This window comes from [Acidovorax] ebreus TPSY, from assembly GCF_000022305.1.
Taxonomy (GTDB): domain Bacteria; phylum Pseudomonadota; class Gammaproteobacteria; order Burkholderiales; family Burkholderiaceae_C; genus Diaphorobacter; species Diaphorobacter nitroreducens.
This window is the reverse complement of record NC_011992.1, coordinates 3,480,001-3,536,260: the sequence shown is the minus strand read 5'-3', so window position 1 is coordinate 3,536,260 and position 56,260 is coordinate 3,480,001. Positions and strand designations below refer to the sequence as shown.

General features: G+C 67.7%; 53 protein-coding genes and 1 rRNA gene (2 of these 54 running past the window's edge). 34 read left to right on the top strand and 20 right to left on the bottom strand.

All coding sequences use genetic code 11. The annotated features are described in order from the left end of the window. Positions 1-372, top strand: partial view of a nucleotidyltransferase family protein gene (locus DTPSY_RS16610; RefSeq protein WP_015914541.1) — the final stretch only. It extends 444 nt beyond the left edge of the window; only the last 372 of its 816 coding nucleotides appear in the window; its start codon lies off the left edge, out of view; the stop codon is at positions 370-372. Between the two features lie 23 nt (positions 373-395). Here DTPSY_RS16610 and DTPSY_RS16605 read toward each other — a convergent pair whose 3' ends face one another. Next, complete coding sequence (locus tag DTPSY_RS16605) at positions 396-1,235, bottom strand: hypothetical protein (protein ID WP_015914540.1); 840 nt, start codon at positions 1,233-1,235, stop codon at positions 396-398. Positions 1,236-1,301: 66 nt separating this feature from the next. Here DTPSY_RS16605 and DTPSY_RS16600 point away from each other — a divergent pair, with 66 nt between their 5' ends. From DTPSY_RS16600 to DTPSY_RS16560, 9 genes are all read left to right on the top strand, one after another. Continuing rightward, positions 1,302-2,693 (top strand): aminopeptidase P N-terminal domain-containing protein, encoded by a 1,392-nt coding sequence (locus DTPSY_RS16600; RefSeq protein WP_015914539.1) that lies wholly within the window; start codon positions 1,302-1,304, stop codon positions 2,691-2,693. Between the two features lie 83 nt (positions 2,694-2,776). Next, positions 2,777-4,213: a pyruvate kinase gene (pyk, locus tag DTPSY_RS16595; RefSeq protein WP_015914538.1), complete on the top strand. Its 1,437-nt coding sequence runs from the start codon at positions 2,777-2,779 to the stop codon at positions 4,211-4,213. Positions 4,214-4,366: 153 nt separating this feature from the next. Continuing rightward, positions 4,367-5,431 (top strand): class II fructose-bisphosphate aldolase, encoded by a 1,065-nt coding sequence (fba, locus tag DTPSY_RS16590; protein WP_015914537.1) that lies wholly within the window; start codon positions 4,367-4,369, stop codon positions 5,429-5,431. Positions 5,432-5,642: 211 nt separating this feature from the next. Beyond that, complete coding sequence (locus DTPSY_RS16585; RefSeq protein ID WP_015914536.1) at positions 5,643-6,758, top strand: Re/Si-specific NAD(P)(+) transhydrogenase subunit alpha; 1,116 nt, start codon at positions 5,643-5,645, stop codon at positions 6,756-6,758. Between the two features lie 24 nt (positions 6,759-6,782). Further along, the gene (locus DTPSY_RS16580) at positions 6,783-7,502 is read left to right on the top strand and encodes a hypothetical protein (protein WP_238526549.1); all 720 of its coding nucleotides are present in this window, start codon (positions 6,783-6,785) and stop codon (positions 7,500-7,502) included. A 48-nt stretch (positions 7,503-7,550) separates the two neighbouring features. Then, entirely contained in the window at positions 7,551-7,880 is a 330-nt protein-coding gene (locus DTPSY_RS16575; protein WP_015914535.1) for an NAD(P) transhydrogenase subunit alpha part 2, read from the top strand. A gap of 11 nt (positions 7,881-7,891) precedes the next feature. Next, on the top strand, positions 7,892-9,316 hold the full coding sequence (locus tag DTPSY_RS16570; protein ID WP_015914534.1) for an NAD(P)(+) transhydrogenase (Re/Si-specific) subunit beta: 1,425 nt from the start codon (positions 7,892-7,894) through the stop codon (positions 9,314-9,316). Positions 9,317-9,445: 129 nt separating this feature from the next. Beyond that, positions 9,446-11,125, top strand: a complete 1,680-nt coding sequence (locus DTPSY_RS16565; RefSeq protein WP_015914533.1) for a long-chain-fatty-acid--CoA ligase — start codon at positions 9,446-9,448, stop codon at positions 11,123-11,125. 104 nt (positions 11,126-11,229) lie between these two features. Next, positions 11,230-11,985, top strand: a complete 756-nt coding sequence (locus DTPSY_RS16560) for a 5'-methylthioadenosine/adenosylhomocysteine nucleosidase (RefSeq protein WP_015914532.1) — start codon at positions 11,230-11,232, stop codon at positions 11,983-11,985. Between the two features lie 213 nt (positions 11,986-12,198). Here DTPSY_RS16560 and corA read toward each other — a convergent pair whose 3' ends face one another. The 9 genes from corA to tsaB all read right to left on the bottom strand — a co-directional run bounded on the left by corA (position 12,199) and on the right by tsaB (position 20,036). Then, complete coding sequence (corA, locus tag DTPSY_RS16555; RefSeq protein ID WP_015914531.1) at positions 12,199-13,185, bottom strand: magnesium/cobalt transporter CorA; 987 nt, start codon at positions 13,183-13,185, stop codon at positions 12,199-12,201. A 231-nt stretch (positions 13,186-13,416) separates the two neighbouring features. Further along, positions 13,417-13,716, bottom strand: a complete 300-nt coding sequence (locus tag DTPSY_RS16550; RefSeq protein ID WP_015914530.1) for a hypothetical protein — start codon at positions 13,714-13,716, stop codon at positions 13,417-13,419. Between the two features lie 29 nt (positions 13,717-13,745). Further along, positions 13,746-14,000: a sulfur carrier protein ThiS gene (thiS, locus tag DTPSY_RS16545; protein WP_015914529.1), complete on the bottom strand. Its 255-nt coding sequence runs from the start codon at positions 13,998-14,000 to the stop codon at positions 13,746-13,748. A gap of 89 nt (positions 14,001-14,089) precedes the next feature. Then, a complete protein-coding gene (locus DTPSY_RS16540; protein WP_015914528.1) occupies positions 14,090-15,382 on the bottom strand; it encodes an NAD(P)/FAD-dependent oxidoreductase in 1,293 nt (430 codons plus the stop codon). Positions 15,383-15,505: 123 nt separating this feature from the next. After that, the gene (locus DTPSY_RS16535) at positions 15,506-17,353 is read right to left on the bottom strand and encodes an aldehyde ferredoxin oxidoreductase family protein (RefSeq protein WP_015914527.1); all 1,848 of its coding nucleotides are present in this window, start codon (positions 17,351-17,353) and stop codon (positions 15,506-15,508) included. Positions 17,354-17,393: 40 nt separating this feature from the next. Further along, entirely contained in the window at positions 17,394-17,888 is a 495-nt protein-coding gene (locus DTPSY_RS16530) for a 4Fe-4S dicluster domain-containing protein (RefSeq protein WP_015914526.1), read from the bottom strand. Positions 17,889-18,082: 194 nt separating this feature from the next. Beyond that, positions 18,083-18,856, bottom strand: a complete 774-nt coding sequence (locus DTPSY_RS16525) for a uracil-DNA glycosylase family protein (RefSeq protein WP_015914525.1) — start codon at positions 18,854-18,856, stop codon at positions 18,083-18,085. Beyond that, the gene (gene rimI, locus DTPSY_RS16520; protein WP_011807026.1) at positions 18,853-19,329 is read right to left on the bottom strand and encodes a ribosomal protein S18-alanine N-acetyltransferase; all 477 of its coding nucleotides are present in this window, start codon (positions 19,327-19,329) and stop codon (positions 18,853-18,855) included. Before rimI ends, DTPSY_RS16525 begins: the two co-directional genes overlap by 4 nt. Continuing rightward, positions 19,326-20,036: a tRNA (adenosine(37)-N6)-threonylcarbamoyltransferase complex dimerization subunit type 1 TsaB gene (gene tsaB, locus DTPSY_RS16515; RefSeq protein WP_015914524.1), complete on the bottom strand. Its 711-nt coding sequence runs from the start codon at positions 20,034-20,036 to the stop codon at positions 19,326-19,328. Before tsaB ends, rimI begins: the two co-directional genes overlap by 4 nt. Before the next feature lie 50 nt (positions 20,037-20,086). On the opposite strand from tsaB, the gene dacB reads away from it, so the two are divergent. The 3 genes from dacB (at position 20,087) to DTPSY_RS16500 (ending at position 23,602) form a co-directional block, all read left to right on the top strand. Continuing rightward, positions 20,087-21,568 carry a D-alanyl-D-alanine carboxypeptidase/D-alanyl-D-alanine endopeptidase gene (gene dacB, locus DTPSY_RS16510; protein ID WP_148215386.1) on the top strand — a complete coding sequence of 494 codons (1,482 nt, stop codon included), beginning with the start codon at positions 20,087-20,089 and terminating at the stop codon, positions 21,566-21,568. A gap of 185 nt (positions 21,569-21,753) precedes the next feature. Next, a complete protein-coding gene (locus tag DTPSY_RS16505) occupies positions 21,754-22,893 on the top strand; it encodes an SGNH/GDSL hydrolase family protein (RefSeq protein ID WP_015914522.1) in 1,140 nt (379 codons plus the stop codon). A gap of 34 nt (positions 22,894-22,927) precedes the next feature. Beyond that, the gene (locus tag DTPSY_RS16500) at positions 22,928-23,602 is read left to right on the top strand and encodes an OmpW/AlkL family protein (protein ID WP_015914521.1); all 675 of its coding nucleotides are present in this window, start codon (positions 22,928-22,930) and stop codon (positions 23,600-23,602) included. Between the two features lie 220 nt (positions 23,603-23,822). Here DTPSY_RS16500 and DTPSY_RS16495 read toward each other — a convergent pair whose 3' ends face one another. From DTPSY_RS16495 to DTPSY_RS16470, 6 genes are all read right to left on the bottom strand, one after another. After that, positions 23,823-24,776, bottom strand: coding sequence for an SGNH/GDSL hydrolase family protein (locus DTPSY_RS16495; RefSeq protein WP_015914520.1), 954 nt, complete (start codon positions 24,774-24,776; stop codon positions 23,823-23,825). Positions 24,777-24,848: 72 nt separating this feature from the next. Then, positions 24,849-25,847 (bottom strand): L-threonylcarbamoyladenylate synthase, encoded by a 999-nt coding sequence (locus DTPSY_RS16490; protein ID WP_015914519.1) that lies wholly within the window; start codon positions 25,845-25,847, stop codon positions 24,849-24,851. 11 nt (positions 25,848-25,858) lie between these two features. Beyond that, positions 25,859-27,034: a 5-(carboxyamino)imidazole ribonucleotide synthase gene (locus DTPSY_RS16485; RefSeq protein ID WP_015914518.1), complete on the bottom strand. Its 1,176-nt coding sequence runs from the start codon at positions 27,032-27,034 to the stop codon at positions 25,859-25,861. Next, positions 27,031-27,528 carry a 5-(carboxyamino)imidazole ribonucleotide mutase gene (purE, locus tag DTPSY_RS16480; protein ID WP_015914517.1) on the bottom strand — a complete coding sequence of 166 codons (498 nt, stop codon included), beginning with the start codon at positions 27,526-27,528 and terminating at the stop codon, positions 27,031-27,033. The genes DTPSY_RS16485 and purE overlap by 4 nt, the downstream gene beginning before the upstream one ends. Before the next feature lie 71 nt (positions 27,529-27,599). Next, positions 27,600-27,941, bottom strand: a complete 342-nt coding sequence (locus DTPSY_RS16475; protein ID WP_015914516.1) for a ribbon-helix-helix domain-containing protein — start codon at positions 27,939-27,941, stop codon at positions 27,600-27,602. Positions 27,942-28,076: 135 nt separating this feature from the next. Beyond that, entirely contained in the window at positions 28,077-28,658 is a 582-nt protein-coding gene (locus DTPSY_RS16470; protein WP_015914515.1) for a DJ-1/PfpI family protein, read from the bottom strand. 184 nt (positions 28,659-28,842) lie between these two features. Here DTPSY_RS16470 and trxA point away from each other — a divergent pair, with 184 nt between their 5' ends. The 3 genes from trxA (at position 28,843) to DTPSY_RS16455 (ending at position 32,939) form a co-directional block, all read left to right on the top strand. Next, complete coding sequence (gene trxA / locus DTPSY_RS16465) at positions 28,843-29,751, top strand: thioredoxin (protein ID WP_015914514.1); 909 nt, start codon at positions 28,843-28,845, stop codon at positions 29,749-29,751. Between the two features lie 23 nt (positions 29,752-29,774). Next, positions 29,775-30,617, top strand: coding sequence for an META domain-containing protein (locus DTPSY_RS16460; protein WP_015914513.1), 843 nt, complete (start codon positions 29,775-29,777; stop codon positions 30,615-30,617). Positions 30,618-30,830: 213 nt separating this feature from the next. Then, positions 30,831-32,939: a TonB-dependent siderophore receptor gene (locus tag DTPSY_RS16455; RefSeq protein ID WP_015914512.1), complete on the top strand. Its 2,109-nt coding sequence runs from the start codon at positions 30,831-30,833 to the stop codon at positions 32,937-32,939. Between the two features lie 53 nt (positions 32,940-32,992). Here DTPSY_RS16455 and DTPSY_RS16450 read toward each other — a convergent pair whose 3' ends face one another. Further along, on the bottom strand, positions 32,993-33,913 hold the full coding sequence (locus DTPSY_RS16450; protein WP_011807013.1) for a phosphoribosylaminoimidazolesuccinocarboxamide synthase: 921 nt from the start codon (positions 33,911-33,913) through the stop codon (positions 32,993-32,995). A 376-nt stretch (positions 33,914-34,289) separates the two neighbouring features. On the opposite strand from DTPSY_RS16450, the gene hpf reads away from it, so the two are divergent. From hpf to hprK, 3 genes are all read left to right on the top strand, one after another. After that, positions 34,290-34,643, top strand: coding sequence for a ribosome hibernation-promoting factor, HPF/YfiA family (gene hpf / locus DTPSY_RS16445; protein ID WP_011807012.1), 354 nt, complete (start codon positions 34,290-34,292; stop codon positions 34,641-34,643). Between the two features lie 133 nt (positions 34,644-34,776). Further along, positions 34,777-35,244, top strand: coding sequence for a PTS sugar transporter subunit IIA (locus DTPSY_RS16440; RefSeq protein WP_015914511.1), 468 nt, complete (start codon positions 34,777-34,779; stop codon positions 35,242-35,244). A 21-nt stretch (positions 35,245-35,265) separates the two neighbouring features. Then, the gene (hprK, locus tag DTPSY_RS16435) at positions 35,266-36,222 is read left to right on the top strand and encodes an HPr(Ser) kinase/phosphatase (protein ID WP_011807010.1); all 957 of its coding nucleotides are present in this window, start codon (positions 35,266-35,268) and stop codon (positions 36,220-36,222) included. A 13-nt stretch (positions 36,223-36,235) separates the two neighbouring features. On the opposite strand, the gene fur is transcribed toward hprK, so the two are convergent. Next, entirely contained in the window at positions 36,236-36,652 is a 417-nt protein-coding gene (fur, locus tag DTPSY_RS16430; protein WP_015914510.1) for a ferric iron uptake transcriptional regulator, read from the bottom strand. A gap of 113 nt (positions 36,653-36,765) precedes the next feature. Here fur and DTPSY_RS16425 point away from each other — a divergent pair, with 113 nt between their 5' ends. The 4 genes from DTPSY_RS16425 to DTPSY_RS16410 all read left to right on the top strand — a co-directional run bounded on the left by DTPSY_RS16425 (position 36,766) and on the right by DTPSY_RS16410 (position 39,325). Further along, a complete protein-coding gene (locus tag DTPSY_RS16425; protein WP_431521274.1) occupies positions 36,766-37,305 on the top strand; it encodes an outer membrane protein assembly factor BamE in 540 nt (179 codons plus the stop codon). Positions 37,306-37,381: 76 nt separating this feature from the next. After that, positions 37,382-38,203, top strand: coding sequence for a 4-hydroxy-tetrahydrodipicolinate reductase (gene dapB, locus DTPSY_RS16420; RefSeq protein ID WP_015914508.1), 822 nt, complete (start codon positions 37,382-37,384; stop codon positions 38,201-38,203). Between the two features lie 7 nt (positions 38,204-38,210). Continuing rightward, entirely contained in the window at positions 38,211-38,879 is a 669-nt protein-coding gene (locus DTPSY_RS16415; protein ID WP_015914507.1) for a MotA/TolQ/ExbB proton channel family protein, read from the top strand. 5 nt (positions 38,880-38,884) lie between these two features. Next, the gene (locus DTPSY_RS16410; RefSeq protein WP_015914506.1) at positions 38,885-39,325 is read left to right on the top strand and encodes an ExbD/TolR family protein; all 441 of its coding nucleotides are present in this window, start codon (positions 38,885-38,887) and stop codon (positions 39,323-39,325) included. An 84-nt stretch (positions 39,326-39,409) separates the two neighbouring features. Here the strand turns inward: DTPSY_RS16410 and DTPSY_RS16405 are convergent, their stop codons facing one another. Next, the gene (locus DTPSY_RS16405) at positions 39,410-40,690 is read right to left on the bottom strand and encodes a mechanosensitive ion channel family protein (protein ID WP_049760616.1); all 1,281 of its coding nucleotides are present in this window, start codon (positions 40,688-40,690) and stop codon (positions 39,410-39,412) included. A 143-nt stretch (positions 40,691-40,833) separates the two neighbouring features. On the opposite strand from DTPSY_RS16405, the gene leuS reads away from it, so the two are divergent. The 3 genes from leuS to holA all read left to right on the top strand — a co-directional run bounded on the left by leuS (position 40,834) and on the right by holA (position 45,209). Beyond that, entirely contained in the window at positions 40,834-43,566 is a 2,733-nt protein-coding gene (gene leuS / locus DTPSY_RS16400) for a leucine--tRNA ligase (RefSeq protein WP_015914504.1), read from the top strand. A 13-nt stretch (positions 43,567-43,579) separates the two neighbouring features. Further along, complete coding sequence (locus tag DTPSY_RS16395; RefSeq protein ID WP_011807002.1) at positions 43,580-44,089, top strand: LPS-assembly lipoprotein LptE; 510 nt, start codon at positions 43,580-43,582, stop codon at positions 44,087-44,089. Positions 44,090-44,162: 73 nt separating this feature from the next. Then, positions 44,163-45,209, top strand: coding sequence for a DNA polymerase III subunit delta (holA, locus tag DTPSY_RS16390; RefSeq protein ID WP_015914503.1), 1,047 nt, complete (start codon positions 44,163-44,165; stop codon positions 45,207-45,209). 57 nt (positions 45,210-45,266) lie between these two features. On the opposite strand, the gene DTPSY_RS16385 is transcribed toward holA, so the two are convergent. After that, a complete protein-coding gene (locus DTPSY_RS16385; RefSeq protein ID WP_015914502.1) occupies positions 45,267-45,560 on the bottom strand; it encodes a hypothetical protein in 294 nt (97 codons plus the stop codon). A 90-nt stretch (positions 45,561-45,650) separates the two neighbouring features. On the opposite strand from DTPSY_RS16385, the gene DTPSY_RS16380 reads away from it, so the two are divergent. The 8 genes from DTPSY_RS16380 to DTPSY_RS16345 form a co-directional block, all read left to right on the top strand. Next, positions 45,651-46,931 (top strand): glutamate-5-semialdehyde dehydrogenase, encoded by a 1,281-nt coding sequence (locus DTPSY_RS16380; protein WP_015914501.1) that lies wholly within the window; start codon positions 45,651-45,653, stop codon positions 46,929-46,931. Positions 46,932-46,995: 64 nt separating this feature from the next. After that, the gene (gene trkA / locus DTPSY_RS16375; protein WP_011806998.1) at positions 46,996-48,450 is read left to right on the top strand and encodes a Trk system potassium transporter TrkA; all 1,455 of its coding nucleotides are present in this window, start codon (positions 46,996-46,998) and stop codon (positions 48,448-48,450) included. A 15-nt stretch (positions 48,451-48,465) separates the two neighbouring features. Then, complete coding sequence (locus tag DTPSY_RS16370) at positions 48,466-49,932, top strand: TrkH family potassium uptake protein (RefSeq protein ID WP_015914500.1); 1,467 nt, start codon at positions 48,466-48,468, stop codon at positions 49,930-49,932. A 64-nt stretch (positions 49,933-49,996) separates the two neighbouring features. After that, positions 49,997-51,292 carry a glutamate--cysteine ligase gene (gshA, locus tag DTPSY_RS16365; RefSeq protein WP_011806996.1) on the top strand — a complete coding sequence of 432 codons (1,296 nt, stop codon included), beginning with the start codon at positions 49,997-49,999 and terminating at the stop codon, positions 51,290-51,292. Positions 51,293-51,432: 140 nt separating this feature from the next. Then, positions 51,433-53,301 carry a potassium transporter Kup gene (locus tag DTPSY_RS16360; protein ID WP_011806995.1) on the top strand — a complete coding sequence of 623 codons (1,869 nt, stop codon included), beginning with the start codon at positions 51,433-51,435 and terminating at the stop codon, positions 53,299-53,301. A gap of 119 nt (positions 53,302-53,420) precedes the next feature. Further along, complete coding sequence (locus tag DTPSY_RS16355; protein ID WP_041839092.1) at positions 53,421-54,614, top strand: benzoate/H(+) symporter BenE family transporter; 1,194 nt, start codon at positions 53,421-53,423, stop codon at positions 54,612-54,614. Between the two features lie 35 nt (positions 54,615-54,649). Further along, positions 54,650-55,600 carry a glutathione synthase gene (gshB, locus tag DTPSY_RS16350; RefSeq protein WP_015914498.1) on the top strand — a complete coding sequence of 317 codons (951 nt, stop codon included), beginning with the start codon at positions 54,650-54,652 and terminating at the stop codon, positions 55,598-55,600. A 473-nt stretch (positions 55,601-56,073) separates the two neighbouring features. Next, positions 56,074-56,260: ribosomal RNA gene (locus DTPSY_RS16345) — 16S ribosomal RNA — on the top strand; it runs 1,342 nt beyond the window's last position.

Here is a 56,260-nt window from a genome sequence, read left to right as displayed (position 1 = left end):
TTCACCTTCAAGGCGCAGGCCGTGCAGCGGTTCGTGGCCGGCGATGCCCTGGCCCATCTGTGGCTCGTGCCCAACCCGCCGCACCACCCGCGCGGCGACTTCGGCCTGTCGCCCGAGGGGTTGGCGCTGAATCTGCCGGCGCAGGACCCGCGGCCGCGCTACACCTACAGCACCATCGCCCTGCTGCGCGCCGAGCTGTTCACCGCGCCCTGGTGCGACATCGCACCCGGCAACCCCGAGGGTGTGGCCGCGCCCCTGGCGCCGCTGCTGCGCCGCGCCATGGATGCGGGGCGGGTGACGGCGACGCTCCATACCGGGCGCTGGACCGATGTGGGTACGCCCGAGCGGCTCGCTGAGCTGAACGCCGGCTGAGGCAGCGTCCGTCGGCTATCGGCTCAGGCGCCTGGCGCGGATGCGGGGGCCGAGGCAGCGCCCGACGCGGGCTCGGAGGGGTCTGATGCCGGCTCGGCGGGCGGCGGCGGAGGCAGCAACTCGGGCGCGGGCGCCAGCGCGGTGGCCGATGCGGGATGGGCGGGCTGCACATCGATGGCCGGGCCGTTCTCGCAGTTGCGGAACTGCCACTGGCTGGGCAGAAAGCGGGCCTGCGGCCCGTCGGGTGCGGGCTTGCCCACTTCGGCCTGCACGTCGTAGGGAATGTGCGGCACCTGGAACAGGGCGATCTGGCCCTGGCGGCACAGCAGCGCGGGTACCACCTTGTTCAGCTCCCATTCCTTGGTGTCGGTGTTGTAGCGGTACAGCGGGCCAATACGCTGGTCCTGGGCCAGTTCTACGCGCATCGGCAGCACCTGCATCGCCTGGGCCCAAACGCCGGCCACGAGCACGGGCTGCGGAAAGCGCACCGCCTCTAGGCCGCGCAGGGACACGGGCTGCACCGGCGCGCCGTTGTCGAAGGGGTCCAGCCGGTTGATCAGGCTGCCCGCGGGAATCACCAGTTCGCCGTACTGCACGTCGTGCGGCAGCACGAAGCGTTCGCGGTGGGTGCGATGCACGGCGCTGTCCTGGCGCGTCTGCTGCGCGCGACCCGACAGGTACAGTCGCAGGCCCAGCCAGGCATCGCACACCACGGCCACGGCGCACAGGGCGACCAGCACGCGCCGGTCCAGCCGCGGCTTGTTGGGAACATCGATATACCGCGCATAGAACGCGTAGGAAAGCAGGGCCACGGTCAGCACCAGGCCCAGCAGGGGGATGAGGGTGGTCAGCAGGAAGGACATGCGGCGAGTCTGCCACGGCGCCTGGGCGCTGCCGCGCGCGCCGGCCGTTGGGCCCACAATGGCAGCATGACCACGCCCAGCTCCCTCTACGCGCAGCGTCGCGCCCGCCTTGCCGCCCAGTTGGGCGCGGGCGGCATCGCCATCGTGCCCACCGCCCCGCTGCAGCAGCGCAACCGCGACAGCGAGTTTCTCTACCGCCACGACAGCTACTTCTACTACCTCACGGGCTTTGCCGAGCCGGGCGCGTGGCTGGTGCTGACCGCGGAAGGCCACAGCACGCTGTTTTGCCAGCCCAAGGACCTGGAGCGCGAGATCTGGGATGGCTACCGCCTGGGGCCCGAGGCGGCCCTGGCCACCCTGGGCGTGGACGCCGCGCACTCCGTGGCCGATATCGACGCGCGCCTGCCGCGCCTGCTGGAAAACCGCGGCAGCGTCTGGTTCCCCTTCGCCACCCACCCAGGACTGGCTGCGCGTGTGGAAGGCTGGCTGAACCAGGTGCGCGCACGCGTGCGGTACGGTGCGCTGTGTCCTGCGCAGCAGGGCGACCTGTGCACGCTGCTCGACGAGATGCGCCTGATCAAGGACGCGCATGAGCAGGACCTGATGCGCCGCGCCGCCGCCATCAGCGCCCGCGCCCATGTGCGCGCCATGCAAAGAAGCGCCCGCATGCTGCGCGCCGGCCAGGACGTGCGCGAATACCACCTGGATGCGGAGCTGCTGCACGCGTTCCGCGAAGAGGGCTCGCAGTGTCCGGCGTATGGTTCCATCGTGGCCGCGGGGGCCAACGCCTGCGTGCTGCACTACCGCGCCGATGCCGCGCCGGTGCGTGCGGGCGAGCTGGTGCTGATCGACGCGGGCTGCGAGCTGGACGGCTACGCCTCGGACATCACGCGCACCTTTCCGGCCGATGGCCGTTTCACCGGCCCGCAGCGCGCGCTGTACGACCTGGTGCTGGAGAGCCAAAAGGCGGCCATCGCCGCCACGCGTGCAGGCAACCGCTTCAACGACCCGCACGACGCCACGGTGGCCGTGCTGGCGCAGGGCTTGCTGGACTTGGGCCTGCTGGACGCCAACAAGGTCGGCAGCGTGCAGGACGTGATCGCGAGCCGTGCGTACTTCCAGTTCTACATGCACCGCACCGGCCACTGGCTGGGCATGGATGTGCACGATTGCGGCAGCTACGTCGAGCCCTCAGAAGTGGGCCAGGTGAGCGAGCGGCGCGACCCGCTGTCGGGCGAGCTGATCCAGAACCGCCCCAGCCGCATCCTGCGCCCGGGCATGGTGCTGACCATCGAGCCCGGCTTGTACGTGCGCCCCGCGCCGGGCGTGCCCGAGGACTTCCACCACATCGGCATCCGCATCGAGGACGACGCCATCGTCACCGAGACCGGCTGCGAACTGATCACCCGCGGGGTGCCCGTGGAGGGCGACGAGATCGAGGCGCTGATACGCGGCTGAGCGGGTGTTTTCAGGAACCGCGATGTAACTGATTTTGTGCAAAAATCGAAACTCGATTACATCCACGGAAAAGAGACACCCCCATGCAGATCCGCCGCGCCACCAAGATCGTTGCCACCCTGGGCCCCGCCTCCAGCGACCCGCAACTGCTGGAGCAGATGATCGCGGCGGGCGTGAACGTGGTGCGCCTGAACTTCAGCCACGGCAAGGCGCAGGACCATGTGGAGCGCGCCGCCATGGTGCGCGAGGCCGCCCAGCGCGCCGGGCGCGAGGTCGCCATCATGGCCGACCTGCAGGGGCCGAAGATTCGCGTGGGCAAGTTTGCCGAAGGACGGGTGATGCTGGAGCCGGGCCTGCCTTTCGTGCTGGACGCGTCGCGCAGCGAGCCCGGCGACCTGCAGGGCGTGGGCCTGGACTACAAGGAACTTCCCCGCGACGTGAAGCCCGGCGACGTGCTGCTGCTGAACGACGGCCTCATCGTGCTGCAGGTGGATGCCGTGCGCGGCGAGGCCGTGTACACCACCGTGAAGATCGGCGGCGAGCTGTCCAACAACAAGGGCATCAACAAGCAGGGGGGAGGCCTCACGGCGCCCGCCCTCACGGCCAAGGACATGGAGGACATCAAGACCGCCATGAGCTTCCAGGCCGACTATGTGGCCGTGAGCTTCCCCAAGAACGCCACCGACATGGAGATGGCGCGCCAGCTGTGCAACGTGGCCGCGGCCGAGTTCCGCCACAAGCCCGGCCTGATCGCGAAGATCGAGCGTGCAGAGGCCGTGCCGCTGCTGGAGGAGATCCTGCGCGTGTCCGACGGCATCATGGTGGCGCGCGGCGACCTGGCCGTGGAGGTGGGCAACGCCGCGGTGCCCGCGCTGCAGAAAAAGATGATCCGCATGGCGCGCGACATGGACAAAGTAGTGATCACCGCGACCCAGATGATGGAGAGCATGATCGCCAACCCCGTGCCCACCCGCGCCGAAGTGAGCGACGTGGCCAACGCCGTGCTGGACGGCACCGACGCCGTGATGCTCAGCGCCGAGACGGCTGCCGGCAAGTACCCGCTGGACACGGTGCGGGAGATGGCCACCATCTGCGCCGCCGCGGAAGCGGCCGAAGACCTGGAGCGCGACTCCGACTTCATCGGCCAGACCCTGGGCCGCATCGACCAGTCCATCGCCATGGGCGCGCTGTTCACGGCGCACCACCTGGGTGCCAAGGCCATCGTGGCGATGACCGACAGCGGCTCCACGGCACTGTGGATGAGCCGCCACCGCATCCACATTCCCATCTATGCATTGACGCCGAAGGTGGCCACGCAGCGGCGCATGGCGATGTTCCGCAACGTGCGCCCGTTGCTCATGGACACCAGCGCCGACCGCGACACTGCGCTGGACCAGGCCGAGAGCCACCTGAAGATGCGCAACATCGTGCAACAGGGCGACCTGTACGTGATCACCTGCGGCGAGCCCATGGGCGCACCCGGCGGCACGAACATGCTCAAGATCTGCCGCGCACGATGAAAGCGCGGTAGCGCATCCTTTCACCCCGTGAACGCAGACGGGGCGATGGGGGGTATTGGGGGCATGGGTCCAGGAAGCGGTAGGGCGGCTAAAATTACGGGTTACCAAGCGGTTACCGCCGCTCATCCATCAACCCTCGAACGGATCCACCCCATGCCTCTCGTCTCGATGCGCGAACTGCTCGACCATGCCGCCGACCACGGCTATGGCATTCCCGCCTTCAACGTCAACAACCTGGAGCAGGTGCAGGCCGTGATGGCCGCTGCCGACGAGGTGGGCGCGCCGGTGATCCTGCAAGCCAGCGCCGGCGCCCGCAAGTACGCCGGCGAGAGCTTTATCAAGCACCTGATCGCCGCCGCTGCCGAGGCGTATCCGCACATCCCCCTGGTCATGCACCAGGACCATGGCACCAGCCCCGCCATCTGCAAGGGCGCGCTGGAGCTGGGCTTCGGCTCGGTGATGATGGACGGCTCGCTGCGCGAAGACGGCAAGACCCCCGCAGACTTCGACTACAACGTGCGCGTCACCCAGGAAGTGGTGGCCATGGCGCACAAGATCGGCGCTACCGTCGAAGGCGAACTGGGCTGCCTGGGCAGCCTGGAGACCGGCGAGGCGGGTGAGGAAGACGGCGTCGGCGCGGCTGGCAAGCTCAGCCACGCCCAGCTGCTCACGGACCCCGAGGAGGCTGCGCAGTTCGTCAAGGCCACGCAACTGGACGCCCTGGCGATCGCCATCGGTACCAGCCATGGGGCCTACAAGTTCTCTCGCCCGCCCACGGGCGATGTGCTGTCGATCCAGCGCGTCAAGGAAATCCACGCGCGCATTCCCAACACCCACCTGGTGATGCATGGCTCGTCCAGCGTGCCGCAGGATCTGCTGGCCCTCATCAACCAGTTTGGCGGCAAGATGAAGGAAACCTACGGCGTGCCCGTGGCCGAGATCCAGGAAGCCATCAAGCACGGCGTGCGCAAGATCAACATCGACACCGATATCCGCTTGGCCATGACCGGGGCGGTGCGCAAGTTCCAAGCCGAGAACCCGGACAAATTCGACATGCGCGAGTGGATGAAGCCCGCGCGCGAAGCCGCCAAGGCCATCTGCAAGCAACGCTACCTGGAGTTTGGCTGCGAGGGTCAGGGCGCGAAGGTGAAGGGCTATACCCTCAGCGAAATGGCTGCCAAATACGCCAGCGGCGCGCTGCAGCAGGTCGTGAACTGACGCAATAAAGCGCGCGGCGGAGCCGTCTGCCGCCCACGCTTTCCCAAGCCCGGCGCCCCATGGCCGCCGGGCTTTTTCTTTGGCCCCGCTCCGTGCCATGTCGCGCGTGCGTCGAAGGTGTGAAATTCTTCATGTAAGCTCACGGTAAGTAGAAATACGCAATGCTGCGTGGACCAACGCCGTAGGGCGCTCGCGTGCAGGAGGAGATGACATGCTGATAGGTGTGCCCGCCGAAACTCTGGCAGGCGAGACGCGGGTGGCCGCCACGCCAGAAACCGTCAAGAAACTCGTGGCCCAAGGCCACACGGTGCGGGTGCAGTCAGGCGCCGGCGGTTGCGCCAGCGTCACCGATGCCGGCTTTGCCGCCGTGGGAGCCGAGATCACCGACGCGGCCGGCGCCTGGGGCTGCGACCTGGTGCTCAAGGTGCGCGCGCCGCAAGAGTCCGAAGCCGGCCTGCTGCGCCCGGGCAGTACCTTGGTCGGCATGCTGAATCCGTTCGACGCCACTGGTCTGCACCGCCTGGCCGCTGCCGGCGTCACCGCCTATGCACTGGAAGCCGCGCCGCGCACCACGCGCGCGCAGAGCATGGACGTACTCTCCTCGCAGGCCAACATCGCCGGCTACAAGGCCGTGGTGATGGCCGCTGATCGCTACCAGCGCTTCTTTCCCATGCTCATGACTGCGGCGGGCACCGTGAAGGCGGCCCGCGTGGTCATCCTGGGCGTGGGCGTGGCGGGCCTCCAGGCGATTGCCACGGCCAAGCGCCTGGGCGCGGTGATCGAGGCCAGCGATGTGCGCCCCAGCGTCAAGGAGCAGGTGGAGTCGCTGGGCGCGAAGTTCATCGACGTGCCCTACGAAACCGCCGAGGAGAAAGAAGCTGCCGAGGGCGTGGGCGGTTACGCCCGCCCCATGCCGCAAAGCTGGCTGGACCGCCAGAAGGCCGAGGTTGCCAAGCGTGTCGCGCAGGCCGACGTGGTCATCACCACGGCGCTGATCCCCGGCCGCGCCGCGCCGGTGCTGGTCACGCAGGAGATGGTGGAGTCCATGAAGCCCGGCTCCGTCATCGTGGACCTGGCGGCCGCGCAGGGGGGCAACTGCCCGCTGACCCAGCCGGGTCAGACCGTCGTGCACCACGGCGTGACCCTGGTCGGCGAGACCAACCTGCCCGCGCTCGTGGCGGCTGATGCCTCCGCGCTGTACGCGCGCAACGTGCTCGACTTTCTCAAACTCATCATCAACCCCGAGGGCGCCCTGCACCTCAACCGCGATGACGACATCGTGGTGGCCTGCTTGGTGGCGCATGAGGGGGCCGTCACGCGTGCGTGACCCTGTTCTGCCCGCAACCTTGGAGTGACTTTCTTGCGTCTTCGTTGGAACCCCTTTGTCCCCGCCATCGCGGCCCTGCTGTCGCTCGTTGCATGCGCGCCAGCGCAGCCGGACCTCGTACGGGTGGGCCGTGCCGAACTGCAGTTGCCTGCGGGCACCTGGCAGCCTTTGGGCGGCGACGCCGAACAGTTTGACGTCCGCCCCGATGACACCGCGCACGATCTGCCCATGCAGACCCGCGCAGTGGCCCTGCGCGGCCGGGCCAAGGAACCGCTGGCGGTTCTGGTGGTGCAGACCAATGCCAGCAACCACCCGCGCGACACCACGCTGTGGACCGCGGCCTGCCTGCCGCAAAAGGGCGTGCAGGTGGAAGACGCGGCGCGCGGCAGTCCGGTGCGCATCGACTGCCTGCGCTACAAGCGCAGCGCGGGCACCGACGGCTACCTGGCCAGCGCGCGTCCGGCGCTTGCCCAGTGGCTGACGCAGCAGCAGGCCGTGCCAGCCAACCCGTATTCCCACGTCTCGTACCGCTACTCCACCCCCGAAGGTGGCTATGTGTCCGTGGATGTGCTGGCCGATCGGCGGTTGCTGCGGCCTACCGTGCGCAACAACGAGGAGTTCCTGCGTGCCGGTCGTCCCGCGCAGGAATGGATGGAGCAGCTCGCCCAAGCGGCCCGCCAGAGCATCACCATGCTGGATGGCCGTTTCGTGGTGCCCCCGTTCCCCCAGGCCTTGCCCGAATAGCTGTCAATTGGGGCCGTGTAGAGGTCCCCTTTCCGAAGGAGCGTCGAGATGGAGTCGGTTTCGCCCACGCTGATCAACCTGATCATCTTCGTGCTGGCCATCTACGTGGGCTACCACGTGGTCTGGAACGTCACGCCCGCGTTGCACACGCCCTTGATGGCGGTGACCAATGCCATCTCGGCCATTGTCATCGTCGGGGCCATGCTGGCCGCTGCGCTCACCGAAACGCCACTGGGCAAGACCATGGGCGTGCTGGCCGTGGCGCTGGCGGCGGTGAACGTGTTCGGCGGCTTCCTGGTCACCCGGCGCATGCTGGAGATGTTCAAGAAGAAAGAGCGCAAGGCGCCCGCCGAACAAGCGAAAGCAGCTACGAAATAAGGAGCGTTGGCATGAGCATGAACCTTGTCACGCTGCTGTACCTGGTCGCCAGCGTCTGTTTCATCCAGGCGCTCAAAGGCCTGTCGCACCCCACCACGTCGATCCGCGGCAACCTGTTCGGCATGGCGGGCATGGCGATCGCCGTGCTGACCACGGCGGCGCTCATCGTGGAGCTGGCCAGTGACAAGGGCGTGGGCATGACCTACGTGCTGGCCGGCCTGGTGGTGGGCGGTGGCGCGGGCGCGGTGATGGCCCAGCGCGTGGAGATGACCAAGATGCCCGAGCTGGTGGCTTTCATGCACAGCATGATCGGCCTGGCGGCGGTGTTCATCGCCGTGGCGGCCGTGGCCGAGCCCTGGGCCTTCCAGATCGTGGCGCATGGCCAGCCGATCCCGCTGGGCAACCGGCTGGAGCTGTTCCTGGGCGCGGCCATCGGCGCCATCACCTTCAGTGGCTCGGTGATCGCCTTCGGCAAGCTCTCGGGCAAGTACAAGTTCCGCCTGTTCCAGGGCGCGCCGGTGGTCTTCAAGGGACAGCACCTGCTGAACCTGGTGCTGGGCCTGGCCACCGTCGGCCTGGGGCTGGTGTTCATGCTCACCGAGCGCTGGGATGCCTTCTTCGCCATGCTGGCGCTCGCCTTCGTGATGGGCGTGCTCATCATCATTCCCATCGGCGGCGCCGACATGCCCGTGGTGGTGTCCATGCTCAACAGCTACTCGGGCTGGGCAGCGGCGGGCATCGGCTTCTCGCTGAACAACAGCATGCTCATCATCGCGGGCTCGCTGGTAGGCAGCTCGGGCGCGATCCTGAGCTACATCATGTGCAAGGCCATGAACCGCTCGTTCTTCAACGTGATCCTGGGCGGCTTCGGCGGCGACGCGGCAGCTGCGGCTGCGGGCGGCGGCGTGCAGCGCACGGCCAAGAGCGGCAGCGCCGACGATGCGGCCTTCATCCTGAGCCAGGCGGAGACCGTGGTCATCGTCCCCGGCTACGGCCTGGCCGTGGCGCGCGCGCAGCATGCGGTGAAGGAGCTGGCGCAAAAGCTCACCGACAAGGGCATCACCGTCAAGTACGCCATCCATCCGGTGGCGGGCCGCATGCCCGGCCATATGAACGTGCTGCTGGCCGAGGCCGAGGTGCCCTACGACCAGGTGTTCGAGATGGAGGACATCAACGGCGAGTTCGGCCAGGCCGACGTGGCCATCGTGCTGGGCGCCAACGATGTGGTGAACCCCGCCGCGCTGCACAAGGGCAGCCCCATCTACGGCATGCCGATCCTGGAGGCTTACAAGGCCAAGACCGTGATCGTCAACAAGCGCTCCATGGCCGCGGGCTACGCCGGCCTGGACAACGAACTGTTCTACATGGACAAGACCATGATGGTCTTCGGCGACGCCAAGAAGGTGGTCGAAGACATTGGCAAGGCCGTGGAGTAGTGCCGCATCCGCGCATGCCGGCGGGGCCGGCACGCTAGGGTAATTCCAGACGCGCGAAGGCTGCAGGCCATCCACAATGCGCCGCACTTTGCCGTCATTCGTAACTAGAAGATTCCAGGAGAGACATCTATGACCGATCGCCCATGGCTTGGCGCCTACCCGCAGGGCGTTCCTGCCGACATCGACCCGACGCAGTACACGTCGCTGGTGGAGCTGATGGAGCAGGCCTTCCGCGACTATGCGGACCGCACGGCCTACAGCTTCATGGGCAAGGAGACCAGCTACCGCGAGACGGACGCGCTGAGTCGCCAGTTCGCGGCCTACCTGCAGAGCCTGGGCCTGGTGCGCGGCGACCGCGTGGCGCTCATGATGCCCAACGTGCCGCAGTACCCGATCGCCGTGGCGGCCGTGCTGCGCGCGGGCTTCGTGGTGGTCAACGTGAACCCGCTGTACACCCCGCGCGAACTGGAGCACCAGCTCAAGGACTCGGGTGCCAAGGCCATCGTCATCATCGAGAACTTCGCCGCCACGCTGCAGGCCTGCATCGCCAACACCCCCGTGCAGCACGTGGTGCTGTGCGCCATGGGCGACCGGCTGGGCCTGCTCAAGGGCCTGCTGGTCAACTACGTGGTGCGCAACGTCAAGAAGCTGGTGCCGGCCTACCAGCTTCCCGGCGCAGTGCGCTTCAACGACGCGCTGGCCAAGGGCGCGGGCCTGCAGTTGAACAAGCCGTCTTTGAAGAGCGACGACATCGCACTGCTGCAGTACACCGGCGGCACCACGGGCGTGAGCAAGGGCGCCGTGCTGCTGCACCGCAACGTGATCGCCAACGTGCTGCAGTCCGAGGCCTGGAACAAGCCCGCGACGAGCAAGATCCCCGAAAGCGAGCAGCCCACGGCCGTGTGCGCGCTGCCGCTGTACCACATCTTCGCGTTCACGGTGAACATGATGCTGTCCATGCGCACGGGCGGCAAAACCATCCTCATTCCTAATCCACGCGATCTGCCGGCCGTGCTCAAGGAGCTGTCCAAGCACACGTTCCACAGCTTCCCGGCGGTGAACACGCTGTTCAACGGCCTGGCCAACCATCCCGACTTCAACACGGTCAACTGGAAGAACCTCAAGGTTTCCGTGGGCGGCGGCATGGCTGTGCAGGCGGCCGTGGCCAAGCTCTGGCTGGACAAGACCGGCTGCCCGATCTGCGAAGGCTACGGCCTGTCGGAGACCAGCCCGTCGGCCAGTTGCAACCCGGTCACCGCCACGGAGTTCTCGGGCACCATCGGCGTGCCGTTGCCCAGCACCTCCATGCGCATCCTGGACGACGAGGGGCACGACATCTCCGCCACCGGCCAGGCGGGCGAGATCGCCATCAAGGGCCCGCAGGTCATGGCCGGCTACTGGCAGCGCCCCGACGAGACCGCCAAGGTCATGACCGAGGACGGCTACTTCAAGACCGGCGACATCGGCGTGATGGACGCGCGCGGCTACTTCAAGGTGGTGGACCGCAAGAAGGACATGGTGTTGGTCAGCGGCTTCAACGTCTACCCCAACGAGGTGGAGGACGTGGTGGCGCTGATGCCCGGCGTGCTGGAATGCGCGGTGGTGGGCGTGCCCGACGAGAAGACGGGCGAGGCCGTGAAGCTGGTCATCGTCAAGAAGGACCCGGCGCTCACCGAGGCGCAGGTCAAGGACTTCTGCCGCGCCAACCTCACGGGCTACAAGCAGCCCAAGGTGATCGAATTCCGCACCGAACTGCCCAAGACCCCCGTGGGCAAGATCCTGCGCCGCGAACTGCGCGACAAGAAATAAGCCGAGAACCCGAGGGCCCCCGCGGGCTCTTAGATCGTGAACACGTTCGCACATCGCCCCAGCCGGGATAATCCCGGCTTTTTTTACGTCCGGCCCTCACCCTCATGACCACTGCCATCCTCAGCGCCCTGCCCGAAGAGCAGGGCGGCCTCATGCATGCCCTGCAGCAACCTGAGCAACTGCAGCATGCGGGCCGCATCTTCTGGCGCGGCCACCTGCATGGGCAGCCTGTGGTGCTGGCACTGTCGGGCATTGGCAAGGTGGCGGCGGCCACCACGGCCGCAGCGCTGGCCGAGCGCTTTGGCGTGGCGCGCATGGTGTTCACCGGCGTGGCCGGCGGCGTGGGTGAGGGCGTGCAAGTGGGCGATGTGGTGGTCGCGCAGGACTACCTGCAGCATGACTTTGATGCCTCGCCCATCTTCCCGCGCTGGGAAGTGCCGGGCTACGGCCGTGCGCGCATGGACTGCGATGCGGCGCTGAATGCTCTGCTTTTGGAAGCTGCTCGCGCTTACCTGGCGGACGCTGGAGCCCATTTTGTTGCTGATCTTCCCAACGCTGCGCGCGCCCCGCAGGTGCACCACGGCCTGATGGCCAGCGGCGACCGCTTCGTCTCCACGGCGCAGGAATCCAGCGCGCTGCGCGCGGCGCTGCTGGCGTCGGACCACGACGTGCTGGCCGTGGAGATGGAAGGCGCCGCCGTGGCCCAGGTCTGCCGCGACTACGGCCTGCCGTTTGCGGCGGTGCGCACCATCTCCGACCGCGCGGACGACAGTGCGCATGTCGACTTCGCCCACTTCGTGCAGAACGTGGCGAGCCGCTATGCGGACCACATCGTGCAGCGCTTCGTGCGGATGCTCTGAAAACAGGAGCTATCAGCGCTTGCTATATAAGCGCTAGAGGCCAATTTCTTCAAAACTGGCACACGCCTCGACAGTCCGATGGCCGCGGAGCAGGCCGCCCCAGCGGACGCCGTGGAACGGGCTTCGCCAGGCCACAGGCGTCGTCCCCCTTCCCGCAGCGCGCAGCGGTGCGAGAGAAGGGGGAAGCGGCGCAGCCGCTCAGGGGGATGCTCCCTACTTCAACCAGCCCCGCTTGCGGAAGTACAGCATCGGCCCCAGCGCGCTGGCCACCATCAGCGCCAGCACGTAGGGGTAGCCGTACTGCCAGTCCAGCTCGGGCATGAACTTGAAGTTCATGCCGTAGACGCTGGCGATCAGCGTCGGCGGCAGCAGCGCCACGCTGGCCACGGAGAAGATCTTGATGATCTTGTTCTGGTTGATGTTGATGAAACCGACCGTGGCGTCCATCAGGAAGTTGATCTTGTCGAACAGGAAGGCCGTGTGGCTGTCCAGCGACTCGATGTCGCGCAGGATCTGGCGCGCGTCCTCGAACTGCTCGGAGCTGAGCATGCGGCTGCGCATCATGAAGCTCACCGCGCGGCGCGTGTCCATCACGTTGCGGCGGATGCGGCCGTTCAAGTCCTCCTGCCGCGCAATGGCCGCCAGCACCTCGCCGGCGCGTGCGTCGGTCACGTTGCCGGCCAGCACCTGGGTGCTCACCTCTTCCAGGTCGTCGTAGATGCCCTCCAGCGTGTCGGCGGAATACTCGGCATCCGTGTCGAAGAGGCTCAGCAGCACGTCCTTGGCATCGTCGATCAGGCCGGGGGCGCGGCGCGCGCGCATGCGCAGCAGGCGAAAGACGGGGATGTCCTCGTCGTGGATGGAAAACAGCACGCCCTTGCTCTTGAGGGTGTCGTTGACCAGGTTCAGGATGAAGGCCACGCGGGCCGAGGCGGGCTCGTCGTCCACATCCACCAGAAAGTCGCTGCGGATGTGCAGCTCGCCGTTGTCTTCCTCGTAAAAGCGCGCGGACTCTTCGATGTCCTCGTCCATCGCATCTTCGGGGATGGACAGGCCGTAGTGCTGCTTGATCCAGCGCTTTTCTTCCAGCGTGGGGGACTCCAGGTCCACCCAGATCGGCTGAAAGCGCGCCAGCTCTTCCAGGGACTCGATTTCTTCCTGGACGAGCCGGCCGTTGGCGAGCGTAAAGATGTTGAGCATGGCTCACTCTCCCGGTTGTCTTGTGGCGTCTGCAAAAGGGGCGGGGGGCGCTTTCAGTCCCTTCGGCATGTCAATGGGCCGGGAGGCTGAAAGCTACCAACTAGGGTAGGTTTCCACGGAGCTGTCTCCATACGTTGTGCAAGACGGGAATTATCGCATCCGCTCCCCAATGGAAGCACCGCCGCATGACACGTTCTTGGCGCCTTTTCGGCGGAAAGGCGCCGCACCGCATCACCCCCCGCCGCGGTGCGTGTGCAGGTCCAGGTGCCGCATGAAAGCCTGGCGCTCGGCGGGCGGGACGCCGTCGAACGCGAAGTGCAGGTGCAGCGTGGGCAGGCGCAGCAGCGCGATCTGGCGCGCAGGCCCCGGCGCCCAGTGCAGCGTGAGCGCGCCCCCCGCGAGCGCGATGCGTACCTGGGCGTCGCCCTGTGCGACCCAGTCGTGCCCCGCCAGCGCCCGCTGCAGCAGCCGCTGCCATTCGGCGGGCGCGCAGCTCATGTCGCGCGTGAAGTGGTCAGGCCAATCGCTCAAAAGGTGCGGGGAGGGTAGGAGGCTGCGATTCAGCCGCCGGCGATCGGCGGCCAGATGGCGAGCGCGTCGCCCTCGCGCAGCGTGGTGGTGGCGCGCGCCGCGGGGGCGATGTAGCGGCCGTTGACCAGCACCAGGTGCACCATGTCCGGCGGCAGGCGGAAAGGCGCGATGATCTGGCTGATGCTCTGCGTGGGGGCGACTTCCAGCGCCATCTGGTTGCCTGGGCGCACCTCGGGCGGCAGGTAGTCGGTGAGCGAGGCAAAGAGCTTGAAAGTGATGCGCATGTGCCTATCCGGTTCTCATGCCAAATCAGCCGTTTGTACTTGTGGGGTAAGCGCTGGCAGCTACTTTTAGCATAGCAAATTCCCTGGCCTCAGCGCCGGCGCGCGTCCTGTGCGCCGCTCCAGTTCCCCTGCGCCTGGGCGCAGGCCAGGTAGGCCTCCATCAACCGCGTGGGGTCGCGGCGCAGGTGTTCCTTCCAGGGGCCCAGGCGCACCTGGCCTTCCACCAGGCCGCGCATGGCGCCTACGTGCTGCGTCATGCCCACGGAGTTGCAGCCGATGAGCCGGTCGCCCTCGAACTGCAGGCTCAGGTGTTTGCCGGCCGCCGCGTCGGTCAGCGCCACCTGTTCGCCGCCGGGCACGCCCTGCCAGTTGCCGAAGCTGGTGGAGATGAGCCCCAGCGTGTCCAGCACGTTGATCTGCGTGACCACCGCCAGCGCCGCGGGAAGCCCCAGCATGTTGAGCGCCGCCACGCGTGCCTGCTCGGCCGCGTTGGGCTGGATGGCGCTGACCACGGTCTTGCGCGTGAAGGGGTCGAACGCCTCGGCGCAGTCGCCCGCGGCATAGATGCCGGGCACGTTGGTCTGCATGCGCTCGTCGGTCAACACGCCCTGCAGGCAGGTGACGCCACTGCCTGCCAGAAAGCCGATGGCCGGGCGCACGCCCGTGGCGCTGATGACGAGGTCGGCATCCAGCACCCTGCCGCCCGACAGGTGCACGCGCAGCGCGTCGCCGCTGCCTTCACCTTGTGCGCGGTCGATGCGCTCGACCTTGTGGCCCGTGAACACCTGCACGCCCTGGCGCTCGCACCAGTCGCGGATCATGCCGCCGGCCACCGCGCCCATCATGCGCGGGACCATGCGGTCGCCCATCTCGACCACGCTGAGCTGCACGCCGCGCTTTTGCAGCGCCTCCATGATGATGCAGCCGATGAAGCCCGCGCCCATTTGCAGCACGCGCGCGCCGGGCCGGGCGCGCGCGGCGATGGCGCGCGCGTCGGCCAGCGTCCAGCAGGTCTGCACGCCCGGCAGGTCCAGCCCGGGGATGGGCGGGCGCACGGGGTGGGAGCCGGTGGCGATGAGCAGCCGGTCGAAAGTCAGCGTGACGCCACCCTCCAGCGTGACGGTGCGGGCCTGCACATCCACGCCCGCGGCGCGCGCGCTCAGGCGGTCGATGCGCTGCTGTGCGAAGTGGTCGGCGCGCTTGCGCAGGTAGGTGCCGCGCTCGTCGATGTCGCCCACCAACAGGTAGGGGATGGCCATGCGCGAGTAGGGCGGCTCGGCCTCGTCGCCCACGAGGGTGATGCGGTCGCCCGGCGCATGCTTGCGCAGGGTTTCCGCGGCGATGACGCCGGCCGGGCCGGCCCCGAGGATCAGGTGGTGCATAGGGATGCTCGGTTGCTGCAGTATTGATAGCTGCTAACGCAGGATAGGTAAGCGCTGCATGCCGATTTGCCTTTTATCCTTGCGCCGCGGGCGGGCCCCTGCCGTGGCCCGCGGCAGATGGCCTCACAGTCCCAGGCGCGCGCGCGTCTCGGGTGTGGGCCGGCCTTCGGGGTCCCAGCCGCGCACGGCGTAGTACTTGGGCAGCATTTCGGGCAGGTGGCTCACCGTGCCCTTGGAGCCGCCGGTCTTGGCCGCCTCGGTCAGCAGGCGCCGGGGCAGGCTGTCGTCCGCCTTGGTGAAGCCGGCGGCGTTGTTGAACTCGCGCTCCATGTTCCAGATGCGCTCGCCGATCTTCTCCAGCTCCGGCACCGTGAAGCCTTCGTCGCACGCCGCCTGCAGTTGGGGGGCGAGGTCGGGCAGGCTCCAGGCGAAGGTGGTGAAGATGCACACGCCGGCCGAGTCAAACGCCGCCGTCGCATCCTGGAAGGCCTTGACCAGCTCGGGCTTGCCCTCGGTGGCCGTGGGCTCGGTCTTGACGGGGATGCCCAGGATCTCGGACGCGATGGTGTAGCCGCGCAGGTGGCAGCCGCCGCGGTTGCTGGTGGCGTAGGCCAGGCCGATGCCCTGGATGGCGCGGCCGTCGTAGGCGGGGAACTCCTGGCCCTTGGAGGACATGGACAAATCAGGATGGCCGTACTTGGTGCACAGGCGCTTGGAGCCCTGGCCCACCTCCTTGCCAAAGCCGCGGCCGTGGATGGTTTCTTCGGCCAGGAAGGCCAGCGCCTTGGCCGAGCCGAAGGGCGCCTCGATGCCGATCTGCTCGCGGGTGAGCACGCCCATTTCGTACAGCTCCATCACCGCGCCCACGGTGGCGCCGAAGCTGATGGGGTCGATACCCTGCTCGTTGCACAGCAGGTTCACGTACTGCAGGCATTCCAGGTCGTTCACGCCGTTGGCCGCGCCCAGGGCCCAGGCGGCCTCGTATTCCAGGCCGCCGCTGGCGCCCCAGTACTGCGGCTTGTTGACCACGGTGAAGTGCGTCTCGTCGATCTTGCTGATGCGCCCGCAGGCGATGGTGCAGCCAAAGCACGCCTGGTTGGTCACCAGGTGCTTCTTGCCGTCGCTGGCGCGCGGCGTGGCCATGGCCTCGGCGGAGATGTCCTTGGCGCCCTCGAACTGCACGTCGCGGTGGTTGCGCGTGGGCAGCGCGCCCACCTCGTTGATCACGTTCATCAGCACCTGCGTGCCGTAGGTGGGCAGGCCCTGGCCGGTGACGGCGTTGTCGTGCAGGATCTTCTTGCGCGCGAAGGTCTCGGCCATGAAGGCCTTGGGGTCGCGGATGTTGCCCACGCCCTTGGTGCCGCGCACGGCGATGGCCTTGAGGTTCTTGCTGCCCATGACCGCGCCCACGCCCGAGCGGCCCGCGGCGCGGTGCAGGTCATTGACCACGGCGGCGAACAGCACCTGGTTCTCGCCCGCGCGGCCGATGCCGGAGATGCGCGTGAGCGGGTCCTGCAGCGTGGTCTTGAGGTGCTCCTCGGTCTCCCACACGCTCTTGCCCCAGATGTCGGCGGCGTCGCGCAGCTCGGCCACGTCGTCGTTGATGTACAGGTACACGGGCTTGGGGGACTTGCCCTCGAAGATGACCATGTCCCAGCCGGCCATCTTCAGCTCCGCACCCCAGTAGCCACCCGAGTTGGAGCAGGCGATAGCACCGGTGAGCGGCCCCTTGGTGATGACGGTATAGCGCCCGCCCGTGGAGGCCATGGTGCCCGTGAGCGGACCCGTGGCCCAGATGATCTTGTTGTCCGGCGACAGCGGGTCGACCTGGGGGTCGATCTCGCTGACCAGGTACTTGGTGCCCAGGCCGCGCGAACCCAGGTACTGGCGTGCCCAGTCCATGTTCAGCGGCTCGGGGGTAACGGTGCCCGCGCTCAGGTTGACGCGCAGAATCTTGCCAGCCCAGGACATGATGTGTGCTCCTTGATTAATAGCTGTTGGCGCTTGGTGGTCAGGCGCCAGCGGGCTGATTGGCTTGATTGCCCAGCTTGTCGGCCCATTGCTTCATGCGCTCCAGGCCGGTCCAGTTGGCGTCGATGTAGGTGATGGCCGTGGTCGGGCAGGCCTCCACGCAGGCCGGGCCCTCGGCGCGGTCGTGGCACAGGTCGCACTTTTGCACCTTGCCGGTGTCGGCCACGTAGTTCACGGTGCCGAAGGGGCAGGCGATGGTGCAGACCTTGCAGCCCACGCAGGTGGACTCGGACACGATCTTGGCGCCGCTCAGCTTGTCCACCGTGATCGCCTCCACCGGGCAGGCGTGCAGGCACCAGGCCTCGTCGCACTGGGTGCAGGTGTAGGGCACCTTCTTGCCCGTGGTATGGAAGTCGAACACCTTGATGCGCGACTTGGCGGTGGCGTAGACGCCGTAATTCTCGAAAGAGCAGGCCATCTCGCACTGCAGGCAGCCGGTGCACTTGTCGGCGTTGATGTGCAACACCTTTTGCATGAATGTCTCCTTGGGTACCGGCGCCCAGGGCAGGGGACGCCTTGCCTATGAAAAGATTTGCATAGGTATTGTGGGCAGCCCAGGGGAGGGGACTTGCAGAGGGGAAACCCGCGTCGGGTATTGGGTGCGCGCCGTACCCCGCCAGGCGCGTGCCGGGCGGGCCGTTCGGTCGCGGCGGATCAGGGTGCGGCGGGTCAGGGTGCGGTGCTGCGCCGCACCAGGGCCAGCGCGCGGCACAGGTCGGCCCAGGCGGCGGCCTTGGCATCGGGTGCGCGCAGCAGGTAGGCCGGGTCGTAGCTCACCACGGCGGGCGTGCCGTCTGGCAGGTGGTGCGCGGTGGCGCGCAGGCGCCCCAGGGGCTCGCGGCTGCCCAGCACCACGCGCGCCGCGCCCAGGCCCAGCACCAGCACCAGGGAGGGGCGCAGCGTCTGCAGCGCCTGTTGCAGGCCGGCGGCGGGCTCCAGCCCCTCGGCGGTCAGGCCCGGCGCGTGCCGGTTCAGCGTGGCGACGAAGGTGCGCGGGTGCCGGTGCAGGCGCATGGCGCGCAGCATGTTGTCCAGCAGGCGGCCGCTGTCGCCCGCCAGCGGCTCGGCCGGCGTGGGGCTTTCCAGCACCACCAGCCAGCCGGCACCCAGTTCGGGCGGAATGGCCTGGGGGTCGGCCTGCGGGTACAGCGCCACGGGCGCGCGCAGCAGCAGGCCGGTGGGCGCGGCGCCGGCCGTGCGCGGCTCGGACGCGGGTGCGGCAGGGGCAGCGGCATGCGCAGGCTGGCGCGGGGCGGATGGCGCGGCTGGCGTGGGTTGCGCGTGCAGCACGGGGGTGGGCGCGGCAGCGGATGCGATGGCCGCTTCCGCTTGCGCAGGCGCGGCCACTGGGGGCGGCAGCGGGCGTGCCGGCGGCGGCGCCCAGACGGTGACGCCCATCTCTTGCAGCATGGCGCGTTGGCGCGCGTCCAGGGACAGGCTCATAGCAGCAGGCTCATCACCACGGCGTCCTCGCGCTCGCCGTCCGCGGCGGGGTAGTAGCGCTTGCGCTCGCCCACACGGCGGTAGCCGTGGACTTCATAGATGCGCCGCGCGCGCTCGTTGCTCGCGCGCACCTCCAGCCACAGCCATTGCGCGCCCTGGCCGCGCGCCCACACGGCCAGCGCGTCCAGCATCACATGGGCCCAGCCCTGGCGCTGGAAGGCGGGCGCCACGGTGATGTTGAGCAGGTGCACCTCGTCCACGCCGCGCATGGCGACGAAGTAGCCCAGGATCTGTCCATCGGCCACGAGCAGCTGGGCCTGGTAGCCGGCGGCCATGGCGTCGATGAAGTTGCCGCGTGTCCAGGGATGGCTATAGGCGCTGTTCTCGATGGCCAGGAGCGCATCCAGCCGCGCGGGCGTTAGCGGCTCGAAGGCGGCCTCGAAGGCGTGGGGGGGCTGGACGATGGCGCTCATGTCTGGGGGGCCGGCGCGGCTTGGCGGGCGGCTTCTCGCTCGGCGGTGGTTTGCGCCACTTTATCGCGGATGTAGCGCGGCAGCGCTGCGTCGGCCGCCACGCCCGCGCCCGCCGCCAGCAGCGCCGGTGCCAGCCGGAGCAGGGCCGCCGCCGTAGGCAGGGCGTGCATGTGCGGGGCCTGCGGCGCGAGGCGCTCGCCGTAGGCGGCGCGGGCATTGCCGGCGACCGTCCAGCCATCCGCCACGGCCAGGGCCTCGGGCGCCAGCAGCTGGAAGTCCTGCGGCACCTGCCAGCGGCCGTCGGCCTGCCATTCAAAGGGTGCCGCGTAGACCTCGTTCATGCGGGCGTCCAGCGTCGCCACCACCCGCGTGCAGCCGTGCTGCGCGCGGGCCTCTTCGGCCACGGCGAGCAGCGTGTCCACCGGCAGCACGGGCACGCCCTGCCCCCCGCGCGCGCCAAAGGCCAGGCCCTGGGCCACCGCGCACGCGGTGCGCAGCCCCGTGAACGAGCCCGGGCCGCGCCCGAACACCACGGCGTCCAGCTGGTCGAACGACAGTCCGGCCTGCGCGAGCAGGTCGCGGATGGCCGGGATCAGCGTGGCCGAGGCCTGGGCGCCGCCGGCGCCGCTGTGCTGCCACACGCGCGCGCCGTGTTGTACGGCGATGGACAGCGCGTCGGTACTGGTGTCGAAGGCAAGCAGGTTCATGGAGGGCGTGATTATCGGCTGCGCGCCAAGCCATGGCGGGGCGGGCGGCCATGGCGCCCCCTAAACTCGCCGCCATGTCGTTTTCTTTCCTTGGGCAGGCCCGCCGCCTGCGCTGTGCGGCCGGGTGGGCGCTGGCCCTGGCCTTCCTGACACCCTGGGCGGGCGCCCAGCCTGTGCCCGCCGATGCATCGGCCTTGCCCCCTTCCGTCGAGGCCGCGCTGCAGCGCGCCAAGGTGCCGCGCGAAGCACTCTCCGCCTTGGTGGTGGAGGTCGAGGGGCGCCAGCCGCGCCTGGCCCACCGCGCCGATGCGCCCGCCAACCCGGCCTCGGTCATGAAGCTGGTCACGACGTATGCGGCGCTGGACCTGCTGGGGCCGGCATTCACCTGGGACACGCCCGTGTACCTGGACGCCGCGCCCCAAGGCGGCAGCCTGCGCGGCAACGTGTACATCAAGGGGCAGGGCGACCCCAAGCTGGTGGTGGAGCGCCTGTGGTTGCTCATGCGCCGCCTGCGTGCGACGGGGGTCGAGGTGATCCTGGGCGACATCGTGCTGGACCGCAGCGCCTTCGCGCTGCCGGCGCACGATCCGGCGCTGTTCGACGGCGAGCCCTGGCGCCCCTACAACGCCGCGCCCGACGCGCTGCTGCTCAACTACAAGGCGGTGTCCATCGGTTTCGTCCCGGATCTGGCGGCCGGCGTGGCGCGGCTGCGCTATGAGCCGCCGCTGGCCCAGGTGGAACTGCCCGCCACCGTGCCGCTGGCGGCGCAGGGCGCGGCCTGCGGCGATTGGCGTGCAGGGCTGCGGGCGGATTTCGCGGACCCTGCGCGCATCGCCTTCCAGGGCGTGTACCCGGCGGCCTGCGGCGAACGCGAGTGGTCCATCGCACCGGCCGACCCGGGCGGCTACGCGGCGCGCGCGGTGGAAGGCATGTGGCGCGAACTGGGCGGCAAGCTCACCGGCCGCGTGCGCGACGGCAAGGTGCCCGCGGGGCTGGCACCGGCATTCGGCAGTACCTCGCCGCCGTTGTCGGAGGTGGTGCGCGACATCAACAAGTACAGCAACAACGTCATGACGCAGCAGGTGTTTCTGACGCTGGGGCTGCAAAAAGCCGGCGCAGGCAGCTTCGACCAGGCGCGCAGCGTGCTCGCACAGTGGTGGCGCCAGCGCCTGGGCGCCGCCGGGATGCCGGTGGTGGACAACGGCGCCGGCTTGAGCCGCGAGGCGCGCGTGAGCGCGCGGGCGCTTGCGCGCATGCTGCAGCATGCCTGGGCGTCGCCGGTGATGCCGGAATTCATGGCATCGCTGCCCATTGCCGGGGTGGACGGGACGCTGCGCCGCCGCCAGGGCCAGGCTGCGGGCTTCGCGCACCTCAAGACGGGTGCGCTGCGCGACGTGGTGGCGCTGGCCGGCTATGTGCATGCCGCGAGCGGCCGGCGCTATGTGCTGGTGGGCTTCGTCAACCACCCAAATGCCTCCGCGGCACGACCGGCCCTGGACGCGCTGGTGGACTGGGCCGCGAGCGACCGCTGAGGCGGCGCAGCCGCCGTCCGCCATCGAACGCCCGGGCCGGCCCACCGGCAGACGTGTCGTGCTGCCCGCGCGGCGCGGCGGGATGCCTCCGATGTTGGTATTTACCCGCAGACGGCCTGTCGCGCTTCATCGGTAATATCCCTGAAAAAAACGAACGTTCGTTCTATTCATAACAGGAGTTCCTGATGAAACCACGCATGCAGTGGATAGCCGTTGCCGTTTCCGCCGCTGTTCTGGCGGCCTGCGGGGGCGGCGGCGCCGACACCACGCCCGCCACGGCGGTCACCGCAGTCAAGGTGATGGGTGACAGCCTGGCGGACAGCGGCACCTTCGGGCTGAAGTTCACGGTCCAGGGCACGGCCCCTACGGGCGCGGGCTCCACGGCCATCTGGCCCGAGCGCGTGGCCGCCAGTTATGGCCGCACGCTGTGCCCGCACTATGTGTCCGCGGGGGGCAGCTTCAGCGCCAAGGCCGACTGCACCAACTACGCGGTAGGCGGCGGGCGCATCAACAACTTCACGGCGCCCACCTCGCCCGTGTCCATCCTCCAACAGCTCAAGGATGCGGGCGCCGCCGGCTATGCCACGGGTGACCTGGTGCTCATCGACGGTGGCGGCAACGATGCGGCCGACCTGATCGGCGCCTACCTGGGGGCTTCAAGGGACGGCGGCAAGGCCTACGCGGCCCTGTTGGGCACGGTACTGGACGCCGCCACGGTGAACAGCCTGCTCGCGGGCGGCGCCACCGGCATGGCCCAGGCAGGCGGCGCCTACATGCAGGCGCTGGCCACCCAGTTCGCGGCCACGATCAAGGCGCAGACGCTGGACAAGGGCGCGACGCGCGTGGCCGTGCTGAACATGCCTGGCGTGACGCTCACGCCCAAGTTCCGCATGGTGCTGGCATCCATTTCCGCCGCCAACGGCGCGGCGGCCGCGGCCCAGGCGCAGACGCTGTTCGATGGCTGGGTGCAGGCCTTCAACGCCAAGCTGGCCGCGGCGCTGGCGGGCGATGGGCGTCTCACCGTGGTGGATTTCTATGCCTCGTTCAAGGACCAGGCCGAGCATCCCGCGCAGTACGCCTACACCAACGTGACCACGCCGGCCTGCCCCGCTACCGGCGTGGGCAGCGACGGCCTGCCCACCTACAGCTTCCCCACCTGCACGGCGGCCGCGCTGTCGGCCATGACGCCGCCGGCCGGCGCCACCGGCGGGGCCGATTGGTGGAAGAGCTACGGCTTTGCCGACAGCTTCCACCCCACGCCCTTCGGCCACCAGCTGATGGGGCAACTGGTGTCGCGTTCGCTGTCCCAGGCGGGCTGGCTCTGAGCGCTTTTGCGCAGACATTTCTCACAACCGATCCATGACACAGCAATTCTTGCGGGCCGGCTGCGTGCTGGCCCTGGCCGCCGCGTGCGGTGCGGCCCAGGCCCAGCAGGCCGGTACGTTCAGTGTGCGCGCGGGCTTCACACGCATCATGCCGCAGACCAAAAGCGGCGACCTGAGCGAGCCGAGCTTTCCCCACACCCATGTGGACGTGGGTGCGGACACGGCCCTCACAGGCGGCATCAACTACATGCTCACCGACCATTGGGCGCTGGACTTGCCCGTGGGCCTGCCGTTCCAGCATTCGTTCTACGGCGACGGCGCGATCGCCGGCGTGGGCAAGCTCGGCCAGACGAAGGTGGTGCCGGCCACGCTGTTCGCGCAGTACCGCTTCGGCGAGGCCCAGGCCGCGCTGCGGCCGTACCTGGGCTTGGGCGTGACCTACAGCAAGTTCTTCAAGAACCGCAGCACGGCGGCGCTGACGGCCGTCACGGGCGGCTCGCCCGCCAACCCCACCACGGCCCACATCGACAACAAATGGGGCTTTACGGCGCAGGTGGGTTTTGTCTGGAACTTCAGCGAGCGCTGGTTCCTGGACGTCGCGTACTACAAGAGCTTCCTCAAGACCACGGCCCACTTGTCCAGCGGCCAGAGCATCGGCATGCGGCTGAACCCCAACGTGGTGGCGGTGGGGGTGGGCTACCGGTTCTGAGAGCGCCCCAGGCGCCGAGGGAGGGGGCGCGCCGCGGGGTGCGCGAAGTGCCCCAGGTTTTCGTCTCCGAGGCTTGAAAGGCCGGCTCCTTGCGGGGCTGGCCTCTTTTTTTGGGGGCTCTGACGATCAGGGGAGCGAACGGGGGCGGCTGCGCCCCCGTGGCTGGCCGGCGCAGCACCGGTGTGGCCGCCGGCGGGTGCCCCGCGGGCGGCGTACTTGCTTACCAGCGGTTGCGCAGGCGGTCGTAGGCGTAGTTGCCGAATTCGCGGTGCGCGGCCGGAGTGATGTACACCTTGTCGGCGAACAGGAAGCGGTCCGGGTTGGCGTTGGGCAGCAGCGTGGCGGTGGTGCACAGCGCGGAGTTCACCTCGCCCGCGCCGATGCCGATGCCCGGGCCTGCGTCCACCGACGTGCACACGGGTGTGCTGCTGTCGGTGAAGCCGTACCCGCCGGGCGAGCCCTCGAACAGGTTCACGTAGTAGGCCACGTCCACGTAGAGCACGGTCTTGCCCATGTCCACGATGTTGACCAGCAGGTCGTCATTGAAGCGGCGGCTGGCGCTGCTGATGAGGCTTTCCTTCTTGATGGCCTTGGCCCAGGGTGTGCGGCTCAGGTCGTAGGTGCCGGTCATCAGGATGTGCTTGGCGCCCGCGTCCGACAGGCGGCGCACTTGCGCGGCCAGCTCCTGGCCTGCCTTGCCAGCGGCGGCCACGTACTGCTCTTCGGTGAGCGTTCCGGCCTGCACAGCGGCCATGCCGGCGATGATGTCGCTCCCACCGGCGCTCAGCATCACCAGATCGGTGTCGGCAAACTTGTTGGCAGCCAGGAACTGGTCGATCTGCTGCGTGACCGTGGGGGTGGCGGCGTTGCCTGCGGCGTCGGGGGTGGCCGTCACGCGGGCATTGCCCTGCGCGTAGCTCAAGCCGCCTGCCGACACGGGCTTCAAGGTGCCGCCGTAGTTGGAGGAGATGCGCAGCATCCAGTTGTTGATGCTGCCGTCGTTGATCGTGTAGCTGGAGCCCTTCTGGCCCACGTCGGCCAGGCCGTCGCCGAAGGCGATGAAGCGCTGGGGCGAAATTGCCGATTCAGTGCTGCTGGAACCGCAGGCCGCGAGCAGCGCGGCCGATGCACAGGCGGCGGCCACAAGAGTGCGGCGCATCCAATTTGCTGCCATGTATTTCTCCGATTGAAGTGGGCGAGAGTGTAACGAGGGTGCGGACAAGGCTTGTAGCTTGATGTAGGCGCGTCAGCCCGCGGCCGCGGCGCGCTGCAGGCGGTCGCGCACGCCTTCCCATGCGGGCGCATCGGGCGGCGTTTCGATCCAGATCAGCTTCACCCCTGCCTCGTCGAAGCCGCGCAGCGCGGCGAACAGCTGTTGCGCGGTGGCGGCGGCGTCATCGGGCATGCGCCGCACAAGGATCTTCGACGACGCCGCGCGCAGCGGCGCGCGTGCATACACGGCGATGTGGGCCGCGTCCGCCCCCAGCACATCCAGTCCGGCCTGCAGCTGCTTGGCGTCCATCAGGCGCACGCGCGCCGTTGGGGCGTAATGGGCTAAAAGTGTGCCTGAAGCGCGCGGGGTCAGCGCTGGAAGCTCTTCTTTCGATAGCGGTCGTTGGCCGCAGGCGCGCTGCACGTCCTCGCGCGAGATGGCGCCGGGGCGCAGCAGCACGGGCACGCCGCGGGTGCAGTCGATGATGGTGGATTCGATGCCGACGGTGCAGGCGCCGCCGTCCAGCACCAGCAGGTCGTCGCCGAATTCCTCGGCCACATGCTGCGCGGTGGTCGGGCTCACGCGGCCGAAATGGTTGGCGCTGGGCGCGGCCACGCCCCACACGGGGGGCTCCAGCCGCTGGCAGGCTTGCAGCACCGCATGGGCCACGGGGTGCGCGGGGCAGCGCAGGCCCACGCTGTCCTGCCCGCCCGTGGAGGCCACGGCGGCGTGGGCCAGGCGCGGCAGGATGAGCGTGAGCGGGCCGGGCCAGAAGGCGTCGATGAGTTGCTGCGCGAACAGCGGCACTTCCTTGGCGTAGCGGGTGATGGCCGCGGCGTCGGCCACGTGCACGATCAGCGGGTGGCTGGCAGGGCGTCCCTTGGCGGCAAAGATCTGCGCCACGGCCGCGTCGTTGTCGGCGTCGGCCGCCAGGCCGTACACCGTCTCGGTGGGCAGGCCCAGCAGTTCGCCGCGCGCCAGGGCCTGCGCGGCGGCCTGCACCGAGGCGTCCAGGCGTCCATCCAGAATCATGCGGGCCTCGTTCAGAATGGCGCGATGCCGAGGAGGGCCGCCGCCTGCAGCGCCGTGGCGCGCACCGCCTCGGGCGTGGCGCCGGTGATGTTCAGGTGGCCCATCTTGCGGCCGCGCTTGGCCTCCACCTTGCCGTACAGGTGCAGGTGGCAGCCGGGCAGGGCCAGCACCGCATCCCACGCGGGGGGAGTCGGCGCCACGGGCTGGTCCCCCGTGAACCACAGGTCGCCCAACAGATTGAGCATGATGGCGGGGCTGTGCAGGCGCGGCTGGACCAGCGGCAGGCCGGTCATGCAGCGCACCTGCAGCTCGAACTGCGAGACGTCGCACGCGTTCTGGCTGTAGTGGCCGCTGTTGTGCGGGCGCGGGGCGATCTCGTTGACCACCAACGTGCCGTCCTGCAGCACGAAGAACTCCACGCACAGCACGCCCACGTAGTTCAGACCGTCTGCTACTGATTTTGCAGCTACCAGCGCTTGACTGGTCTGCGCTGGAGGCAGATTTCCTTCGTAGACCTCGGTCACGGCCAGGATGCCGTCCCGGTGCAGGTTGCGCTGCACGGGCAGGTGCACCACGGTGCCGTCACGCCCGCGCGCGACGATGACGGAGCACTCGTGCGCCAGCGGCAGCATCTTTTCCAGCACGCAGGGGACGCGGCCCAGTTGCTCCCAGGCGCCGGCCAACTCGGCGGGCGTGGCCACGCGCACCTGGCCCTTGCCGTCGTAGCCCATGCGGGCGGTTTTCAGAATGCCCGGCAGCAGATCAGCGGGAACGGCGGCGAGCTGCGCGGCGGTTTCGATCACTGCATGCGGCGCCACGGGCACGCCGCACTGCACGAAGTGCGCCTTTTCGCGCGCGCGGTCCTGGGCGATGGCCACGGCGCTGCCGGCGGGCGACACCGGCAGGCTGCGCGCCAGGGTGTCCAGCGCGGCGGCGGGCACGTTTTCAAACTCGGTGGTCACGGCGGCGCAGGCGCGGGCCAGCGTGGCCAGGCCCTGCGGGTCTTCGTAGCCGGTGCGGATGTGGTGGTGGCTCACCAGGCCGGCGGGGCTGGCCGCGTCCTCGTCCAGCACCGCGGTGAAGTAGCCCATGGCCTGGGCGGCGTGCACGAACATGCGCCCCAGTTGCCCGCCGCCCAGCACGCCCAGCGTGGCGCCGGGCAGGATCACGGTCTGGCGCTCGTTCATGCGGACACCGGCGGCAGTGTCATGGCGCGCGCGGCGGCGGTCTGCTCGGCGCGGAAGGCGTCCAGCTGCTCGCGCAGCGCCGGGCTCTCGTTGGCCAGCAGCGCCACGGCGAACAGCGCCGCGTTGGCCGCGCCGGCCGCGCCGATGGCGAACGTGGCCACGGGCACGCCCTTGGGCATCTGCACGATGGAGTGCAGCGAGTCCACACCCTGCAGGTGGCGGCTGGCGACCGGCACCCCCAGCACCGGCACGGTGGTCTTGGCGGCGATCATGCCGGGCAGGTGCGCGGCGCCGCCGGCGCCCGCGATGATGGCCTTCAGGCCCCGGCCGGCGGCGGCCTCGGCGTAGCGGAACATGTCGTCGGGCATGCGGTGGGCGGAGACCACCTGCGCCTCGTGCGCGATGCCGAATTGCTGGAGGATGGCAACTGCGTGCTGCATGGTCTCCCAGTCGCTGCTGGAGCCCATGACCACGCCGATCTGGATGGGGTTCATGTGGGGGTGCGCGCGGTGCGCTCGCCGGGGGTGAAGCCCGCGATTTTACTTTTTGTGCGCTCGCCCGGGGGTCAATGCGCCAGCAGGGCGGCGCTGGCGCCCAGCGTGATCGAGCGGACGGGCACGCGCGCGTCGCGCGGAATCTCGCCGGACAGCTGCAGCGCCAGGTAGCGCGTGCAGCACACGCGCAGGAACGAGGTGAAGTTGTCCACCGCGCCGTGCTCGGCCACCAGCTCGTCGTAGAGCTTGGTGCACAGCTGGGCCACGCTGTAGCCGTCGCGCGCGGCGATCTCCTGCAGCACCTGCCAGAACAGGTTCTCCAGCCGGATGCTCGTGGCCACCCCGTGCAGCCGCACGGAGCGGGCGCGGTAGGCGTAGAGCTGCGGGTCGGCGCTGATGAAGACCTGGCACACGGCGGAACTCCTTCGGGCGTGGGGACGGCGGGCCATGGTGCGGCCCGCCGCCGGCGCCGTCAAGTCAGGAGGTGGGTGCTTTCAAAGTGATAGCTGCTTGCGCTTGATGGGTGAGCGCTGCGGCCCTTTTTGCCTTCAGAGCGTGATGCGCGTGCCCAGCAGCGCCAGGAACTGTGCGATCCACGCGGGATGCGCGGGCCACGCGGGCGCGCTGACCAGGTTGCCCTCGGTGTGCGCCTGGTCCACGGGGATGTCGGCGTAACGGCCGCCGGCCAGTTCCACTTCGGCGCGGCAGGCGGGGTAGGCCGAGCAGGTGCGGCCCTTGAGCACGCCGGCGCCGGCCAGCAGTTGCGCGCCGTGGCACACGGCGGCTACGGGCTTGCCCGCCTCGAAGAAATGGCGCACGGCGGCGCACACGGCGGCGTCGTTGCGCAGGTACTCGGGGCCGCGCCCGCCGGGGATCACCAGCGCGTCGTAGCTTTGCGCCTGGATGTCCGCAAACGTGGCGTTCAGGGTGAAGTTGTGGCCGGGCTTCTCGCTGTAGGTCTGTGCGCCCTCGAAGTCGTGGATGGCCGTTTTGATGTGGTCGCCCGCTTTCTTGCCCGGGCAGACCGCATGCACCGTGTGGCCCACGGCCTGCAGCGCCTGGAACGGCACCATCGTCTCGTAGTCCTCGCAGTAGTCGCCGCAGATCATCAGAATCTTCTTGCCTGTCATGGGGGTCTCCTTTGCTGTGGGTGGCTGGGGTGCAGACCATTGTGGGCAGCCTGCAGGCGCGGCAGGTATTAACCCGCTACTACAAGGGGCCCTGCGGGCTTGTACCTGTGGCGCGCGAAATTTGCCGCAGAATCCCCGTCACCATTGACCGGCGCCGTGCGCCGCACTACCGGGACCGCTACACATGATCGACGTCACCCTAGAGAATTTTGAAACCGAGGTGGTTGCCGCCTCGATGCAAGTGCCCGTGCTGGTGGACTTCTGGGCACCCTGGTGCGGCCCCTGCAAGACGCTGGGCCCGGTGCTGGAGAAGCTGGAAGTGGAATACGCCGGCCGCTTCACCCTGGCCAAGATCGACTCCGACCAGGAGCAGCAGCTGGCCGCCATGTTCGGCATCCGCAGCATTCCCACCTGCGTGCTGATGATGAATGGCCAGCCCGTGGATGGCTTCATGGGCGCCCAACCCGAGAGCCAACTGCGCGCCTTCCTGGACAAGCATGTGCCCAGCGCCGAGGAGCTGCAGGCCGAGGAGCAGGAAGAGGAAGCCCTGGATGCGCTCGCCGAGGGCGATACCGAGGGTGCGCTGGAAAAGCTGCAGCACGCCGTCGCCACCGACCCGGCCAACGACGACGCGCGCTTTGACTACGTCAAGCTGCTGCTGCAGCTGGGCCGCGAAGACGACGCCAAGGTGGCCTTCGCGCCGGTCATCGCCAAGGCCGAGGTCTCGCGCCGCCTGGGGGCGCTCAAGGCGTGGATGGATGCTCTTGATTTCATAGCTTCTAGCGCTTATGGGGCGGGCGCTGGAGCCGAATTTGATGCAAAGATTGCGGCCAACAAGCGCGACTTCGAGACGCGCTTTGCACGCGCACGCTGGCTCATGGCCCAGCAGCGCTGGCAGGAGGCCATGGACGAGCTGCTGGAAATTCTCATGCGCGACAAGGCCTGGAACGACGATGCCGCGCGCAAGGCCTACGTGGCCGTGCTGGAGATCATCGAGCCCCCGAAGGTCAAGGTGGCCGACGGGCAGATCCCGCCCGAGGACCCGGTGGTGGCCAGCTACCGCCGGCGCTTGTCCAGCGTGGTGCTGAGCTGACCCACGCCGGGGGCGGGCGCGCGGTGGCGGGACTGCAGCCGTTGCACGCGGCCGGGCGGGCGGCGCTGCTGCTGGCCGCCGCGTGGCTGGCCGGCTGCGCCACGGCCCCGGGCCCCGATGCGCAGATCTCCGGCACCGTGATCTCGCGCGAGCGGCTCTACGTGCCGCCCGACGCGCTGTTCGAGGCAGCGCTCGTGGACGTGACGCGCGAAGGCTATCCGCCGCGGGTGCTGGGCCGCCAGCGTATCGACCCGGCCGGCCCGCTGCCCTACATGCTGCGCATTCCCTACCGCCAGGCGGACGTCCACGCCCAAGGCCGCTACGAGGTGCGCGCAGCGGTCACGCAGCAGGGGCGCCTGCTGCTGGACACACCCCGCGTGCACCCGGTGCTGATCGATCCGGCCTTCCGCCATGTGGACGTCATCCTGGCGCGCGTGCCAGCGCTGCAAGCCACGGCGGCCGCATCCGTGCCGTTGCGCCAGACCTATTGGAAACTCGTGGAGGTGGTGGACGATGCGCCGGTGGACGCGCCGGCCGAGGGGCAGGCCGCGGCCCATCTGGTGCTGCAGCGCGATGCGGGGCGCGTGAGCGGTTCGGGAGGGTGCAACCGTTTCGTGGGGCAGTACGTGCAAGAGGGCGGGCAACTGCGGCTGTCCCGCATGAGCGCATCCCTGCGCCTGTGCCTTGCGGGCGGCGGATCGGAGCCGGCCTTCTTCCAGCGCCTGGGCGCGGTGGCGTATTACCGGCAGCAAGGCCGGACGCTGGAGCTGCGCGGCGAGGACGGCACGCCCCTGCTGCGCTTCGTGGCCGAGGAATGGGGCGCGCCGCGGCCCGAGGACGACGAGCCCCCCATGCAACCTCAGTGAGTGCGCTGCGACCCATGCCGCGGCGTTCGCCGTGGTTGATGCGGGTGCATGAAGAAAATTGGCCTCTAGCGCTTGGTGGGTGAGCGCCAGCCGCTACAAAAACAGAAGTTCTGATGCGTGCATCGCGGCAGGCGCGGCATTTGCGCGACCGTGTTTTTTACAAACCGAGATGATAATGATTCCCATTTGTTGAAACCAAGGGAATTGTCGTCCATGAACCCCCATCCCCTCCGCCCCGTCGTGCGCTCCATCGCACTCATGACGTTGATCGTGCAGCCGCCCCTGATGGGCGCCGCATGGGCCCAGGCGAGTGCGCCCGTCGAGCCTACGCTGAAGGAGGTGACGATTGTCCAGCAGCGCGAGGACCGGGTGAGCAGCGGGGCGACCGGGCTGGATCTGGACATCAAGGAAACGCCGCAATCCATCAGCATCGTGACCACCGAGCAAATGCGCGATTTTGGCACCAGCAATCTCAACGAAGCGCTGCGATTGAGCACCGGCATCATCGTCGACGAGTGGGAGACCAACCGCACCACGTTCACCGCGCGCGGCTTTGACATCGCCAACACGCAGATCGACGGCGTCGGCCTGCCCAATGATTGGGGCATCGTCACCGGCGCCATGGATTCCTTCGGCTACGAAAAGATCGAAGTCATCCGCGGCGCCAACGGGCTGCTGACCGGCGTGGGCAATGCGGCGGGCACGATCAACTTCGTGCGCAAGCGTCCCACCAACAAGGAGCAGGGCTCATTGGGTCTGAGCTATGGGTCCTGGGGGACCACGCGCGTCGAGGCGGACTACTCGCGGCCGCTCACCGCCGATCGCCGCTGGGCGGGCCGGGTCGTGGCGGCACGCGAAGAGGGCGGCTCGCACCTGCGCAGTTTCGACCGCGAGCGCACGTTCCTCTACGGCGTTGTGGATGGGCAGGTGGGCGACAACGGCCTGTTGACGTTGGGCCTGTCCCATCAGCAGTCCGACTCCACGGGCAACATGTGGGGCGCCCTGACCTTCATGAATGCCGATGGCACCCAGAACGCATGGGGCCGCAACGCATCCACGACGCAGGACTGGACCCGCTGGGACACCACGACCAAGACGGCCTTCGTGGAATACGCCCACCAGATCGGCATGGACTGGCAGCTCAAGCTGGCCTACAACTACCGCGCCATCGACAACGACAGCAAGCTCTTTTACGCGTTTCCCTCGGGCTCCAGTCTGGTCGGCTATGCGTGGGGCGGCAAAGACACGATGGACGCGCACCTGGCCACCGCCACCGTCAATGGCCGCTTCGAGATGCTGGGACGGCAGCACGAGGCGCTGTTCGGTGTGAGCTGGGCCAAGAGCGAATACACGGGTAATGGATACGCCGGGTCGGACTGCGGCGCCAGTGCCTGCAGCGCCATCGCGCTGCCGGGCTTTCCTTACCCCGGCAACCTTGTTCCCGAGCCGCAGTGGGGCCCATTGGCCCTCGAAAGCACGCTGAACCAGAAACTGCAGCGCGCATTTGGCACCATGCGGTTCACGCTGACGGATCGGCTCAAGGCCGTGGTGGGAGTCAATCACGCGCAATACAGCCGCGACGGAACGAGCTATGGCGTGGCCTCCGACCTTTCACGCAGCAAGACCAGCCCTTATACCGGGCTGACGTTCGAGTTCACGCCCAGCGTGCTGGGCTACGTGAGCTACTCTGACCTGTATTTCCCGCAGAGCCAGGCCGATGCGAACGACCGCTATCTCGACCCTAGCAAGGGCACCAACTACGAGGCGGGCCTGAAAGCCGACTGGCTGGACAAGCGCCTGCTAACCTCGGTCGCGGTGTTCCAGGCCAAGCAGTCGGGCCTGGCCACGCCCACGGGCACCTATAACCAGAATGGGCAGGCGGTCTACGCGCCCGAAGACGTGAAGTCCACCGGCGTGGAGCTGGAAGCCGTGGGCCGGCTCAACAACCATATCGACCTGACAGCCGGCTATACCACCCTGAAGCTGACCGGCCCGGATGGCGGCGACACCTACGCCTGGGTGCCGCGCCATACGGCCAATCTCGCGCTCAAAGCGCGTCTACCGAGCCTTCCCGCGCTGTCCTTTGGCACCAGCGCCCGGTGGCAGAGCAAGATCTCCAACATGGAAGCCAGCGGCTTCACCGTGCGCCAGGGCAGCTATGCCGTGCTCAACGCCTTCGTCGCATGGCAGCTGCAGCCCAAGACGACGCTGCGCTTCAATGTGAACAACATCACCGACCAGAAGTACATCAACACCCTGCGCTACGCGGGCTACTACGGCGCGCCGCGCAGCTACCAGCTCTCGCTGAACCACCAGTTCTGAGCAAGCGTTGGCGCTCCCCGGCCGATCCCCGGCCAGGGGCGTCGCGCAAGCAATCAGGCGGTCAGGCGCTCCAGCGCTTCGCGGTATTTGGCGGCGGTCTTTTCCACCACCTCGCGCGGCAGGCGCGGCGCGGGGGCGGTCTTGTTCCAGGGCTTGCCGCCCACCTGGGCCTGCTCCAGCCAGTCGCGCACGAACTGTTTGTCGTAGCTGGGGGGGTTCTCGCCCTTGGCCAGGGCCTCGGCATAGCCCTCCACGGGCCAGTAGCGCGAGCTGTCGGGCGTGAGCACCTCGTCCATCAGCACCAGCGTGCCGTCGGGCGCCAGGCCGAACTCGAACTTGGTGTCGGCAATGATCATGCCCTTTTCCAGCGCGATGGCAGCGGCGGCCTCGTACAGCTGGATGGAGATGTCCCGGATCCTGGTGGCCAGATCCAGGCCCACGATCTCCACGGTGCGCTCAAAGCTGATGTTCTCATCGTGCTCGCCCATGGCGGCCTTGGCGGCGGGCGTGTAGATGGTCTGCGGCAGCTTGGCGGCATTGGTCAGGCCGTCTGGCAGCGGCACGCCGCAGACGGAGCGCGATTCCTGGTACTCCTTCCAGCCGCTGCCGGCGAGGTAGCCGCGCACCACGGCCTCGATGGGGATGGGCTTGAGGCGCTGCACCAGCATGGAGCGGCCCCGCACCTGGGGCGCCTCCGCCGGCGTGACCACGCTCTCGGGCGCCTCGCCCGTAAGGTGGTTGGGCACGATGTGTCCCAGTTTGCCGAACCAGAACAGTGCCATCTGGGTGAGCAACTCGCCCTTGCCGGGGATGGGCTCGCCCATGATCACGTCAAAGGCCGAGAGACGGTCGCTGGCCACCATCAGGATGCGGTCGTCACCCACGGCGTAGTTGTCGCGCACCTTGCCGCGTGCCAGGAGCGGCAGCGAGGTCAGGGCGGAGGTGTGCAGTGCAGAGGTGCTGGGCTGGGTCATGGCGGTCGTACGGAAGGCGCTCGCGCAATGCAGGCGCGCGGTGGACGTTGGGGCAAGACGCCCCGCCGGTGGCGAGGTCGAAGGACGGGATTTTAGCGACGCGGCCCCCGTGCGGGCGCCGTACACCCGCCACAAGGTACGTGGGTTGCAGAGGCTGGAGCCCCAGGTCGGCGCTGGAGGCAACCCAGCCATTGTGATGCGTTTCGGTCGGTTTGACACCTTCCTGTCATATCCCTTGTGCCATGCGCGGGAACGATTGATTTGCGCTGGCGGCGGGCGCATAGTGAACCCAGGCCTGAATGCATTCACGTTCGCAGACCGCCCCGCACCGGCAAGGGGCGGTGTTTTTCAACTGTGAGTCACAGGAGACTTGTCTATGAACTTGACGATCAGCGGCCATCACCTTGAAGTGACCCCCGCCTTGCGCAGTTATGTGACGTCCAAGTTGGACCGCATTACCCGCCACTTCGATCAGGTGGTGGATGTCAAGGTGCTACTGACCGTGGAGAAGCAGAAGGAAAAGGAAAAGCGCCAGCGCGCTGAATGCACCGTGCATGTGAAAGGAAATGACCTGTTCGTGGAAAGCACCCATTTCGACCTGTATGCCGCCGTGGACGAATTGATGGACAAGCTCGACCGCATGGTCGTGCGCCACAAGGACCGTCTGCAGGACCACCAAGCCGGCCTACGCCGCGCCACCATTCAGGCAGCAGCTGCCGCCACGGCTTGAACCGTCGCTTGACGGCCTGTGTACCGCCGGAACGCGCCGGCGGTGCCGCAACCGCCCAGCCAGGGCGGTTTTTTGTTGCCAGTGGATACACTCCCAGGGTTTCCGCTAGGCGTGCATAATCGTCGCTCAGACCATGAATCGACTTGCTTCCATACTGCCTCCCGCACAAGTGCTCGTGAGTGTCGATGTCACCAGCAAAAAACGTGCCTTTGAGGAGGCGGGCCTGTTGTTCGAAAGCCAGCACGGTTTGTCGCGGGCCTTGATCACCGACAGCCTGTTTGCGCGCGAACGCCTGGGTTCGACCGGGTTGGGCCATGGCGTGGCCATTCCCCATGGCCGCATCAAGGGGCTGAAGTCGCCCATGGCGGCGGTGTTCCAACTGGCGCAGCCGATCGGCTTCGACGCGCCTGACGAGCAACCCGTATCGCTGCTGATTTTTCTGCTGGTGCCCGAGGCGGCCACGCAAAAGCACTTGGAAATCCTCTCGGAAATCGCCGAACTGCTGAGCGACGGCGCCTTGCGCGAACGCCTCAAGACCCATACCGACGCGGCCAGCCTGCATGCGCTGATCGCGGGCTGGCAGTCCGCCCAGGGCGCCTGACGCCACCGCCATCGCGCCGCCGTGAAACCCAACGTCGTCAGCGCGGATGTGCTCTTCGAGGAGTTCCGCAACCTCCTGAAATGGGAGTGGGTGGCGGGCCTGGGCGCGTCCGAGCGGCGCTTTGCCGAGGTGGCGGTGCGTGCCGCCCGCTCGGGTGCGGACCTGGTGGGTTACCTGAACTACATCCATCCCTACCGTGCGCAGGTCCTGGGCGAGCGCGAGATTGCCTATCTGACCAACGCCACGCCGGAGGACTGCAAGCGCCGCATCGCGCGCATCGTCACGCTGGAGCCCCCCGTGCTTGTGCTGGCCGACGGCCAGGCCGCGCCGGACGAGGTGGTGTCCATGTGCGAACGCGCGCAGATCCCCATGTTTTCCACCCAGGAGTCCGCGGCCTTCGTGATCGATGTGCTGCGCGCATACCTGTCCAAGCACTTTGCCGATCGCACCACCATGCACGGCGTGTTCATGGACATCCTGGGTCTGGGCGTGCTCATCACGGGCGAGTCGGGCCTGGGCAAGAGCGAGCTGGGGCTGGAACTGATCACGCGCGGCAATGGCCTGGTGGCCGACGACGCGGTGGACCTGTACCGCATCAACCAGACCACCATCGAGGGCAAGTGCCCCGAGTTGCTGCAGAACCTGCTGGAGGTGCGCGGCATCGGTCTGCTGGACATTCGCGCCATCTTCGGCGAAACGGCAGTGCGCCGGCGCATGCGGCTGAAGCTCATCGTGCACCTGGTGCGCAAGGAGACGCTGGAACGCGACTACGAGCGCCTTCCCTACGAGCCGCTCACGCAGGACGTACTGGGAGTGCCGGTGCTCAAGGTGGTGATTCAGGTGGTGGCGGGCCGCAACATCGCGGTGCTGGTGGAAGCGGCTGTGCGCAACACCATCCTGCAACTGCGCGGCATCGATACCTATCAGGAGTTCGTGGAGCGCCACCGGCGCGCCATGGAGCGGGGCGGCGCCTCCTGAGGGCGCCGGGCGCTTATTTTTTTGCGCAATTAGCGCACTGGCCGTAGAGCGCCATGGCGTGGTCGTGCACCACCCAGCCCTTGGCCTGGGCGATCAGGTTCTGGCGCTTTTCGATCTCGGGGTCGTAGAACTCCTCGACCTTGCCGCAGGCGGTGCAGACGAAGTGGTCGTGGTGCTGGCCCTCGTTCAGTTCGTAAACGGCCTTGCCGCTCTCGAAATTGCTGCGGATCAAAATGCCGGCCTGCTCGAACTGCGTGAGCACGCGGTACACGGTGGCAAGCCCGATGTCGGAGCGCTCGTCCAGCAGCACGCGGAATACGTCTTCGGCCGTCATGTGGCGCTGGGCGCCCTTCTGGAAGATCTCCAGGATCTTCAGCCGGGGCAGCGTGGCCTTGAGGCCGGTGCTTTTGAGTTCGTCGATGTTCGTCATGACAAGGTCTTTCGTGTGCCAGGGCGAAACCATGGATACCGGCGGCTTGCGCGCAAGGCCCAGAAGATCCAGCCGCTACAATGGGCCGGATCATATCCCCTATGCATAAACCCATGTTTGCACCCGCCCGTTGGGGCGCCCGCTGGGGCGCCATTGTGTTGATTGGTGCCGGGATGGCCGGCTGCGCGGGCACCGGCAGTCGCCTGGCCGGCATGATCACGCCCTACAAGGTGGACGTGGTGCAGGGCAACTTCATCTCGCGCGAGCAGGTGCAGATGTTGCAGCCTGGCATGGGCCGCCAGCAGGTGCGTGAGATCCTGGGCACACCCCTCATGGTGAGCGTGTTCCACTCCGACCGCTGGGAATACGTCTTCACCCTCAAGCGCCCCGATGTCGAGGTGCAGACGCGCAAGCTCACCGTGTTCTTCAAGGACAACGTGATGGAGCGTGTCGAAGGCGACGAGATGCCCACCGAGGCCGAGTTCGTGGCCTCGCTCTCCACCAAGGTGTCCAAGCCCAAGGTGCCGCAGCTTGAGGCCACCGAGGCGCAGCTCGCGCGCTTTCCCAAGGCGGAGCCGGCCGCCGAGCCGGCCGCCGCGCCCGCTCTGCCGCCCGCCACGAGCTATCCGCCGCTGGAATCTCCGCGCCGTTGAACGCGGCCGGTGCACCCGCTGCAGCGCGTCGCTCTGGACGCAGCAGAACCGCCCCCTGTTTGGATTGCGAACTGACATGACCTCTTCCTCCTCCGCTCCCCGCCGCGTGGCCGTGGCCGGCGCTTCTGGCCGCATGGGCCGCATGCTCATCGAGGCGATTCAGGCGAGCGACGGCTGCGTGCTGGCTGGTGCGCTGGACCAGCCCGGCAACCCCGCCGTGGGCACGGACGCCGCCGCGTTTTTGGGGTGCGCGAGCGGTGTGGTCATCACCGCTGACCTGCGCGAGGGGCTCAAGGACGCCGACGTGCTGATCGACTTCACGCGCCCCGAGGGCACGCTGGCCCACCTGGCCGTGTGCGCGGAACTCGGCGTGCAGATGGTCATCGGCACCACGGGCTTTTCCGATGCGCAAAAGGCGCAGATCGAGGCCGCCGCGCAGAAGGTGGGCATCGTGTTCGCGCCCAACATGAGCGTGGGCGTGAACGTCACGCTCAAGCTGCTGCAGATGGCCGCGCAGGCGCTGCGCACGGGCTATGACATCGAGATCATCGAGGCGCACCACAAGCACAAGGTGGACGCCCCCTCGGGCACGGCGCTGAAGATGGGCGAAGTGATTGCCGAGGCGCAGGGCACGCGGCTCGCCGACCGTGCCGTGTACGAGCGCTACGGCCACACGGGCGAGCGCAAGGCAGACACCATTGGCTTTGCCACCGTGCGCGGCGGCGACATCGTGGGCGACCACACGGTGCTGTTCGCCGGGACGGGTGAGCGGGTGGAGATCTCGCACAAGTCCAGCAGCCGCGCCGGCTACGCCCAGGGCAGCCTGCGCGCGGTGGGCTTCCTGGCCACGCAGCGCGCGGGCCTGTTCGACATGTTCGACGTGCTGAACCTCAAGTAACCTGCCCATGGACAGCCTGCACTGGTTGCGTCAGGGTGATGCGGTCACGCAGGCGTCGGCGCTGCTGCTGCTGGCCATGTCGGTCGCCAGCTGGGTGGTGATTTTCTGGAAGCTGCGCCTGATGCGGCGCGCCCATGTGGACGTGCCGCGCAGCACGGCCGCGTTCTGGCAGGCGCCGTCGCTGGCCGCGGCGGCCGAGCGGCTGCCCGCCTTTGACCGTGAAGGGCTGGTGTTGCCGCTGGTGCGTGCCGCGCAGCAGGTGGAGCAGGCCGGCGCGGCTACGCTGGCCGGGCAGGGCGGCCTGTCGCAGCGGCTCACGCGCGTGTTGCGCGATGCGCTGCATGGCGTGCTGGGCAAGCTGCAGTTCGGCCAGGTGCTGCTGGCCACCGTGGGCTCCACGGCGCCGTTCGTGGGGCTGCTGGGCACGGTGTGGGGCATCTACCATGCGCTCACGGCCATGGCCGGCGCGGGGCAGATCAGCATCGAGCGCGTCGCCGGCCCGGTGGGCGAAGCGCTCATCATGACGGCCGCGGGCCTCACGGTGGCGATCCCCGCCGTGCTGGCCTACAACTGGTTCGGGCGTGTCATCGGCCGCATCGAGGCGGACCTCGAAGGCTTCGCCCGCGACCTGCGCGAGCTGGTCATCGACACCAACGCCGCCGACTCGGGCCGGTAAACGCCATGGCATTCGGCCGACTGGAGCGCACCCCGGGCACGCAGCCCATGAGCGAGATCAACGTCACACCGCTGGTGGACGTGATGCTGGTGCTGGTGGTGATCTTCATCCTGACTGCGCCGCTGCTGGCCAGCAGCATCCGGCTGGAGCTGCCGCGCGCCGAAGGCGCACAGCCGGGCACGCCCGCGCATGCCGTGATGCTGGTGGTGGACACCGCCGGCCAGGCCTACCTGGACGATGAGCCCGTGGGCGCCGATGCGCTGGCGCAGCGCCTGCGCCAGATTGCCGCCGAGGCGCCGGACACCGAGGTGCAACTGCGCGCCGATACCGCCGTGCCCTACGGCCGCGTGGTGGAGGTGATGGGGGCGGCCCATGCGGCGGGCCTGCAGCGCATTGGTTTCGTCACGCAGCCCACCGATGGGGCCGTGCAAGGCACTCAAAAATAGGAGCTGCTCGCGCTTGATGTGCGGGTGTTTGCGGTAGAAAAGTAGCTGAAAACGACATCTGGCAAGCGCTGGCAGCTCTTATTTTTATTGCAACGCGGCCATGGCTGTTGGGGCGCCGGGGCGCAGTCCCGCGCGGATGTCGTTGCCCGTGGGGCTCTGGAACAGGTGCAGGCCGAACTCCGGCAGCACGGCGATCAGGTGGTCGAAGATGTCGCCCTGGATGGCTTCGTACTCCACCCAGGCGGTGGTGGCCGTGAAGCAGTACAGCTCCAGCGGCACCCCCTCGGCCGTGGGCTCCAGCGTGCGCACGATGAGCAGCATCTGCTGGTGGATGCGCGGGTGCGCGCGCACATAGGCCTCGCAGTAGGCGCGGAAGGTGCCGATGTTGGTCAGGCGGCGCTGGTTGGCGGGCTCCAGCGCCTGCGCACCCAGCTGCGCCTGCAGGGCGGCGTTGGTCTGCTGCACGTCGCGCAGCTTGCCTTCCAGGTAGGGGCGCAGCAGCGCGATGCGCGACAGGCGCTCGATCTCCGCCTCGGTGAGAAAGCGTACCGAGTTCGTGTCCAGCCGCAACGCGCGGCGGATGCGCCGCCCGCCCGAGCTGAACATGCCGCGCCAGTTCTTGAAGCTCTCGCTCATCAGCCGCCAGGTGGGGATGGTGGTGATGGTCTTGTCCCAGTTCTGCACCTTCACGGTGTGCAGTGCGATGTCCACCACGAAGCCGTCCGCGCCCACCTGGGGCATCTCGATCCAGTCGCCCACGCGCAGCATGTCGTTGGACGACAGCTGCACGCCGGCAGTGAACGAGAGGATGGTGTCCTTGAACACCAGCATCAGCACCGCCGACATGGCGCCCAGGCCGGACAGCAGGATCAGTGGCGAGCGGTCCACCAGCGCCGCCACGATGACGATGGTGCCCACCAGCGCCAGCAGCAGCTTGCCCAACTGCACATAGCTCTTGATCGAGCGCGTGGCCGTGGGCACGCCGTCCGGGGCCTGCTCATGCTCGTGCAGCACGGCGTCCAGCAGCGCGATCAGCGTCCGCACCAGCTGCAGCACGGTGAGCGCCACGGCCACGTTGCCGATCACTGCGGCCGCCACGGGGTGCACATGGGGCACGGTGCCGATGCCTGCCTGGATGACGAGCGACGGTGCCACATGCGCCAGACGCCGCAACACCTGGTCGTGCCAGAACACCCGCGCCCAGCGCGCGCCCAGGCGTTCGCGCAGGCGCGGCACGGTGTTCAGCAGCACGTATTGGGCGACGGACTGGAGGGCGAAGGCCAGCAGCACCAGGCCGCACAGGCCCAGGGCGGCCTGCAGCCAAGGATCCAGATCGGCAATCAGCGGGGGCACGGACACAGGCAAGACAACTTTCCAGAAATGCAGGAAACAGCCGGCCCAGGCGGGGCGGCCATGCAGGGGATTGGGGGATGAACGCCTAGAATTGGGCGCAGTACAGCCCATTGTGACCACTGCGCAGGTGCGCGGATCCCCTTTTCCCAGCTTCCATGCAAGACAAATACAACCATACCGAGGTGGAGCGCGCCGCGCATGCCCACTGGAATGCCAACGACGCCTACCGCGTGACCGAGGACCAGGCCAAGCCCAAGTTCTACGCCTGCTCCATGCTGCCCTACCCCAGCGGCAAGCTGCACATGGGCCATGTGCGCAACTACACCATCAATGACATGCTCACGCGCAGCCTGCGCATGAAGGGCCACAACGTCCTCATGCCCATGGGCTGGGACGCCTTCGGCCTGCCGGCCGAGAACGCCGCCCTCAAGAACGGCGTGCCGCCCGCGCAGTGGACCTACGACAACATCGCCTACATGAAGAAGCAGATGCAGGCGATGGGGCTGGCCATCGACTGGAGCCGCGAGGTCGCCACCTGCGACCCCGACTACTACAAGTGGAACCAGTGGCTGTTTTTGAAGATGCTGGACAAGGGCATCGCCTACCGCAAGACCCAGGTCGTGAACTGGGACCCGGTGGACCAGACCGTGCTGGCCAACGAGCAGGTGATCGACGGGCGCGGCTGGCGCACCGGCGCGCTGGTGGAAAAGCGCGAGATCCCCGGCTACTACCTGAAGATCACCGACTACGCGCAGGAGCTGCTGGACCATGTGCAGATCGGCAACGAGAAGGCCACGCTGACCGGCTGGCCCGACAAGGTGCGGCTGATGCAGGAGAACTGGATCGGCAAGTCGGCGGGCGTGCGCTTTGCGTTCCCGCACGACATCCGCAACGCCGCGGGCGAGCGGATCCAGGACGGCAAGCTGTACGTGTTCACCACGCGCGCCGACACCATCATGGGCGTGACGTTCTGCGCCGTGGCGCCCGAGCACCCGCTGGCCCAGCACGCCGCGGCGTCCAACGCCCCGCTGGCGGCCTTCATCGAGGAATGCAAGAAGGGCGGCACGACCGAGGCCGAGCTGGCCCTGAAGGAAAAAGAGGGCATGCCCACGGGCCTGTTCGTCACCCACCCGCTCACCGGCGAGCAGGTCGAGGTGTGGGTGGGCAACTACGTGCTCATGAGCTACGGCGACGGCGCCGTGATGGGTGTGCCCGCGCACGACGAGCGCGACTTTGCCTTCGCGCTCAAGTACCAGTTGCCCATCAAGCAAGTGGTGCTGGTGGACGGCGAGACCTTCGACTTCCACCAGTGGCAGGACTGGTACGGTGACAAGGAGCGCGGCGTCACCATCAATTCCGACAACTTCAGCGGCCTGTCGTACCAGGACGCCGTGGCCGCCGTGGCCCATGCGCTGGCCGAGAAGGGCCTGGGCGAGCTCAAGACCACCTGGCGCCTGCGCGACTGGGGCATCAGCCGCCAGCGCTACTGGGGCACGCCGATCCCCATCATCCACTGCGAGAGCTGCGGCGCCGTGCCCGTGCCCGAGAAGGACCTGCCCGTGGTGCTGCCGCAGGACCTGGTGCCCGACGGCAGCGGCAACCCGCTGGCCAAGTGCGAGGCCTTCCTGAAGGTGGACTGCCCCTGCTGCGGCAAGCCCGCGCGCCGCGAGACCGACACCATGGACACCTTCGTGGACTCGTCCTGGTACTTCATGCGCTACTGCGACCCGAAGAACCGCGACGCCATGGTGGCGGGCGGCACCGACTACTGGATGCGCGACCAGAAGGCCGCCACCGGCGGCAGCGGCATGGACCAGTACATCGGCGGCATCGAACACGCCATCCTGCACCTGCTGTATGCGCGCTTCTGGACCAAGGTGATGCGTGACCTGGGGCTGGTGAAGGTGGACGAGCCCTTCACCAAGCTGCTCACGCAAGGCATGGTGCTGAACCACATCTACAGCCGCCGCACGGCCAAGGGCGCCAAGGACTACTTCTGGCCGCACGACGTCGAGCACGTCTACGACGAAGCCGGCAAGATCGTTGGCGCCAAGCTCAAGAACCCCGCCGAGAGCGGCGACGGCCTGCTGCCCGTGGGCACGCCCATCGACTACGAGGGCGTGGGCACGATGTCCAAGTCCAAGAACAACGGCGTGGACCCGCAGCAGCTCATCGAGAAGTACGGCGCCGACACCGCGCGCCTGTACACCATGTTCACCGCGCCACCCGAGCTGACGCTGGAATGGAACGACGCCGCCGTGGAAGGCAGCTACCGCTTCCTGCGCCGCGTGTGGAACTTCGGCGTGAAGCTGTCCGCCATCGACAAGGACGCGGCCCTGGCCAGCGTTGCGGGCGCCGCCAGCCTGAAGGACGTGCAGTTCGGCAAGGAAGCCAAGGCGCTGCGTCTGGAGATCCACACCGTGCTCAAGCAGGTGGACTACGACTACCAGCGCATGCAGTACAACACCGTGGTCTCCGGCGCCATGAAGATGATCAACGCGCTGGAGGACTTCAAGGCCACGGACAGCGCCGGCGCCCAGGTGGCGCTGATCGAGGGCTTCGGCATCCTGCTGCGCGTGCTGTACCCGGCCACGCCGCACATCGCCCATGTGCTGTGGGACGAGCTGGGCTACGCCGGCACCCTGGGCGACCTGCTGGACGCCGCCTGGCCCCAGGTGGCCCCCGACGCCCTGGTGCAGGACGAGCTGGAGCTGATGCTGCAGGTCAACGGCAAGCTGCGCGGCGCGATCCGCGTGGCTGCCTCGGCCGACAAGGCCGCCATCGAGCAGGCGGCCCTGGCCAGCGAGGACTTCCAGAAGTTCGCCGAGGGCAAGGCGCCCAAGAAGGTCATCATCGTGCCCGGCCGCCTGGTCAACGTCGTCGTCTGAGAGCCCTCCCGCCATGCACAAGCGCACCCTGCTCACCGCCGCGGCACTGGCGCCGCTGGCCGCCCTCACCGCCTGCGGCTTTCGCCTGCGCGGCGCGCCGCAGTTCGCCTTCCGGTCCCTGTACGTGCAGGCGCAGCCCGGCTCGCCGCTGGCACGCGAGCTGATCCGCACGCTGCAGGGGGCGGGCGGGGACCTCGTGGTGCTGACGGCGCCCGCGCAGCTGCCCCAGGCCGAGGCGATCCTGGACGTGCTGTCCGAGCAGCAGGAGCGCGTGGTGGTGGGCCTGAACGCCTCGGGCCAGGTGCGCGAACTGCAGCTGCGCCAGCGCGTGCGCATCCGCCTGCGCGGCCAGCAAGGCCAGGAATGGATCGCCGACACCGAGCTGCTGCAACAGCGCGACATCAGCTACAACGAAACCGTCGCCCTTTCCAAGGAAGGCGAGGAGGCCATGCTGTTTCGCAACATGCGCACCGACCTCGTGCAGCAGTTGATGCGCCGCCTGGCGGCAGTGAAATCGCTGTAACGCTCCTTGTTTAATAGCTGTTTGCGCTTACTGCACGGGCGCTAGCGGCATATTTGTTACTAGAACAGGCCGCATGCAAATCGCTTTGAACCAGCTTGGTGCGCAGCTGCACAAAGGCCTGCGCCCGCTCTACACGCTGCACGGCGACGAGGCGCTGTTGCAGCAGGAGGCGCTGGACGCCATCCGCGCCGCGGCACGTGCGCAGGGCTATACCGAGCGCAGCAGCTTCACCGTGGCCGGCGCGCATTTCGACTGGAGCGGCGTGCTGGCCGCGGGCGGGTCGTTGAGCCTGTTCGCCGACAAGCAGATCGTGGAGATCCGCATCCCCTCGGGCAAGCCCGGCAAGGACGGCGCCGCCGCGCTGCAGCAGATGGCTGCCGCCGCGCCGGGCAACGACAGCACGCTCACCGTGGTGGTGCTGCCGCGCCTGGACAAGGCCACGCGCACGGGCGCGTGGTTCGCAGCGCTCGAAGCGCACGGCGCCACGGTGCAGATCGACCCCGTGGAGCGCGCCCAGCTGCCCGCCTGGATCGCCCAGCGCCTGGCCGCGCAAGGCCAGCGCGTGGTCGCGGGCGAAGAGGGGCAGCGCACGCTGCAGTTCTTCGCCGACCGGGTGGAGGGCAACCTGCTGGCCGCGCACCAGGAGATCCAGAAGCTCGCGCTGCTGCACCCCGAGGGGGAACTCACCTGGACGCAGGTCGAAGCCGCCGTGCTCAACGTGGCGCGCTACGACGTGTTCAAGCTGTCCGAGGCGGTGCTCTCCGGCCAGGTGGCGCGCGTGCAGCGCATGCTGGACGGCCTGCAGGCCGAGGGCGAGGCCGAGGTGCTGGTGCACTGGGCGCTGGCCGAGGACATCCGCGCCCTCAAGCGCGTGAAAGACGCCATGAATGCCGGCAAGCCCCTGCCCATGGCCCTGCGCGAGAACCGCGTCTGGGGCGCGAAGGAGCGGTTGTTCGAGCGCCTGCTGCCCCAGGCCAGCGACGCCGCCCTGGCGCGGCTGCTGCAGTCCGCCCACACGGTGGACGGCATCGTCAAAGGCCTGAAGGCGCCCGACTGGCCACAGGACGGCTGGCAGGCGCTCTCGCGGCTGGCGCTGCAGATGTGCAAGTTGGCGCGCTGAGATCGCAAGGAAAATATGGCTCTGACGCTCATGGGATAAGCGCTAGCAGCTATTGATTCAGGAGTTTTGCGCGACCAGCGCCGCGCGCGCCTTGTCCGCCCACTGCTGCAGCTGGTCCACCAGTGCCTGGTGGCTGAAGGAGCAGCTCTCCTCGGTGAACAGCGCGCCGGCCTCCAGCCGGTCCAACAGGCCCAGCAGCACCTCGCCATAGCGCGGGGGCAGTGCGGCCAGCAGCACGGCGTGGCCGCGCGCGGCGGCGCTGAAGGCGTGGTTGCTGATGCGCTGCTCGCGCAGGGCGTGCAGGTCGGCCTGCAGGTTGTCGAGCTGGTGGGTGGCGAGTTCGGCGGTCATGGCGAGGGCACGGAGGGTGGCAAAGGCCTCAAGCGTAGCCGGAGTCCCCCGGCCAGCGTGGCGGCGGTGAACTGCGTCAGAATCACGCCCATGAACGCGCTGAACATCGCTGAATACACGCACACGCTTGGTTTGCAGGCAAAAACGGCCTCCGCCCAAATGGCGCGCGCGCCGGCAGCTATCAAAAACAAGGCATTGCTGGCCCTGGCGCGGCTGCTGCGCCAGAACGTGGACGCCCTGCAGGGGGACAATGCCCGCGACCTGGAGCGCGCGCGCGCCGCCGGCCTGGCCGAACCCATGGTGGACCGCCTCAAGCTGACCCCCAAGGTGCTGGAGACCTGCGCCCAGGGCTGCGAGCAGCTGGCGGCCATGCCGGACATCATTGGCGAGATCCAGGGCATGAAGCAGCAGCCCAGCGGCATCCGCGTGGGGCAGATGCGCGTGCCGATCGGCGTGTTCGGCATGATCTACGAGAGCCGGCCCAACGTGACCATCGAGGCCGCGAGCCTGTCCATCAAGAGCGGCAACGCCTGCATCCTGCGCGGCGGCTCCGAGGCCATCGATTCCAACAAGGCGCTGGCGCGCCTCGTGGCCCAGGCGCTGGCCGAGGCCGGCCTGCCCGAGCACGGCGTGCAACTGGTGCAGACCACCGACCGCGCCGCCGTGGGCCAGCTCATCGCCATGCCGCAATACGTGGACGTGATCATCCCGCGCGGCGGCAAGGGGCTGATCGAGCGCATCAGCGCCGAGGCCAAGGTGCCCGTGATCAAGCACCTGGACGGCAACTGCCACACCTATGTGGACGACCCTTGCGACATCGTCATGGCCGTGCAGGTGGCCGACAACGCCAAGACCCAGAAGTACAGCCCGTGCAACGCCAGCGAGGGCCTGCTGGTGGCGCGCGGCGTGGCAGCGCAATTCCTGCCGCAGATCGGTGCCGTCTACGCCGCCAAGGGCGTGGAGATGCGCGGCTGCCCCGAGGCGCTGGCCATATTGCGCGCCGTTCCGGGCGTGCAGCTGGCCGAGGCCACCGAGGCCGACTGGAGCGAGGAATACCTGGCCCCCATCATCAGCGTGAAGGTGGTGGCAGGCGTGGATGAGGCCATCGCGCACATCAACCGCTACGGCAGCCACCACACGGACGCGATCCTCACGCGCGACCACATGCACGCCCAGCAGTTCCTGCGCGACGTGGATTCCGCCAGCGTGATGGTCAATGCCAGCACGCGCTTTGCCGACGGCTTCGAGTACGGGCTGGGCGCCGAGATCGGCATCAGCACCGACAAGTTCCACGCGCGCGGCCCGGTGGGCATCGAGGGCCTGACGTCGCTCAAGTGGGTGGTGTTGGGTGAGGGAGAGGTGCGGACTTGATGGGGTTGCTGCTAATTTGATAGCTGCTAGCGCCCGTCAACATTGGGATTGAGGCCAATTTCGCATGAAGATCATCATCCTGGGAGCGGGGCGCGTGGGCTACAGCGTGGCCGACAGCCTGGTGTCGGAGGAGAACGACATCACCGTCATCGACACCGACGCCGAGCGGCTGCGCGACCTGGAGGCGCGGTTTGACCTGCGCGGGGTGGTGGGCAACGGCATCGACCCCCAGGTGCTGGCCGAGGCCGGCGCGCGCGACACCGACCTGCTGATCGCCTGCGCCGCGCAGGACGAGACCAACCTGGTGTGCTGCAAGGTCGCGCAGCTGATGTTCAACATCCCCACGCGCATCGCGCGCGTGCGCTCGTCGGGCCTGGAACTGGAGCGCAACCAGGCGCTGCTGGGCAAGGAGGGCTTTGGCGTGGACCGCGTCATCTGCCCCGAGGAATCGCTCACGCGCTACATCGGCAAGCTGGTGGAATACCCCGAGGCGCTGCAGGTGCGCGAATTCGCGGGCGGGCGCGCCTGCCTGGTGTCGGTGCGCGCGCGCCCCGGCGCGCCCATGGTGGGCATGCGCATCGCCACCATGCGCGAAACCGCGCCCGACGTTGCCATGCGCATCGTGGCCATCTACCGGCGCTTTCCCGACGAGCCCGACCGCTTCCTGCCCTGCGACGGCGCCACGCGCGTGGAGCCGGGTGACGAGGTGTTCGTGCTGTCCGCGCGCGAGCAGATCCCGCAGGTGCTGGCCGCGCTGCACCGCCACCATGGGCACCCGGCGCGGCCCGTGCGCCGCATCATGATCGCGGGCGGCGGGCGCGTGGGCCTGCGGCTGGCGCGCCAGTTGGCCCAGCGGGGGGGCTTTCACATCAAGGTGGTGGAGGAAAGTGCCGAGCGCTGCGTGGCGCTGGCGGCCGAGTTGCCCTCCGACATCCTCGTGCTGCAGGGCGACGCCACCGACGAGGACCTGCTGGGTGACGAGAGCATCGAGGAGGTGGACCTCTTCCTCGCGCTCACCGATGACGACGAGGACAACATCATGGCCAGCCTGCTGGCCAAGCGCATGGGCGCGAGCCGCGTGCTGGCGCTCATCAACCGCCGCACCTATGCCGACCTGATGCATGGCACGCAGATCGATATTGCGCTGTCGCCCGCGCAGGCCATGCTGGGCGAGCTGCTGGCCTATGTGCGGCGCGGCGACGTGCAGGCAGTGCACAGCCTGCGCCGCGGCGTGGCCGAGGCGCTGGAGATCGTGGCCCGCGGCGACCGCAAGAATTCGCGCGTGGTGGGCCGCAAGGTCAGCGAGATCCACTTGCCCGCCGAGGTGCACATGGGTCTGATCGTGCGCGGTCTGCCCGAGGACGGTGGCGAGCCGCCGGCCGACGCACCGCCCCAGGTCATCATTCCGCGCAGCCACACCGTGATCGAGAGCAACGACCACGTGGTGTTCTTCCTGCCCCACAAGCGACTGGTGCGCGAGGTGGAAAAGCAGTTCCGCGTGAGCGCCACCTTCTTCTGATCGGCAGGAGCCGCGATGTCCGACGTCCTGCCCGTCATGCGCGTACTCGGTGCCCTGCTGGCACTGTTTGCCGTGTCCATGGGGGTGCCGCTGGCGGCGTCGCTCTGGGCGCGGGAGGGCCTGTGGCAGCACTACGCCACGGCCATCGCCGTCACATTGATGGCCAGCGCGCTGCTGTGGGGTGGCCTGCGCGCCCACAAGCGCGAGCTGCTGCCGCGCCATGGCGTGATGTTGGTATCGGTGGTGTGGGGGATCCTGCCGCTGTTCGCGGCGCTGCCGCTGCTGCTGGTGATGCACGCCATCGGCCGGCCGCTGTCGTTCACGCATGCCTACTTCGAATCGGTGTCGGGCCTCACCACCACCGGCGCCACGGTGCTGGCCGAGCTGGATCGGCTCCCCCTGTCAGTGAACATGTGGCGCACGTTCATGCAGTGGATCGGCGGCATGGGCATCCTGATTCTTGCGGTGGCGGTGCTGCCGCTGCTGGGGGTGGGCGGCAGCCAGCTCTTCAAGGCCGAGGCTGCCGGCCCGGTGAAAGACACCAAGCTCACCCCGCGCATGACCGAGACGGCCAAGGGGCTGTGGGGCGTGTACGTGGTGTTCTCGCTGGTGTGCGCGCTCGCGTTCTGGCTGGGCGGCATGACGCCGCCGGACGCGATCATGCATATGTTCGCCACCGTCAGCCTGGGCGGGTTGTCGCCCCACGATGCGAGCTTTGCCTACTTTGAGTCGCCGCTGCTGGAAACCATCGCCCTGGTTTTCATGCTGTGCGCCAGCTGCAACTTCGCGCTGTACTTCATCGCGCTGCGCAAGGGCAACTGGCGGGGCTTCTGGCGTGACCCCGAGATGCGCGCCACGATCACCGCGCTGCTGGGCGGCGGGCTGTTGGTGGCGCTACTGCTGTGGGTCAAGGGCGTGTACGACCCGCTGCAGGCGCTGCGCCACGGCATGTTCAACGTGGTGTCGGTGGCCACGACCACGGGCTTTGCCACCACCGACTACCTGGGCTGGCCGGTGTTCGCGCCGGTGTTCATGCTGCTGCTGTCGGGTGTGGCCACCAGCGCCGGGTCCACGGGCGGCGGCATCAAGATGGTGCGCATGCTGATCCTGCTGAAGCAGGCGCGCCGCGAGATGACGCGCATCGTGCACCCGCGTGCGGTGCAGCCCGTGCGCCTGGGCGACCGCGTGGTGGACAACCGCATGATCTTCTCGGTGCTGGCCTTCATGCTGGTCTACGGCGCCACGGTGATCACGCTGAGCATGGTGCTGCTGCTGACCGACCTGGACATGGTGACCGCCTTCTCGGCCGTGCTGGCCAGCGTGCACTGCATGGGGCCGGGGCTGGGAATGCTGGGGCCGGCCTCCAACTTCGCGGTGCTCACCGACTTCCAGCTGTGGGTCTGTACGCTGGCCATGCTGCTGGGACGCCTGGAGATCCTGAGCTTCATGGCCCTGCTCACGCCCGCATTCTGGCGGCGCTAGGGCGCACGGGGCCTTCCCTACAATCGTCGCCAACCTCTTTCCGTCTCCCATTTGAGGGCTCTTCATGGTTCCCCACCTCATCACCGCGCTCACCGGGCCAATCAACGAGTTGGAGCAGCGCATCCTCGACTCCATGCCAGCCATCGAGCGCTGGTTCCGTCTGGAGTGGATGGAACACACGCCGCCGTTCTACTCGTCGGTGGACATCCGCAACGCGGGGTTCAAGCTGGCGCCGGTGGACACCAACCTGTTCCCGGGCGGCTGGAACAACCTCACCAATGAAATGCTGCCGCTGGCGGTGCAGGCGGCCATGGCGGCCATCGAAAAGATCTGCCCCGAAGCGCGCAACCTCTTGATCATTCCCGAGAACCATTCGCGCAACACCTTCTACCTGGCGAACGTGGCGCAGCTGGTGCGCATCTTCAACATGGCCGGGCTGAACGTGCGCGTGGGCTCCATCAGCCCCGAGATCAAGAAGACCACCACCATCACGCTGCCCCATGGCGAGACCGTGACGCTGGAGCCGGTGATCCGCAGCAAGCGCCGCCTGGGGCTGAAGAACTTCGACCCCTGCACCATCTTGCTCAACAACGACCTGTCGGCCGGCCCGCCGGGCATTCTGGAGGAGCTGTACGAGCAGTACCTGCTGCCGCCGCTGCATGCGGGCTGGAGCGTGCGCAGAAAGAGCCGCCACTTCCAGAGCTATGAGGAGGTGGCCAAGCGTTTTGGCAAGATGCTGGGCATCGATCCCTGGCTCATCAATCCGCTGTTCAGCCGCTGCGAGGGCGTGGACTTCAACGAAGGCACGGGCATGGAGGAGCTGCGCAGCGCCGTGGACGCCACGCTGGCCAAGGTGCGCCGCAAGTACAAGGAATACGGCATTAACGAAAAGCCGTTCGTGGTCGTCAAGGCCGACAACGGCACCTACGGCATGGGCATCATGACGGTGCGCGACGCCAAGGAACTGGACGGGCTGAATCGCAAGACCAAGAACAAGATGGCCGTGATCAAGGACGGCCAGGTCGTGCATGACGTGATCGTGCAGGAGGGCGTGCTCACCCAGGAGCGCGTGCACGAAGCGGTGGCCGAGCCGGTGGTCTACATGATGGACCGCTACGTGGTCGGGGGGTTCTACCGCATGCATGCCGAACGCGGCGTGGACGAGAACCTGAACATCCCCGGCGCGAGTTTCGTGCCGCTGGCGTTCGAGCACAGTACCCATCTGCCGCAGCCCGGTGCGCGTCCGGGCGCCAGTGCCCCCAACCGCTTTTACATGTACGGCGTCATCGCCCGCTTGGCGATGCTCGCGGCCAGCTACGAGCTGGAGGCCACGGACCCCGAGGCCGAGGTGTACGACTGATGCGCCGGATGTGCCGCCCTGCAGTTGCTGCATTGCAACATAGGCGGTACCCCGTATGTGCCCGGAGCGGGGGCGGCGCACAATGGCGCTCCTTTGGCATCCCCCGTGGCCGCTGAGGCAGCAGCCCGGACCTGTTCACCGTGCAAACCTCCAAATCGTCGTTAGCAGCGCTCACCCTGGGCGCGATCGGCGTCGTCTATGGCGACATCGGCACCAGCGTGCTGTATGCGGTCAAAGAGGTCTTCGGCTCCGGCCATGTGCCTTTCACGCATGCCAACGTGTACGGCGTGCTGTCCGTGCTGTTCTGGACGCTCACCGTGATCGTCTCGCTCAAGTACGTGGTGCTGGTGCTGCGCGCGGACAACCATGGCGAAGGCGGCCTCATCGCCATGCTGGCGCTGGCGTCGCAGGCGGTGAAGGACCGGCCGCGCCTGCGCGGCTGGCTGCTGGGCCTGGGCATCTTCGGCACGTCCCTGTTCTATGGCGACGGCGTGATCACGCCGGCGATCTCCGTGCTTTCGGCCATCGAGGGCCTGGAGGTGGTGTCGCCGCATTTCGGCAAGGCGGTGATTCCGCTCACGCTCGTGGTGCTGTTCGGGCTGTTCGCCGTGCAAAAGCGCGGCACGGCGGGGGTGGGCCGCTACTTCGGCCCGGTGACGCTGGTCTGGTTTTTTACGATCGCAGCCCTGGGCGTGCCGCACATCGTGGGCCATCCGGAGATCCTTGGCGCCCTGAGCCCGCACCATGCACTGGGCTTCATCCTGGGCAACCCGGGCATCAGCTTCATCATCCTGGGCGCGGTGGTGCTGTGCGTCACCGGCGCAGAGGCGCTGTACGCCGACCTGGGACATTTCGGCAAGCGCCCCATCCGCCTGGCGTGGTTCAGCGTGGCCATGCCGGCCCTCACGATCAACTACTTCGGCCAGGGCGCGCTGCTGCTGGCCGAGCCATCCGCCGTCAAGAACCCGTTTTACATGATGGCGCCCGACTGGGCTCTGGTGCCGTTGGTGGTGCTGGCCACCATGGCCACGGTGATTGCGTCGCAGGCGCTGATCACCGGCGCGTTCAGCGTGACCAAGCAGGTCATCCAGCTGGGCTACCTGCCGCGGCTGAACATCCAGCACACCAGCGTGCGCGAGACGGGCCAGATCTACTTGCCGTTCGTGAACTGGAGCCTGTTCGTCGCCATCGTGTTGGCGGTGGTCATGTTCCGCAACAGCAGCAACCTGGCGGCCGCCTATGGCATTGCGGTGACGCTGGACATGCTGATCACCACGGTGCTCACCTTCTTCGTGATCCGCTATGGCTGGGGCTATCCGCTGGCGCTGTGCGTGGCCACCACGGGCTTCTTCTTTGTCGTGGACCTGGCGTTCTTCAGCTCCAACCTGCTCAAGCTGCTGCAGGGCGGTTGGTTCCCGCTGATGATCGGCGGGCTGGTGTTCACGCTCATGATGACCTGGAAGCGCGGACGCGAGTTGCTCAACGACAAGCTGCGAGAGGACTCCATAGGCCTGCAGGACTTCCTGGCCTCGGTGCAGGCCAACCCGCCCATGCGCGTGGACGGCACGGCGGTGTTCCTGAGCGCCGAGGCGGGCGTGGTGCCCAATGCACTGCTGCACAACCTCAAGCACAACAAGGTGCTGCACCGCCAGAACCTGTTCGTCACCGTGCGTTACCACGAGACCCCCTGGATCGGCCTGGACCAGCGCCTGCAGGTGGCGCCGTTGGGGGGCGACTGCTGGCAGGTCACCGTGAACTACGGTTTCAAGAATGAACTGGACCTGCCCAGCGCGCTGCGCCTGATGCACGGCCGCGGCTGCGAACTGGAAACCATGAGCACCAGCTATTTCCTCTCGCGCGACGTGGTCGTGCCTACCATCGGCAGCGGCATGGCGCCGTGGCGCGAAAAGCTGTTTGCGCAGATGCACCACAACGCCAGCGGGGTGGCGGCTTTCCTGCACCTGCCCAGCAACGCCGTCGTGGAGTTGGGCTCCAAGGTCGAGATCTGAGGGGCTGCGGGTTTGTAAGGTTTTTGGCCTCTAGCGCTTAGCTGGAAAGCGCGAGTAGCTATATATTTTGATGAAGCAGGACGGTGGTTGCGCCAAGACCAATGCCACAATCCGCCGCCATGCAGTTTTTCAAAGACCTGAGTCTGTCCGCCTTCACCGCCGGTTTCGTGGCTGTGCTGGTAGGGTTCACCAGTTCGGTCGCCATCGTGTTCCAGGCGGCGCAGGCGTTCGGGGCGACGCCCGAGCAGATCACCTCCTGGATGTGGGCGCTGGGCCTGGGCATGGGGCTGTGCTCGCTGATTCCCTCGCTCATCCTGCGCCAGCCGGTCATGGTGGCCTGGTCCACGCCCGGTGCAGCGGTGCTCGCCACCGCCGGCCTGGCCGGGAGCTTCAGCATGGGCGAGGCGGTCGGCGCCTTCATGGTGTGCGCCTTGCTCATCACCCTGGCCGGAGTGACGGGTTGGTTCGAGCGCGTGATGAACCGTATTCCCATGGAACTGGCGTCGGCGCTGCTGGCTGGCGTGCTGGCGCGCTTTGGCATGCAGGCCTTCGCAGCCGTGCAGACCGCGCTGCCGCTGGTGCTGGTCATGCTGGCGTCCTACTTGTTTGCACGGCGGCTGCTGCCCCGCTATGCGGTTGTGCTCACACTGGTGGCAGGCGTTGCCTGGGCCGCAGGCAATGGCCAGATGCGCTGGTCCGCGGTGCACTGGGCGCTGGCCACACCGGTCTTCACCGCGCCGCAGTTCAGCCTGCAGGCGCTCATGAGCCTGGCGCTGCCGCTGTTCATCGTGACCATGGCGTCGCAGAACCTTCCGGGTGTGGCCGTCATGCGGGCCACCGGATACCAACTGCCGGTGTCGCGGCTGATCACCCTGACGGGCCTGACCACCCTGGTGCTGGCACCGTTCGGCGCCTTCGCCCTCAACTTCAGCGCCATCACCGCAGCGATCTGCATGGGGCCCGAGGCGCACCCCGACCGCGCGCGGCGGTACACCGCCGCCGCTTCGTGCGGGCTGCTGTACATCGCAGTGGGCATCTTTGGTGCGGTGGTCACGGGGCTGCTGACGGCGTTTCCACAGGAGCTGGTGGTGGCCATCGCTGGGCTGGCGCTGCTGGGCGCCATTGGAGGAGGGCTGGCGTCTGCGCTGCAGGCCGAAGCGCACCGGGAGGCGGCGTTGATCACTTTTCTGGTGACGTTGAGCGGTGTGACCATAGCCGGGATCGGATCGGCGTTTTGGGGGGTGGTCGCCGGCAGCATCGCGCTATTTGTGCAACAGTATGGACGCCCGCGCGCGCCACAGGCGCCGCGCTAGGGGCGCAGCCCTCTGCAATACAGCCCGTGCATTCCATGAATCTCCTCATCGTCGCCGACCCCATCGAGCAATTCAAGATCTACAAGGACACGACCTTCGCGATGATGCGCGAGGCGCAGCGCCGCGGCCACCGGCTGGCGGTCTGCGAGCCCCGGCACATCCACTGGTTGCGCGGTGGCCGGGTCACGGCGCGGGTGCGCGACATCACTCTTACGGGCCACGCGGAGAACTGGTTCACTGCGGGCGAACTCCGCTTGGCGGCACTGGCGGACTTCGGCGCCGTGCTCATGCGCAAGGATCCTCCGTTCGACAGTGAGTATTTCTATGCCACGCACCTATTGGAGCAGGCCGAGCGTGAAGGCGCTCGGGTGTTCAACAAGCCGCGTGCTTTGCGGGACCATCCGGAAAAACTGGCCATTCTGGAGTTTCCGCAGTTCATCGGCCCCACGCTGGTGACGCGCGATGCGCAGGACATCCGCCGGTTCCATGAGGAACATCACGACATCATCCTCAAGCCCTTGGACGGCATGGGCGGCATGGGCATCTTCCGGGTCGGTCCTGACGGTATGAATTTGGGAAGCATCATCGAGACCCTCAACCGCGAGGGCAGCCAGAGCGTAATGGTGCAGAAGTTTCTGCCCGAGATCGCAGAGGGCGACAAGCGCATCCTCGTCATTGGCGGTACCCCGGTCCCGTATTGCCTGGCGCGCATCCCGCAGGGCTCCGAAGTGCGCGGCAACTTGGCGGCCGGCGGGCTGGGCGTGGCGCGCCCTCTCACCGCGCGCGACCAGGAAATCGGCGCTGCGCTGGGTTCAGTGCTGCGGGAACGGGGCCTATTGCTCGCTGGAGTCGATGTTATTGGGGATTGCGTCACGGAAATCAACGTCACAAGTCCCACGTGCTTCCAAGAGATCTTCGATCAGACGGGCTGTGACGTCGCAGCCTTGTTCATCGACGCGCTTGAATCTGCGCTATCCACGCCATAGTCTGCGGAACAATTTGCGAAGGCGTTTTTCAGGCTATACTGCGAGGCTTGCTGCACTACAGAGCTGTTCTTCGGAAAGTGATGTAGACGCAGCGAAGGGGAGTTGAAAAATTCTCTGCTTTGAGTTGATCTTGGGTTAAAAACCGGTGTAGAATTCAAGGCTTCGCTGATTGAGGTGGCCTGTTACGGAAGTAGCAAGTCGTTGAAGTTAGCGAAAAGGTCGAAAGACCACAAAGTTTGACAGGTCTTTTTAAAACGTGTTAGAATTCAAGGCTTCGCTGATCGCAGCAAAGCATGAAGACTGAAAGAAATTTTGGTCTTCGGGTTCATTAAAAACATACAGCCGATAAGCGTGGGCGTTTGATGGCGAATGCCAAGTTCTTCGGAACTATCAAACGCTCATGAGAATAGAAGTGAAGTTCACTTCAATTCCGTTTTTATGAGTGAAGTCGAAAGACTTTAAATTTCAAGATCGAACTGTAGAGTTTGATCCTGGCTCAGATTGAACGCTGGCGGCATGCCTTACACATGCAAGTCGAACGGTAACAGGTCTTCGGATGCTGACGAGTGGCGAACGGGTGAGTAATACATCGGAACGTGCCCGATCGTGGGGGATAACGAGGCGAAAGCTTTGCTAATACCGCATACGATCTACGGATGA

Coding starts and splice junctions, on each gene's coding strand:
- DTPSY_RS16530 (WP_015914526.1), bottom strand. CDS start 17,888: ATGCAAAAGGTGTTGCACATCAACGCCGACAAGTGCACCGGCTGCCTG.
- pyk (WP_015914538.1), top strand. CDS start 2,777: ATGCAGATCCGCCGCGCCACCAAGATCGTTGCCACCCTGGGCCCCGCC.
- DTPSY_RS16585 (WP_015914536.1), top strand. CDS start 5,643: ATGCTGATAGGTGTGCCCGCCGAAACTCTGGCAGGCGAGACGCGGGTG.
- DTPSY_RS16485 (WP_015914518.1), bottom strand. CDS start 27,034: ATGAACGAGCGCCAGACCGTGATCCTGCCCGGCGCCACGCTGGGCGTG.
- thiS (WP_015914529.1), bottom strand. CDS start 14,000: ATGCGCATCACTTTCAAGCTCTTTGCCTCGCTCACCGACTACCTGCCG.
- dapB (WP_015914508.1), top strand. CDS start 37,382: ATGACCTCTTCCTCCTCCGCTCCCCGCCGCGTGGCCGTGGCCGGCGCT.
- fur (WP_015914510.1), bottom strand. CDS start 36,652: ATGACGAACATCGACGAACTCAAAAGCACCGGCCTCAAGGCCACGCTG.
- DTPSY_RS16605 (WP_015914540.1), bottom strand. CDS start 1,235: ATGTCCTTCCTGCTGACCACCCTCATCCCCCTGCTGGGCCTGGTGCTG.
- trkA (WP_011806998.1), top strand. CDS start 46,996: ATGAAGATCATCATCCTGGGAGCGGGGCGCGTGGGCTACAGCGTGGCC.
- DTPSY_RS16560 (WP_015914532.1), top strand. CDS start 11,230: ATGACCACTGCCATCCTCAGCGCCCTGCCCGAAGAGCAGGGCGGCCTC.
- DTPSY_RS16455 (WP_015914512.1), top strand. CDS start 30,831: ATGAACCCCCATCCCCTCCGCCCCGTCGTGCGCTCCATCGCACTCATG.
- purE (WP_015914517.1), bottom strand. CDS start 27,528: ATGAACCCCATCCAGATCGGCGTGGTCATGGGCTCCAGCAGCGACTGG.
- trxA (WP_015914514.1), top strand. CDS start 28,843: ATGATCGACGTCACCCTAGAGAATTTTGAAACCGAGGTGGTTGCCGCC.
- corA (WP_015914531.1), bottom strand. CDS start 13,185: ATGCTCAACATCTTTACGCTCGCCAACGGCCGGCTCGTCCAGGAAGAA.
- DTPSY_RS16380 (WP_015914501.1), top strand. CDS start 45,651: ATGAACGCGCTGAACATCGCTGAATACACGCACACGCTTGGTTTGCAG.
- DTPSY_RS16470 (WP_015914515.1), bottom strand. CDS start 28,658: ATGACAGGCAAGAAGATTCTGATGATCTGCGGCGACTACTGCGAGGAC.
- gshB (WP_015914498.1), top strand. CDS start 54,650: ATGAATCTCCTCATCGTCGCCGACCCCATCGAGCAATTCAAGATCTAC.
- DTPSY_RS16575 (WP_015914535.1), top strand. CDS start 7,551: ATGGAGTCGGTTTCGCCCACGCTGATCAACCTGATCATCTTCGTGCTG.
- DTPSY_RS16505 (WP_015914522.1), top strand. CDS start 21,754: ATGAAACCACGCATGCAGTGGATAGCCGTTGCCGTTTCCGCCGCTGTT.
- leuS (WP_015914504.1), top strand. CDS start 40,834: ATGCAAGACAAATACAACCATACCGAGGTGGAGCGCGCCGCGCATGCC.
- DTPSY_RS16410 (WP_015914506.1), top strand. CDS start 38,885: ATGGCATTCGGCCGACTGGAGCGCACCCCGGGCACGCAGCCCATGAGC.
- DTPSY_RS16490 (WP_015914519.1), bottom strand. CDS start 25,847: ATGATTCTGGATGGACGCCTGGACGCCTCGGTGCAGGCCGCCGCGCAG.
- DTPSY_RS16495 (WP_015914520.1), bottom strand. CDS start 24,776: ATGGCAGCAAATTGGATGCGCCGCACTCTTGTGGCCGCCGCCTGTGCA.
- DTPSY_RS16355 (WP_041839092.1), top strand. CDS start 53,421: ATGCAGTTTTTCAAAGACCTGAGTCTGTCCGCCTTCACCGCCGGTTTC.
- DTPSY_RS16425 (WP_431521274.1), top strand. CDS start 36,766: ATGTTTGCACCCGCCCGTTGGGGCGCCCGCTGGGGCGCCATTGTGTTG.
- fba (WP_015914537.1), top strand. CDS start 4,367: ATGCCTCTCGTCTCGATGCGCGAACTGCTCGACCATGCCGCCGACCAC.
- DTPSY_RS16525 (WP_015914525.1), bottom strand. CDS start 18,856: ATGAGCCTGTCCCTGGACGCGCGCCAACGCGCCATGCTGCAAGAGATG.
- dacB (WP_148215386.1), top strand. CDS start 20,087: ATGGCGCCCCCTAAACTCGCCGCCATGTCGTTTTCTTTCCTTGGGCAG.
- DTPSY_RS16570 (WP_015914534.1), top strand. CDS start 7,892: ATGAGCATGAACCTTGTCACGCTGCTGTACCTGGTCGCCAGCGTCTGT.
- DTPSY_RS16370 (WP_015914500.1), top strand. CDS start 48,466: ATGTCCGACGTCCTGCCCGTCATGCGCGTACTCGGTGCCCTGCTGGCA.
- DTPSY_RS16385 (WP_015914502.1), bottom strand. CDS start 45,560: ATGACCGCCGAACTCGCCACCCACCAGCTCGACAACCTGCAGGCCGAC.
- DTPSY_RS16500 (WP_015914521.1), top strand. CDS start 22,928: ATGACACAGCAATTCTTGCGGGCCGGCTGCGTGCTGGCCCTGGCCGCC.
- DTPSY_RS16450 (WP_011807013.1), bottom strand. CDS start 33,913: ATGACCCAGCCCAGCACCTCTGCACTGCACACCTCCGCCCTGACCTCG.
- DTPSY_RS16415 (WP_015914507.1), top strand. CDS start 38,211: ATGGACAGCCTGCACTGGTTGCGTCAGGGTGATGCGGTCACGCAGGCG.
- gshA (WP_011806996.1), top strand. CDS start 49,997: ATGGTTCCCCACCTCATCACCGCGCTCACCGGGCCAATCAACGAGTTG.
- DTPSY_RS16540 (WP_015914528.1), bottom strand. CDS start 15,382: ATGCACCACCTGATCCTCGGGGCCGGCCCGGCCGGCGTCATCGCCGCG.
- DTPSY_RS16600 (WP_015914539.1), top strand. CDS start 1,302: ATGACCACGCCCAGCTCCCTCTACGCGCAGCGTCGCGCCCGCCTTGCC.
- rimI (WP_011807026.1), bottom strand. CDS start 19,329: ATGAGCGCCATCGTCCAGCCCCCCCACGCCTTCGAGGCCGCCTTCGAG.
- hpf (WP_011807012.1), top strand. CDS start 34,290: ATGAACTTGACGATCAGCGGCCATCACCTTGAAGTGACCCCCGCCTTG.
- DTPSY_RS16440 (WP_015914511.1), top strand. CDS start 34,777: ATGAATCGACTTGCTTCCATACTGCCTCCCGCACAAGTGCTCGTGAGT.
- holA (WP_015914503.1), top strand. CDS start 44,163: ATGCAAATCGCTTTGAACCAGCTTGGTGCGCAGCTGCACAAAGGCCTG.
- DTPSY_RS16535 (WP_015914527.1), bottom strand. CDS start 17,353: ATGTCCTGGGCTGGCAAGATTCTGCGCGTCAACCTGAGCGCGGGCACC.
- tsaB (WP_015914524.1), bottom strand. CDS start 20,036: ATGAACCTGCTTGCCTTCGACACCAGTACCGACGCGCTGTCCATCGCC.
- DTPSY_RS16565 (WP_015914533.1), top strand. CDS start 9,446: ATGACCGATCGCCCATGGCTTGGCGCCTACCCGCAGGGCGTTCCTGCC.
- DTPSY_RS16395 (WP_011807002.1), top strand. CDS start 43,580: ATGCACAAGCGCACCCTGCTCACCGCCGCGGCACTGGCGCCGCTGGCC.